The 57,671-nt window shown below is 49.0% G+C and carries 52 protein-coding genes, 1 other RNA gene and 2 pseudogenes (1 of these 55 running past the window's edge); 4 read left to right on the top strand and 51 right to left on the bottom strand.

Translation table 11 applies throughout. The features are described from left to right. From BM058_RS06740 to BM058_RS06750, 3 genes and pseudogenes are all read right to left on the bottom strand, one after another. Positions 1-237 (bottom strand): annotated as a pseudogene (locus BM058_RS06740) (IS1380 family transposase); the annotation flags it as partial. Between the two features lie 265 nt (positions 238-502). Beyond that, complete coding sequence (locus BM058_RS06745; RefSeq protein ID WP_090926270.1) at positions 503-925, bottom strand: hypothetical protein; 423 nt, start codon at positions 923-925, stop codon at positions 503-505. Then, complete coding sequence (locus tag BM058_RS06750) at positions 922-1,131, bottom strand: helix-turn-helix transcriptional regulator (protein WP_090926271.1); 210 nt, start codon at positions 1,129-1,131, stop codon at positions 922-924. Before BM058_RS06750 ends, BM058_RS06745 begins: the two co-directional genes overlap by 4 nt. A 194-nt stretch (positions 1,132-1,325) precedes the next feature. Between BM058_RS06750 and BM058_RS06755 the strand changes: the two genes are divergently transcribed. After that, a complete protein-coding gene (locus BM058_RS06755; protein ID WP_281244686.1) occupies positions 1,326-1,862 on the top strand; it encodes a transposase in 537 nt (178 codons plus the stop codon). Positions 1,863-2,608: 746 nt separating this feature from the next. Here BM058_RS06755 and BM058_RS06765 read toward each other — a convergent pair. Then, positions 2,609-3,403, bottom strand: coding sequence for an SDR family NAD(P)-dependent oxidoreductase (locus BM058_RS06765; RefSeq protein ID WP_090926274.1), 795 nt, complete (start codon positions 3,401-3,403; stop codon positions 2,609-2,611). A 43-nt stretch (positions 3,404-3,446) separates the two neighbouring features. After that, a complete protein-coding gene (locus tag BM058_RS06770; RefSeq protein ID WP_090926275.1) occupies positions 3,447-4,454 on the bottom strand; it encodes an AraC family transcriptional regulator in 1,008 nt (335 codons plus the stop codon). A 392-nt stretch (positions 4,455-4,846) separates the two neighbouring features. On the opposite strand from BM058_RS06770, the pseudogene BM058_RS06775 reads away from it, so the two are divergent. Then, positions 4,847-5,963 (top strand): annotated as a pseudogene (locus BM058_RS06775) (IS3 family transposase). A gap of 318 nt (positions 5,964-6,281) precedes the next feature. On the opposite strand, the gene ssrA reads toward BM058_RS06775, so the two are convergent. The 11 genes from ssrA to BM058_RS06830 form a co-directional block, all read right to left on the bottom strand. Continuing rightward, positions 6,282-6,646, bottom strand: a transfer-messenger RNA (tmRNA) gene (gene ssrA / locus BM058_RS06780). A gap of 77 nt (positions 6,647-6,723) precedes the next feature. Further along, positions 6,724-7,197 (bottom strand): SsrA-binding protein SmpB, encoded by a 474-nt coding sequence (gene smpB / locus BM058_RS06785; RefSeq protein ID WP_090926276.1) that lies wholly within the window; start codon positions 7,195-7,197, stop codon positions 6,724-6,726. A 121-nt stretch (positions 7,198-7,318) separates the two neighbouring features. Then, entirely contained in the window at positions 7,319-9,625 is a 2,307-nt protein-coding gene (gene rnr, locus BM058_RS06790) for a ribonuclease R (RefSeq protein WP_090926277.1), read from the bottom strand. A 57-nt stretch (positions 9,626-9,682) separates the two neighbouring features. Next, positions 9,683-10,438, bottom strand: a complete 756-nt coding sequence (locus BM058_RS06795) for an alpha/beta hydrolase (protein WP_090926278.1) — start codon at positions 10,436-10,438, stop codon at positions 9,683-9,685. 196 nt (positions 10,439-10,634) lie between these two features. Further along, the gene (secG, locus tag BM058_RS06800) at positions 10,635-10,865 is read right to left on the bottom strand and encodes a preprotein translocase subunit SecG (RefSeq protein ID WP_090926279.1); all 231 of its coding nucleotides are present in this window, start codon (positions 10,863-10,865) and stop codon (positions 10,635-10,637) included. A 129-nt stretch (positions 10,866-10,994) separates the two neighbouring features. Beyond that, on the bottom strand, positions 10,995-12,278 hold the full coding sequence (gene eno / locus BM058_RS06805; RefSeq protein ID WP_090926280.1) for a phosphopyruvate hydratase: 1,284 nt from the start codon (positions 12,276-12,278) through the stop codon (positions 10,995-10,997). A gap of 18 nt (positions 12,279-12,296) precedes the next feature. After that, complete coding sequence (gpmI, locus tag BM058_RS06810; protein WP_090926281.1) at positions 12,297-13,829, bottom strand: 2,3-bisphosphoglycerate-independent phosphoglycerate mutase; 1,533 nt, start codon at positions 13,827-13,829, stop codon at positions 12,297-12,299. Beyond that, positions 13,826-14,584: a triose-phosphate isomerase gene (gene tpiA / locus BM058_RS06815; RefSeq protein ID WP_090926282.1), complete on the bottom strand. Its 759-nt coding sequence runs from the start codon at positions 14,582-14,584 to the stop codon at positions 13,826-13,828. Before tpiA ends, gpmI begins: the two co-directional genes overlap by 4 nt. A 31-nt stretch (positions 14,585-14,615) precedes the next feature. Beyond that, complete coding sequence (locus tag BM058_RS06820; RefSeq protein ID WP_090926421.1) at positions 14,616-15,800, bottom strand: phosphoglycerate kinase; 1,185 nt, start codon at positions 15,798-15,800, stop codon at positions 14,616-14,618. Positions 15,801-15,954: 154 nt separating this feature from the next. Further along, positions 15,955-16,959, bottom strand: a complete 1,005-nt coding sequence (gap, locus tag BM058_RS06825; protein ID WP_090926283.1) for a type I glyceraldehyde-3-phosphate dehydrogenase — start codon at positions 16,957-16,959, stop codon at positions 15,955-15,957. Positions 16,960-17,061: 102 nt separating this feature from the next. After that, a complete protein-coding gene (locus BM058_RS06830) occupies positions 17,062-18,081 on the bottom strand; it encodes a sugar-binding transcriptional regulator (RefSeq protein ID WP_090926284.1) in 1,020 nt (339 codons plus the stop codon). A 444-nt stretch (positions 18,082-18,525) separates the two neighbouring features. Between BM058_RS06830 and clpP the strand changes: the two genes are divergently transcribed. Continuing rightward, a complete protein-coding gene (gene clpP, locus BM058_RS06840) occupies positions 18,526-19,104 on the top strand; it encodes an ATP-dependent Clp endopeptidase proteolytic subunit ClpP (protein ID WP_090926286.1) in 579 nt (192 codons plus the stop codon). 150 nt (positions 19,105-19,254) lie between these two features. Here the strand turns inward: clpP and BM058_RS06845 are convergent, their stop codons facing one another. The 35 genes from BM058_RS06845 to BM058_RS07020 all read right to left on the bottom strand — a co-directional run bounded on the left by BM058_RS06845 (position 19,255) and on the right by BM058_RS07020 (position 56,775). Next, entirely contained in the window at positions 19,255-19,512 is a 258-nt protein-coding gene (locus BM058_RS06845) for an HPr family phosphocarrier protein (protein ID WP_090926287.1), read from the bottom strand. 24 nt (positions 19,513-19,536) lie between these two features. Next, entirely contained in the window at positions 19,537-20,514 is a 978-nt protein-coding gene (gene whiA / locus BM058_RS06850; protein WP_090926288.1) for a DNA-binding protein WhiA, read from the bottom strand. 50 nt (positions 20,515-20,564) lie between these two features. After that, positions 20,565-21,509 (bottom strand): gluconeogenesis factor YvcK family protein, encoded by a 945-nt coding sequence (locus BM058_RS06855; protein ID WP_090926289.1) that lies wholly within the window; start codon positions 21,507-21,509, stop codon positions 20,565-20,567. A gap of 5 nt (positions 21,510-21,514) precedes the next feature. After that, the gene (rapZ, locus tag BM058_RS06860; RefSeq protein WP_090926422.1) at positions 21,515-22,396 is read right to left on the bottom strand and encodes an RNase adapter RapZ; all 882 of its coding nucleotides are present in this window, start codon (positions 22,394-22,396) and stop codon (positions 21,515-21,517) included. 30 nt (positions 22,397-22,426) lie between these two features. Beyond that, positions 22,427-22,891: an NUDIX hydrolase gene (locus tag BM058_RS06865; protein ID WP_090926290.1), complete on the bottom strand. Its 465-nt coding sequence runs from the start codon at positions 22,889-22,891 to the stop codon at positions 22,427-22,429. A 267-nt stretch (positions 22,892-23,158) separates the two neighbouring features. Beyond that, entirely contained in the window at positions 23,159-24,103 is a 945-nt protein-coding gene (gene trxB / locus BM058_RS06870) for a thioredoxin-disulfide reductase (RefSeq protein ID WP_090926291.1), read from the bottom strand. 123 nt (positions 24,104-24,226) lie between these two features. Beyond that, positions 24,227-25,276: a tetratricopeptide repeat protein gene (locus BM058_RS06875; protein WP_090926292.1), complete on the bottom strand. Its 1,050-nt coding sequence runs from the start codon at positions 25,274-25,276 to the stop codon at positions 24,227-24,229. A gap of 312 nt (positions 25,277-25,588) precedes the next feature. Beyond that, positions 25,589-26,218 carry a bifunctional phosphoribosyl-AMP cyclohydrolase/phosphoribosyl-ATP diphosphatase HisIE gene (hisIE, locus tag BM058_RS06880; RefSeq protein WP_090926293.1) on the bottom strand — a complete coding sequence of 210 codons (630 nt, stop codon included), beginning with the start codon at positions 26,216-26,218 and terminating at the stop codon, positions 25,589-25,591. Further along, positions 26,215-26,973, bottom strand: a complete 759-nt coding sequence (gene hisF, locus BM058_RS06885) for an imidazole glycerol phosphate synthase subunit HisF (protein WP_090926294.1) — start codon at positions 26,971-26,973, stop codon at positions 26,215-26,217. The genes hisIE and hisF overlap by 4 nt, the downstream gene beginning before the upstream one ends. Then, the gene (hisA, locus tag BM058_RS06890) at positions 26,970-27,710 is read right to left on the bottom strand and encodes a 1-(5-phosphoribosyl)-5-[(5-phosphoribosylamino)methylideneamino]imidazole-4-carboxamide isomerase (RefSeq protein WP_090926295.1); all 741 of its coding nucleotides are present in this window, start codon (positions 27,708-27,710) and stop codon (positions 26,970-26,972) included. The genes hisF and hisA overlap by 4 nt, the downstream gene beginning before the upstream one ends. Then, a complete protein-coding gene (gene hisH / locus BM058_RS06895) occupies positions 27,703-28,347 on the bottom strand; it encodes an imidazole glycerol phosphate synthase subunit HisH (protein WP_090926296.1) in 645 nt (214 codons plus the stop codon). Before hisH ends, hisA begins: the two co-directional genes overlap by 8 nt. 19 nt (positions 28,348-28,366) lie before the next feature. Further along, complete coding sequence (gene hisB, locus BM058_RS06900) at positions 28,367-28,957, bottom strand: imidazoleglycerol-phosphate dehydratase HisB (RefSeq protein WP_090926297.1); 591 nt, start codon at positions 28,955-28,957, stop codon at positions 28,367-28,369. Beyond that, positions 28,954-30,231 (bottom strand): histidinol dehydrogenase, encoded by a 1,278-nt coding sequence (hisD, locus tag BM058_RS06905; protein WP_090926298.1) that lies wholly within the window; start codon positions 30,229-30,231, stop codon positions 28,954-28,956. Before hisD ends, hisB begins: the two co-directional genes overlap by 4 nt. Beyond that, complete coding sequence (gene hisG, locus BM058_RS06910) at positions 30,228-30,866, bottom strand: ATP phosphoribosyltransferase (RefSeq protein WP_090926299.1); 639 nt, start codon at positions 30,864-30,866, stop codon at positions 30,228-30,230. Before hisG ends, hisD begins: the two co-directional genes overlap by 4 nt. Beyond that, positions 30,866-32,047: an ATP phosphoribosyltransferase regulatory subunit gene (locus tag BM058_RS06915; RefSeq protein WP_090926300.1), complete on the bottom strand. Its 1,182-nt coding sequence runs from the start codon at positions 32,045-32,047 to the stop codon at positions 30,866-30,868. Before BM058_RS06915 ends, hisG begins: the two co-directional genes overlap by 1 nt. Before the next feature lie 241 nt (positions 32,048-32,288). Further along, positions 32,289-32,774, bottom strand: a complete 486-nt coding sequence (locus tag BM058_RS06920) for an acyltransferase (RefSeq protein WP_090926301.1) — start codon at positions 32,772-32,774, stop codon at positions 32,289-32,291. Then, the gene (gene ppaX, locus BM058_RS06925) at positions 32,771-33,418 is read right to left on the bottom strand and encodes a pyrophosphatase PpaX (protein WP_090926302.1); all 648 of its coding nucleotides are present in this window, start codon (positions 33,416-33,418) and stop codon (positions 32,771-32,773) included. The genes BM058_RS06920 and ppaX overlap by 4 nt, the downstream gene beginning before the upstream one ends. Positions 33,419-33,442: 24 nt before the next feature. Further along, positions 33,443-34,309, bottom strand: coding sequence for a prolipoprotein diacylglyceryl transferase (gene lgt, locus BM058_RS06930; protein WP_090926303.1), 867 nt, complete (start codon positions 34,307-34,309; stop codon positions 33,443-33,445). Positions 34,310-34,327: 18 nt separating this feature from the next. Further along, positions 34,328-35,263 carry an HPr(Ser) kinase/phosphatase gene (gene hprK, locus BM058_RS06935; protein WP_090926304.1) on the bottom strand — a complete coding sequence of 312 codons (936 nt, stop codon included), beginning with the start codon at positions 35,261-35,263 and terminating at the stop codon, positions 34,328-34,330. A gap of 294 nt (positions 35,264-35,557) precedes the next feature. After that, positions 35,558-35,920: a phage holin family protein gene (locus tag BM058_RS06940; RefSeq protein WP_090926305.1), complete on the bottom strand. Its 363-nt coding sequence runs from the start codon at positions 35,918-35,920 to the stop codon at positions 35,558-35,560. Further along, on the bottom strand, positions 35,920-36,120 hold the full coding sequence (locus tag BM058_RS06945; protein WP_090926306.1) for a PspC domain-containing protein: 201 nt from the start codon (positions 36,118-36,120) through the stop codon (positions 35,920-35,922). Before BM058_RS06945 ends, BM058_RS06940 begins: the two co-directional genes overlap by 1 nt. 13 nt (positions 36,121-36,133) lie before the next feature. Next, a complete protein-coding gene (locus BM058_RS06950; RefSeq protein WP_090926307.1) occupies positions 36,134-37,327 on the bottom strand; it encodes a DUF4097 family beta strand repeat-containing protein in 1,194 nt (397 codons plus the stop codon). Between the two features lie 160 nt (positions 37,328-37,487). Further along, complete coding sequence (gene uvrA / locus BM058_RS06955) at positions 37,488-40,373, bottom strand: excinuclease ABC subunit UvrA (protein WP_090926308.1); 2,886 nt, start codon at positions 40,371-40,373, stop codon at positions 37,488-37,490. A 6-nt stretch (positions 40,374-40,379) separates the two neighbouring features. Beyond that, positions 40,380-42,356 carry an excinuclease ABC subunit UvrB gene (gene uvrB / locus BM058_RS06960; protein ID WP_090926309.1) on the bottom strand — a complete coding sequence of 659 codons (1,977 nt, stop codon included), beginning with the start codon at positions 42,354-42,356 and terminating at the stop codon, positions 40,380-40,382. Positions 42,357-42,632: 276 nt separating this feature from the next. Then, the gene (locus tag BM058_RS06965) at positions 42,633-43,826 is read right to left on the bottom strand and encodes a PDZ domain-containing protein (RefSeq protein WP_090926310.1); all 1,194 of its coding nucleotides are present in this window, start codon (positions 43,824-43,826) and stop codon (positions 42,633-42,635) included. Positions 43,827-43,938: 112 nt separating this feature from the next. Then, the gene (locus tag BM058_RS06970) at positions 43,939-45,414 is read right to left on the bottom strand and encodes a S41 family peptidase (protein WP_090926311.1); all 1,476 of its coding nucleotides are present in this window, start codon (positions 45,412-45,414) and stop codon (positions 43,939-43,941) included. Between the two features lie 201 nt (positions 45,415-45,615). After that, a complete protein-coding gene (locus BM058_RS06975; protein ID WP_090926312.1) occupies positions 45,616-46,866 on the bottom strand; it encodes a murein hydrolase activator EnvC family protein in 1,251 nt (416 codons plus the stop codon). Positions 46,867-46,906: 40 nt separating this feature from the next. After that, the gene (gene ftsX, locus BM058_RS06980; protein WP_090926313.1) at positions 46,907-47,800 is read right to left on the bottom strand and encodes a permease-like cell division protein FtsX; all 894 of its coding nucleotides are present in this window, start codon (positions 47,798-47,800) and stop codon (positions 46,907-46,909) included. Beyond that, on the bottom strand, positions 47,790-48,476 hold the full coding sequence (gene ftsE / locus BM058_RS06985) for a cell division ATP-binding protein FtsE (RefSeq protein ID WP_090926314.1): 687 nt from the start codon (positions 48,474-48,476) through the stop codon (positions 47,790-47,792). The genes ftsX and ftsE overlap by 11 nt, the downstream gene beginning before the upstream one ends. A gap of 715 nt (positions 48,477-49,191) precedes the next feature. Next, positions 49,192-49,530 carry a c-type cytochrome gene (locus BM058_RS06995; RefSeq protein WP_090926316.1) on the bottom strand — a complete coding sequence of 113 codons (339 nt, stop codon included), beginning with the start codon at positions 49,528-49,530 and terminating at the stop codon, positions 49,192-49,194. 34 nt (positions 49,531-49,564) lie between these two features. Then, entirely contained in the window at positions 49,565-50,464 is a 900-nt protein-coding gene (locus BM058_RS07000) for a YitT family protein (RefSeq protein ID WP_090926317.1), read from the bottom strand. Positions 50,465-50,561: 97 nt separating this feature from the next. Beyond that, a protein-coding gene (gene prfB / locus BM058_RS07005; RefSeq protein WP_143082986.1) for a peptide chain release factor 2 occupies positions 50,562-51,666 on the bottom strand; the annotation gives its coding sequence in 2 pieces (ribosomal slippage) (positions 50,562-51,593 and positions 51,595-51,666; 1,104 coding nt in all). Between the two features lie 23 nt (positions 51,667-51,689). After that, entirely contained in the window at positions 51,690-54,224 is a 2,535-nt protein-coding gene (gene secA / locus BM058_RS07010; protein WP_090926319.1) for a preprotein translocase subunit SecA, read from the bottom strand. A gap of 328 nt (positions 54,225-54,552) precedes the next feature. Beyond that, positions 54,553-55,152 carry a ribosome hibernation-promoting factor, HPF/YfiA family gene (gene hpf / locus BM058_RS07015; RefSeq protein WP_090926320.1) on the bottom strand — a complete coding sequence of 200 codons (600 nt, stop codon included), beginning with the start codon at positions 55,150-55,152 and terminating at the stop codon, positions 54,553-54,555. Positions 55,153-55,347: 195 nt separating this feature from the next. Beyond that, positions 55,348-56,775, bottom strand: a complete 1,428-nt coding sequence (locus BM058_RS07020) for an NAD-dependent succinate-semialdehyde dehydrogenase (protein WP_090926423.1) — start codon at positions 56,773-56,775, stop codon at positions 55,348-55,350. A gap of 197 nt (positions 56,776-56,972) precedes the next feature. Between BM058_RS07020 and BM058_RS07025 the strand changes: the two genes are divergently transcribed. Then, on the top strand, positions 56,973-57,671 hold the 5' portion of the coding sequence (locus BM058_RS07025; RefSeq protein WP_090926321.1) for a DUF6612 family protein. It continues 420 nt past the right edge of the window; the window shows 699 of its 1,119 coding nt (coding positions 1-699); the start codon lies at positions 56,973-56,975; its stop codon lies off the right edge, out of view.

The following is a 57,671-nucleotide window of genomic DNA, read 5'->3' on the forward strand; positions in this document are numbered from 1 at the left end:
ATCACCGCGGGATTCTTCTATCCAGTCAAAATCATTTTTTCCCTGAGAGAGAAGACCGAGATAGCTGTACACGACATCGCCGTGGGAAATCGCGGCCGACGATGTTAAGCCGGGCATGGATAAGGAATGGAGACGTTTATGTAAGTTCAAGGATTGAAGAAGTTCCCCTATCAAGAGAAGTCCACTGGCAGATATAATATAATTATCCGTTAATTGGATATCAAATCGACGTTTCATTTTTTCACCTTCCGGGTGCATTCATCCAATAAGATGAATAGGATCTTATCCCCTATTTTATCAAGGTTTTGAAGGGTATGTCGAAAGATATCATTACGGATTCAGGAGGAGATATAGTAGTAGACTCAACTAAGAATCTATAATCATACTCACTTTCTTTCATATCCAGAATCTTAAAGTTTGATAGATTAATCATATTGGTTAACGTTTTATACTATCCTTTGCAAAATATCGGTTCTTTGTTAAAACCTGTTTTAAAATCCTATTACCTTCTTTTAATAATAAGAGCACCTATCCCTACAATCCAAATATAAGCAAAGAAAAAGAGCCATAGATAAAGAATTGAAATCGACTCATTTCCTAAAAGTGTGAAAACTGCTAAAGCCACAAATAAAATAGCTAAGGAAATATGAGATGTATATGCAAAAAGACGGAAAACATTGTGGATGACTCGTTCATCTGCTTCGGGCAAATTATCTCTTTTGTGTTTCTGTTTAATCACCTGAATTACTGTCAAAATGATAGTTGCTACCAAACCACCTGTAAGCACTTCATACGGAAATTCACCTTGAAAAATATAAGCAAGAAATGAACCCAGAACAGCACCAATAAAAGTACAAGTAATAATAAAGTATGGTTTCCACTTTTCTAAAATCTTTCCCCATTTTTTTCTGTCCTTTACACTCATTTGTCATCCTCCTCTAAAATAAATATTTCATTTATTGGCATATCAAAATATGCTATTAATTTTAATGCCAACTCAAGACTGGGATTATACTTATTTTTTTCAATTGCATTTATAGTTTGACGTGTAACTTGTAGATCTTCAGCCATTTTAACTTGAGTTATACCTTTTTTTTGGCGGATTTCTCGAATATGGTTAATTACCTTCATTAATCACCCCTCCAAATCAAAGTAAAGATATCTTTACACATACAATAACAAAAAACCGATCTAATGTAAAGCAGTCTTTACAGTGGGTCGGTATTATTTCTACACGATAATCCGATTTATGATTTCGTAGCTATTATACTTTTTAACTGGTATTCCACACGATAATCCGAATACCCGATTATTTAAACTACTACATTGAAGACGACGAAATTGAAAAGTTTCGGAGGCAGATGGAAAGCAGAAAAAAAGCGATGCAGAAGCAGGGGAAATATGCTGGCAGCGGACGTGTCGGACACGGTACTAAAACACGAGTTGACCCACTTAAAGTCATTCGAGATAAAATAGCCAATTTCCGGGAAACCAAAAACCATCAGTATTCCCGCTACGTCGTGGACATGGCTGAAAAGCACGAATGTGCCACCATTCAAATGGAAGAACTTAAGGGGATTCATCAGGATGATGCTTTCTTAAAAAGATGGTCCTATCATGACCTGCAGGAAAAAATCACATACAAAGCGGAGGAGAAAGGCATTCAGGTTTTAAAGATCGATCCCCAAAAGACTTCGCAGCGTTGTCATCAGTGTGGTAATATAGACAGCGACAATAGAAAAGAACAGGCAACTTTTCTGTGTACCTCATGTGGGATGGAAACGAATGCGGACTTCAATGCAGCTAAAAACATTGCAATACCAAGTATTGAACAAATCATACAAACCGAGATGAACAGTTAAATTTATTTGGGCGCTTTCTCGTCCATAAAACGAGAAGTACCGTCCATAGTGGCGGCAACACTCATGAAGGTAGCCTATCATCAAAGTTGGGCTGAAATCTCAGTCACAAAAACCGACTGGGGAACCCTCACACTACATAATTGGTAGATTCAAAACGGTCGTCGACCTTTAGTAGCGTAAAAACCCCAGGGGATCGACGACAGCAAGAACCCTTGAATCACGGGACTTGAATAGAAAAGATGGTATTAACCTATCAATCTTCGAACACATTGAAGTCCTGTCCTATCGGCTTTTAATGGGGTTTTAATCTTACCTTAGAGGGTTTGAAACGGATGCACCGATGAAGTCACCACGCCCTTGATGGACTGTTTTGATCTTCCCTTTAAGTCGATTAAATATAATACTAACGAAAAAAGTAAGGATACAATAATTGAAGCACTCAGGCATAGGGTTAAAGAGTTGGAAAAAGCAAACAAAGAATTAAAAGAGGAAAACAAAGACCTTATTGGAAAATTATACGAAAACTATAATTCAAACAATTGATAAAAAAGGCGGTCGTTTTATTGATCGCCTTTTTTAACTCTTGCATCCGTTAATGTTATGTGAAAATAAAGTTGTTCAAATTGATATTTGCTCCACAACCGCGCCTGATGTTTGAATAGCCTCTTTCTAATTTTTGCTGATATTCTAGAACAAGGACAACGCCTTAGCATGATGCTATTTCACATTTCTATACTTGAAGAGCGTTAAAAGATAGTCGGTACCAGCCCACCATCCATACGGATTGGGGACCCTTTAAATGCGGATGCATAAGGGCTGCAGACAAATGTAGTTAGCCTTCCTATTTCAGTAGGTCTAATAAATCTTTGTATCTCAGATTGAGGTAGGTTTGCAGTCATAAATTCCTTCTCTTTCTCTGAAAAAGTCATATCTTTATTATCGTACATACCCTCAATGATTTGATGCACATTTTCAGAGAGTGTTGGTCCTGGCATGATCGTATTGACCGTAACATCTTTTCCTATTGTTAATTTAGATAAGCTTTTTGACAATGATAATAGCATTGATTTTGTCATACAATACTGAGGCATTTGTCCTGAAGGCATCACTGCTTCTTCACTCGCAATAAAGATAATCCGGCCGAACTCATTGTTCAACATTTTAGGTAAATAAAATTTAGATAAACTATTTGCAGCAAGAACATTGGTACGGAAGTATTTTTCCCATACTTCATCGTCAACGTCCTCATATTGCATGATTTCATAAATACCCATATTGTTAACTAAAATATCAATATTGGGATACTTTTCGAATAAAATTTTTCGTTGTTCAACATCCACAATATCGGCTGCAGCATTTTGAGGAGAGGTTGTAGGGAAATCTGATTTAATTTCATTTACAATTCGCTCTACCTGTTCATAATTTCGGCCATTAATAAGGACATTAACACCTTCCTTTGCAAGCTCAATAGCAATTACTTTACCTATACCTTTTGTTGAGCCTGTAACTAAAGCTGTTTTGTTGGTTAGTCCCATGTCCATAATACATTTCTCCTTTTCATTTATAGTTAAAAACAAGGTCAGTTTATCGAGTTGTACCTAAATGTTCAGTACGCCAATTTGAGGGCGTATCTCCCTCCCAAAGCCGAAAGGCCCGATAGAACGAGTTTTGATTTTCATAACCAATCAGGAAGGCAACTTCGCGAATATCGAGCGAGGGATCTGCTAAGTACTCTCGTTCCTGTTCTTGTCGGACTTGTGTTAACAGATGTTTAAAGCTCGTCCCTTCGTCATGAAGACGGCGCTGCAAGGTGCGATTGCTCATCCCTAACTCGCCTGCGACAGTCTGGATGTTGGAACGCCCTCCTGGCAGGCTGCGTTTCATGATCCACTTGACCATCTTGGTAATTGAATTGCCAGGTTGCTGCTCATCTGCCGATTGGTCCAATACGGGGGTCAGAATTTCCAGCAACTCTGCGTTGTACGAGACAAAGGGGCGGTCCAGGTCACTTCTATGGAGCGTCAATTTGTCACGACTTCCACCGATTTGGACACGGCATCCGAAGTAAGTTTCAAGCGACTGAGCGTCGCCCATTAAATGCGAAAATTCAACGGACTTCGCCGTCAATGGCTGACCAGTTCCCCGGCGTCCTAACTCTAAAAGAAACGCAAGCGTAATACCAATTAACATCGACGGACCCGGTTGCTCTGTATACAACCATCCCAGTTCGATAGTACATTCATCGCCTTCCTCTGTGATAAGTAAGCTTTCAGGGGGGCACAGTCGTTTATACCGAGCCATGCGTGTTAGTGCGTCGCGGTAGTCACGAGCGTGGTAAGCTGCTAAAACAGTTGGTGGAAAATGAACTGTTTCGTAGCCGGCCGTTAGCTTGATGATTCCTTTAGCTGTGTCACCTATGATATCGGAATACGCCTGCCAAATTGAGAAATATTGGGGGGTGGTAACAACTGGTTCATTAATGATAGTGAGTGGAAGTCCTGCTTTTCGGGCTACTTCATGGGGGGCAATCCCTAATTGGCGTAATCCCGTCCAAAATCCTGCCGGGAATTTAATACGAGTATAAGACGTCATTTATAAACCCCCTTAGCCATCTATAACTTGACCTGTGTCTACCCTGTTGGCAGGATAGTTATCATATTACCAATCCAATGCTGTTTTGTAACTAGCAAAAGACGACATACAACTAATTGTTTACGTCAAATTAATCCTGTTGATGTGATTGAAAATGTATTAGCGTTTTTTTGTTATTCCTATTCAATAGGGAGTACATTCTGAGTTATCATAAAACGACCTGCTCTCCTTCTTCCACAAACATTGAGCCGATTCTAGCGCAAACCTTATGCGATAACTGCGTCCGATGATTGAAGACTTGAAATCGAGATAATCCGGCCTGGATGGGTTACACTTAGTTGGACAGATTCATTAAGGTCATATAGACTTAGATCAAATAAACGCTGAGGGGAATCAATAGGACCAGACGAACAAGAAGAAGCTTCACGAAAGAATGTAAAGAACAAATCGTTCAGCTACACGCTTTAGGCAAACCTAGATCCGAAATTATCAAAGAATATGAGCTGACGCCTTCTGCCTTTGATAAGTGGGTTAGCCAATCCCGGACCAGTGGGTCCTTTGAAGAGAAAGACAACCGTACTCCTGAGCAGGAAGAACTGACTCGACTAAGGAAAGAAAACCAAAAGCTTGCCATGGAGAATGATATTTTAAAGCAGGCCGCGCTGATCATGGGACGAAAGTAGATGTGATCCGGAACAACCGCCACAAATACTCGGTATCAGCAATGTGCGACGTCCTACAAATACCAAGAAGTACGTATTATTATGAAGCTCAAATCCGTGATGACCAGGATGAAGAATTGGCTGCACGGATCGTCGAAATCTTTAAAAACAGCCGGAATATTTATGGGCAGAGAAAGATAAAAAAAGAACTAGAAAAGCTGGGATGGACAGTCTCTCGCCGTCGTATTGGAAGAATCATGAAGGAACAAGGTCTTGTGTCAAAATATACGGTTGCTCCATACAAACCGACGAGAATGCCCAGTAACGAATCAGAAGTCGGAAATACATTAAATCGAGCGTTTAATCAAGACCAGGAATTGAAAGTGATTGGGAGCGATTTAACCTATGTTCGAGTACAGCAGAAGTGGCATTACATCTGCGTTTTAGTAGATTTATATAATCGCGAGATTATCGGCTACAGCGCAGGCCCTCATAAAAGTGCTGCATTAGTTCAACGTGTCTTCGCATCGGTGAAATACAACCTTCATCGTCTTGAAGTATTTCATACTGATAGAGGTAGTGAGTTTAAAATCAACTCATCGACCAGGCCCTCGAAACCTTTGGCATTGAACGCTCATTGAGTGAAAAAGGAACGCCCTACGACAACGCCGTAGCAGAAGCTACGTTTAAGACCATCAAAACGGAGTTTGTCCACGGTTCTAGCTTCCCTAACCAATACGAACTTGACCTCGAACTATTTGATTATGTTCATTGGTTCAATCCTATTCGCATTCATGGATCACTAGATTATTTAACACCAGCTGAATACAAGTCTAAGCACCTTTAAATATTTGTTCAGTTTAGTGTTGATATACCACGTATCAAAAGGCATTTGAATAACAATCATCTACTTCACCCGTAGTGACGGCTTCACTGATACTATAACTTTATTCAATTAAATGGCCCGATTGTTTAATTATATTGTATCAGAATTATTAGATAAATTTTAAACTTTATCTAATAAGTGTTGTATTAAAAACGAACATTTATTGTAGAGCCGATTTTTTGCATTTTAAATATGTTTATTACATTCGGTTTGAAAACGAAAAAAGCATGAGCATTCCAACAGGAACACTTATGCTTCACTTCGGTTCATTATTATGTATGGTGGAGACGGTGGGAATCGAACCCACGTCCAGAGATATCGCTGACTGAGCTTCTACGAGCGTAGTCACTATATTATGATTCGCCGCTGCTTTGGCTTAGTGACAAGCCGCTGCAGGGCTAGTCTGATTGGTCTCTTCTGCCAGCCTCAGACGGTGGCTGGACAGCGTAGCCCACTATTAGTGAGACCCCGTATCACTCCACATGGGCGATGGAGAGCGGGATCCGCAGAAAACTGCTTATGCAGCTACTGCGAGGTTTTCTTCTTGTTTGCCAGTTATTATTGGCGTGGGCCTTTTTCGAGGCCTGCCCAGCTCGGCTCGCAACTCAGCCTCGACCTATCTCTGTCGAAGCCGTGTCGTCCCCATTTGTAGAAAAAGGAGATACATTCAAATCCCCTTTGGACATTTAATTATAACACATACACACGCAGATGCAAGGGATTATTCCCCTTTCATCTGGCGACGTACCGCACGGTCCATTTCACGTTTGGCGTCTTTTTCCTTAAGAGCCTGGCGTTTGTCGTATTTCTTCTTCCCTCTGGCAACACCAATTAATACTTTAGCTACACCGCGCTTAATGTACACTTTCAGCGGTATAACCGAGTATCCGGGTTCCTGGCTTTTGCCGATCAGCTTGTTGATTTCCCGGCGGTGCAGCAGCAGTTTCCGCGTCCGGAGCGGATCGTGGTTGAACTGGTTCCCCTGTTCATACGGACTGATATGCATGTTATGGAGAAACATTTCGCCGTTATCCACTTTTGCGAAGCTGTCCTTAATATTGACCCGTCCGGCGCGGATCGCTTTAATCTCTGTTCCTTTCAGCGCCAGTCCGGCTTCGAACGTTTCTTCGATAAAAAAGTCATGACTCGCTTTGCGGTTCTGCGCGAGCACTCTTCCTTCCGTTTTTGTCGCCATCTCCCGTTCACCTACTTTACTTCATCATTTCTATATCGTAGCAAAACAGGATAAAAACCGTCAACACAGGACCGCTCCCACCCTCTCCGGATGAGATACGTGTCCTGCGGCAGAAAAAGGGTTATTTTTTCTTTTTGTTCCCTTTATTTTTCGGGGCATTCTGGTAAAAAGCTTTATTGTCACCGCCGTTATTTTTACCTTTCTGCCTTCCTTTCTTTGCTTTCGGGTTATCTTTTTTGGAACGGTCGCCCCCTTCAATAACGGTCGGGCTGTCTTTTTTCTTCCGCTTTTTCGGCGGTTTCATCCCGACGATTTCAAAATCGATATCAGCTTCGTCGAGATTGACCTGCAGCACCCGGACCTCAACCTGGTCGCCGATGCGGTAGATATTCCCGGTCCGTTCCCCGATGAGCGCGTACTGTTTTTCGTCGTAATGATAGTAGTCATCGGTCAGGTAACTGATATGCACCATGCCCTCGATGGTGTTCTCGAGTTCGACGAACAAGCCGAAGTTGGCGGCCCCGCTGATAAATCCGGTGAATTCTTCGCCTACTTTGTCTTTCATATACTGCGCTTTCTTCATATCGTCGACTTCCCTTTCGGCGTCCACGGCGCGGCGTTCCATGTCCGAGGAGTGCTTGGCGATGTCGGGAAGTTTCTCTCTCCAGGCTTCTTTCGTCTTTCCACCGAGATTTTTATTCACGAGGTATTCCCGGATCAGACGGTGGACAATCAGGTCCGGATAACGGCGGATCGGGGACGTAAAGTGTGTATAGAAGTCCGAAGCGAGCCCGAAGTGGCCGAGGTTATCCGCATCATAGCGGGCCTGCTGCATCGAGCGAAGCAGCACCGTATTAATCACTGCTTCTTCCGGTTCTCCTTTTACTTGATCGAGCACTTTCTGCATGGCGCTTGGGTGAATGGTGTTGGCGGTACCTTTCACGACGTAGCCGAAGTTGGTCACAAACTCGAGGAATCTCTCGAGTTTCTCCGAATCCGGATCCTCGTGGACGCGGTAGATAAACGGCACGTTCATCCAGTGGAAGTGCTCAGCCACCGTTTCGTTGGCCGCGAGCATAAACTCTTCAATCAACCGTTCAGCAACAGAGCGATCGATCAGTTCCACGTCCTGCGGTGTTCCGTCCTCGTCGACTTTCACTTCCGCTTCTTTGAAGTCAAAATCGATGGCGCCGCGTGCGAACCGTTTTTCCCTTAGAATTGCTGCAAGCTCTTCCATCTGTTCAAAAAGCGGCACGAGGCTGCTGTATTTTTCTCTTGTTTCTTCGTCCTGCTGTTCCAGAATCAGGCGTACGTCGCTGTACGTCATGCGTTCACTCGTGCGGATGACACTCTCGAAAATGTCATGATCCACGACCTCGCCTTTTTCGTTGATTTCCATTTCACATGACAAGGTGAGGCGGTCGACTCTCGGGTTCAAACTGCATATGCCGTTGGAGAGCCGGTGGGGAATCATCGGAATGACACGGTCAACAAGATACACACTCGTCGCGCGCTCGTAAGCTTCTGTATCAATCGGAGAACCCTGCTCCACGTAATAGCTTACGTCAGCAATGTGGACGCCGAGTTTGTAGTTGCCATTATCGAGTTTCTTGACCTGTACCGCGTCGTCCAGGTCTTTCGCGTCGGCTCCGTCAATGGTGACGATCGTTTCGTCCCGCAGGTCCCGGCGCTGTGCTATTTCTTCGGATTTAATTTCATCAGCCGTGTTATTAGCATGCTCCAGCGCTTCTTCCGGAAAGTCACCGGGAAGTCCGTGTTTATGGATAATCGTCAGAATATCAACACCGGGGTCATTTTTATGCCCGATGATGTTTACGACTTTTCCTTCTGCACTGAAAAGGCCTTCCGGGTATTTCGAAATTTCCACGACTACTTTATGGCCGTCCACAGCACCATTTTCAGCGTCCTGTGGAATGAAGATATCATTGTTGATATGTTTATCGTCCACTTCCACAAAACCAAAAGAGCGGTTATCGATGTACGTTCCCACCACTTTGCTGACGCCGCGCTCGAGAATACGGACGATGGCGCCTTCGGGTTTGGAACCCGAGGATTTCTGCTGCACACGCACGAGCACGGTATCTTTATTCATGGCACCGTTCAGTTCATGCGCCGGCACAAACACATCCGCTTCTTCCTTGTTTTCAGGCAGAATAAAGGCAAAGCCTCGTTGATGGCTCTGTACTTCTCCTTTCAGCAGGTTCATTTTTTCCGGAATGCCGTAACGGTTGCTGCGGGTACGTACGATATCGCCGGATTCTTCCATTTCATTCAGGGCTTTCATCAGTTGTTTCGTTGCTTCGCCGTCTGTCATCTCAAAAGCTTCCTGTATTTCTTCGACCGACATCGGTTTGACGGCTTCTTCTTTCATATATTGCAGTAATTGCTGCTTCTCTTGCTCATCCATCTGGTTCATCTCCTTTCGTATCGATGTATCGTATGATCTGATAAGCATTTTTTTATTCTATTTGTCTGATTCCCAGTCCAGCCGCTCCAGAAACTGATAAATATCTTCATGGAGCTGTTCTTTTTCCGGACCATGGGTAATAACGTGGGACGAGTGTTCGTACCACTTCAATGTTTTATCATCGGATGCGATATTGTCATGAATGACATTCGCGCTTTCAGGATGCACCATCTTATCCTGAACAGCCTGGACGATAAAAGCCGGCGTGTAAATCATGTCGAGCGAGTCCTTTACTTCGTCGATCGTTTCATTGATGGAGTAGAGCGTGTCGACCGGCAGCTCTTCAAACGATGCCATTTCCTTTTCAATCTGCTCTTCGTCTTTGTCCTCCATTTTTTTGAAATCGCGCGCATACTGAAGGACACCTTGGTAGAGACGCTCTTTATTGTCTGTTGTAATGGCAGGGGCGCACATTGGTATGATACCCTTCAAATCAAACATGTATCCCGCCTTCAACGTCATCAGACCACCCAGGGAAAGGCCTGCCACGGCAATTTCTTCATAACCTTCGTTTTTCAGGTATTCCACTGCCTTTTCCACATCATACCACCAGGCATCTGTGTCGGCTTCCATCAGTTCTTCCGGAGGAACACCATGGCCGGATAAAATCGGTGCATGGCAGGTATATCCTTTTTTCTGCAGAAATCTGCCAAGCATCCGGACATCCGCTGAATTTCCTGTGAATGCATGAAGCAGCAGCACAGCCCGGTTTCCTCCTTCAAAGGTGAATGGTTTTGGTGGCACTATTTTCATCGTAGGTTCCCCTTTCTCTCTCTATGATTCCTATCTTCCAGGTATCAATATACCCTGTTTTACGCGATTCAAGCCCCTTCTTCAAAAGAAAAGCTTTTACGCTGCGCTGCACCGGATCCGCCTGCAAAGCATAAAAAAACAGCAGGAACTGTGTGGATCCCGCTGCTTTCGTTTATCGGCACACGATATTTTCTGTTTACAGAAAGTAACCAAGTAACAGAGTAAGCACAAAAAACAGTACAGCCAGTACAACGGTGGCACGGCTTAAAAAGGCTTCCACCCCGCGTGCTTTCTGTTTTCCGACCATCTGCTCTGCTCCGCCGGAAATAGCTCCGGATAAACCTGCGCTTCGACCGGACTGCAACAGTACAACGGCAATCAGCGAAAGCGACACAATAATCAGCAGTACGTAAAGCAACGTTTCCAAACCTGACACCTCCACGTCCAATTCACACTATTATTAATGTAACACAACCCTGTCCCATTGGCAAATATTCCTTAAAAGAAAAAGCAGAGACCGCAGCATATCAGAATGCTGCGGCCACTGGTATAGTGCTTATTTGTTCAGGTTATAAAACGCATTTTTCCCCGGATAGATGGACGTGTTTCCAAGCTCGTCTTCAATCCGGATTAATTGATTGTATTTTGCCACCCGGTCGGTACGGGACGGCGCGCCGGTTTTGATCTGGCCGGCATTAACCGCTACGGCGATATCTGCAATCGTAGCATCTTCTGTTTCACCGGAACGATGGGACACAACAGCTGTGTAACCCGCACGTTTTGCCATTTCCATCGCATCGAAGGTCTCCGTAAGCGTACCTATCTGGTTCACTTTGACAAGAATGGAGTTGCCGACTCCTTCTTCAATACCGCGGGACAGCTTGTTCGTGTTTGTAACAAAGAGGTCATCACCGACGAGCTGAACTTTGTCACCGATTGCGTCGGTAAGCTTCTTCCAGCCTTCCCAGTCGTTTTCGTCCAGACCGTCTTCAATCGATACAATCGGATATTTCTCAATGAGCTCCTTATAGAAGGAAATCATCTCATCCGCCGATTTCACAACGCCTTCGCCTTTCAGGTTATAACTTCCGTTTTCATAGATCTCTGAGGAAGCAGCATCCATGGCCAGCTGTATTTCTTCTCCCGGCTTGTATCCTGCTTTTTCAATGGCGGTCACAATGGTCTGCAGCGCTTCTTCATTGGAACCAAGGTCCGGAGCGAATCCGCCTTCGTCGCCCACACCGGTATTGTATCCTTTGTCTTTCAGTACTTTCTTCAGGTTATGGAAGATTTCAGCACCCATACGAAGCGCTTGTGGAAAGCTCTCTGCACCAACCGGCATGATCATGAATTCCTGAATATCAACGTTATTGTCGGCATGCTCGCCGCCGTTCAGGATATTCATCATTGGTACCGGAAGTGTCTTGGCATTAAATCCGCCAAGATATTCGTAGAGCGGAATGCCGAGGTCATCCGCTGCAGCATGCGCGGAAGCCGATGATACGCCGAGAATCGCATTGGCTCCAAAATTCTCTTTATTGTCGGTGCCGTCAAGCTCCAGCAGCAGGTCATCGATACCGGTTTGATCAGTCACTTCCATCCCAATTACTTCCGGCGCGATATCTTCATTGACGTGGTCTACTGCAGCAAGAACACCTTTACCCATATAGCGATCGCCGCCGTCACGGAGTTCCACGGCTTCGTGTTCCCCGGTCGAGGCACCGCTTGGAACGAGGGAGCGTCCAAAGGCTCCTGTTTCTGTATAAACTTCCACTTCCACGGTAGGATTTCCGCGGGAGTCAAGCACTTCGCGTGCGTAGATGTCAGTAATCATACTCATTTCTGCATTACTCCTTTGTTATTTTATTAGAGATTGTCCTGTCATTTCTTCGGGTTTGTCCATCTGAAGCAGATCGACGGCTGTCGGGCATAGATCGGCAAGAATACCTTCCTCCCGAAGTGTCAGACCCTGTTTGGTCACAATGACCGGAACCTGATTCGTCGTATGGGCCGTCATCGGCTCATCTTCAAGCGTAATCACTTCGTCCGCGTTGCCGTGATCGGCGGTGATAATCGCCTGTCCGCCTTTTTCGGTAATCAAATCCACAACCCGGCCAAGGCATTCATCTACCGCTTCCACGGCTTGAATGGTGGCGTCAAGTTTCCCGGAGTGGCCGACCATATCCGGATTGGCAAAGTTCAGGACGATAAAGTCATGACGATCAGCGTTGATCTCGTCCAGAAGAGCCTCCGTTACCTGATAGGCACTCATCTCCGGCTGCAGGTCATAGGTGGCAACTTTCGGAGAATCGATGAGAATGCGGTTCTCTCCTTCGAATTCTTCCTGGCGTCCCCCGTTGAAAAAGAAAGTGACATGGGGATATTTTTCCGTTTCCGCAATCCGGAGCTGGCTGCGCCCCGCTTCAGCGAGTGTTTCCCCCATTGTGTTCTTAAGGTCCTGCGGAGGGTAGGCGACTTCGGCCTGCACCGATTCACTGTAGTTCGTCATCGTGACAAAGTGCAGATTCTCCGGGGCCTTCTCCCCAGTATCAAACCCGTCGAACTCTTTACTCGTGAACACTTCCGACAGCTGAATGGCACGATCCGGCCGGAAATTGAAAAACACGACAGCATCTTCATCTTCGACCAATCCTGTTGGTTCCCCGTCTTCGTTTTTCAGCACGCAGGGTTCGAGAAACTCATCCCAGATTTCATTTTGATAAGACTGCTCAATCGCTTCTTCCGGGCTGTTAAATGCCGGACCGTCTCCGTATACAAGCACGCGGTACGATTTTTCAAGACGCTCCCAGCGCTGATCCCGGTCCATCGCATAGTAGCGGCCGTGCAAACTGGCCAGCCGGCCGACACCAATATCCTTCATTTTCTGCTGGAGCTGTTCCACGTACGACTTGGCCGTTGTCGGTCCGACATCGCGGCCGTCAAGAAAACCATGCACATAAACATTTTCAACGCCTTGTTCCTTCGCTGTGTCGAGCAGAGCAAAAAGGTGGTCGATATGGCTGTGCACGCCTCCGTCGGAGAGCAGACCGTAAAGGTGGAGGCTGCTGTTATGTTCTTTAGCATGCTCCACTGCTCCGGTCAGCGCCTCATTTTGATGAAACGTCTTTTCTTCAATTGCTTTGTTGATGCGGGTGAGGCTTTGATATACGACTCTGCCGGCTCCGATGTTCATATGGCCGACTTCCGAATTTCCCATCTGTCCTTCCGGGAGACCAACCGCTGTTCCGCAGGCTTCAAGACGGGTACGGGGATACATGTTCCAGTACCGGTCAAAATTCGGAGTATCTGCCTGCGCCACTGCATTTCCTTTCGTCTCCCCCCGGAGGGCGTAACCGTCCAGGATAATCAGTGCTACCGGCGCCTTACTCATTTTGCTCCCGCCTCTACAAGCTTAAGGAATGCGTCCGGTTTGAGGCTGGCTCCTCCGACAAGCGCACCATCAATATGTTCTTTTTCCATATAGCCGTCGATGTTTTCCGGCTTCACGCTGCCGCCGTACTGAATCCGTACTTTTTCAGCCGTGTCCTGATCATACAGCTCCGCCAAGACTTTACGGACTGTACCGCACGTTTCATCCGCATCTTCGGCGCTTGAGGATTTGCCGGTACCAATGGCCCAGATCGGCTCATAGGCTACAACAACGTCGGAAGCTTTCTCCGCACTGATTCCTTCGAAACCTTTTGCCACCTGCGCCCGTACAACCTTTTCTGTTTCATTGTTTTCACGCTGTTCAAGAGATTCACCGCAGCACATAATCGGTGTGATGCCGTAGCTGAACGCAGCGTGAACCTTCTGGTTGACACTTTCGTCGGTTTCATTGAACATCTCACGGCGTTCGGAGTGTCCGATGATCGAATACGTGATGCCAAGGTCTTTCAGCGCAGCCGGGCTGATTTCCCCGGTAAACGCACCGCTTTCCTCAAAATGCATCGTCTGGGCACCGATGTGAACATCCGAGCCTGCTGCTTTATCGTTCATTTCCTTTAAAAACAGAGCTGGTGCACACACTACCGTTTCCACTTCGTTACCGGAAGGGACATGTCCTTTGATTTCTTCGATGAACGACACGGCTTCTTCATGCGTTTTGTTCATTTTCCAGTTTCCTGCAATAATCGGCTTTCTCACACGTAAAACTCCTTCCCGTTATCTGTACGTTTTATCTGTCATTCAGTGCTGCGACACCCGGCAGTACTTTTCCTTCCATAAACTCAAGTGATGCTCCGCCGCCGGTGGAAATGTGGCTCATCTGATCAGCGAGACCAAATTTCTCAACAGCTGCAGCCGAATCGCCGCCGCCAATAACCGTGTAGGTGTTGTCAGCTTGCGCGAGCGCTTCGCCTACGCCTCTTGTACCTTTGGAAAACAGGTCAAATTCAAAAACACCCATCGGTCCATTCCATAGTACCAGTTTGGAATTCTGAATGACATCGGTATAAGTATCGATTGTTTTCGGTCCGATATCAAGTGCTTCCCAGTCGGAAGGGATATTATCGATGTTGACGATTCTGGTATCCGCCTCATTGCTTAAATCATCCGCGATGGTGACATCAAGCGGCATGTAAAAGTTGACGCCGTTTTCTTCGGCTTTTTTCATGTAGTCTTTCGCCAGCTGCAGTTTATCTTCGTCCAGCAGCGATTTGCCGATTTCGTATCCTTTGGCTTTAACGAAGGTATAGGCAAGTCCGCCTCCGATGATAAGGTTGTCGACTTTATCGAGCAGGTAATCGATAACTCCGATTTTGTCTTTTACTTTCGCCCCGCCGATAATAGCGGTGAACGGGCGGTCCGGATCTTCAAGCGCCTGGCCGAGCACTTCAAGTTCTTTTTCCATCAGAAGCCCGGAGACAGATGGGAGATGACGGGCGATACCTTCTGTGGAAGCATGGGCACGGTGGGCGGCGCCGAATGCGTCGTTGACATAAACATCCGCAAGAGACGCGAGGTTTTTGGAAAGAGTTTCATCATTTTCTTCCTCGCCCGCTTCAAAGCGGAGATTTTCAAGAAGCAGCACTTCTCCTTCAGTCAATTCTCCGGCTGCTTTTTCAGCTTCTTTTCCATAAACTTCATCCACTTTTTTTACGTCTTTCTGGAGAAGTTCTCCAAGCCGCACCGCTGCAGGGCCGAGACGCAGTTCGTCGTGGGCTTCGCCATCCGGACGGCCGAGGTGGCTTCCGAGAATGACTTTTGCCCCTTGATCGATCATATGCTGAATCGTCGGCAGAGCAGCGCGGATCCGTGTATCATCCGTGACTTCTCCTTCTTTCATCGGTACATTAAAATCAACACGGCAGAAAACCGTTTTTCCTTTTAAATCGATATCTCTGATCGACTTCTTATTCATGAAAGAGCCTCCTTTATTTCCTTCCCTTTTGTCCATGTTCCCGGAGAACCAGGATGAAAAACCGAAAGTCTGCGGGGCATCCGCAGAAAAGGTCTTTGACATGGAAAAGAAAGGGAGTATTTGTTACTCCCTTTCCATTGTTTCCCGGTTTGTTTTACTGCTGTTTGGCCATGTAAGCAACAAGGTCTACGAGACGGCTGGAGTAGCCGAATTCATTGTCATACCAGGAAATGACTTTTACCATGTTGTCTTCCATGATCATGGTGGAAAGCGCATCTATCGTGGAAGAAGTTGGAGTGCTGTTGTAGTCTCCGGATACGAGAGGTTCTTCACTGTAGCCGAGAACGCCTTTCAGTTCATTTTCGGAGGCTTCTTTCAGCGCATTGTTTACGTCTTCTGCTGTTACATCCTGTTCGAGCTCTGCAACAAAGTCAACGAGGGATACGTTTGGTGTCGGCACACGCATCGCAGCACCGTTAAGCTTGCCATCCAGTTCAGGAAGGACAAGAGCAACCGCTTTGGCAGCGCCGGTTGATGTCGGGATGATATTCTCAGCAGCTGCGCGGGCACGACGGTAGTCTTTATGCGGCAGGTCGAGAATCTGCTGATCGTTTGTATAGGAGTGAACCGTGTTCATAAGACCACGCTTCACACCGAACTTGTCATGCAGAACTTTTGCTACCGGTGCAAGACAGTTTGTTGTGCAGGACGCATTGGAAACAACGTCGTGTGCTGCTGGATCGTACGTGTTCTCGTTAACGCCCATGACAAACGTAGCGTCTGTTTCTTTACCAGGCGCGGAGATGATAACTTTTTTGGCGCCGGCTTCGAGGTGCTTGGCAGCATCATCGCGTTTTACAAACAGACCGGTCGATTCAACAACCAGTTCAACGCCGGCTCCACCCCAGTTGATGTCAGCCGGATTTTTCTCCGCTGTTACGCGGATTTCTTTCCCGCCGATTACGAGGTTATCGCCGTTTACTTCCACTTTTTCTTCAAGACCGCCGTGCACGGAGTCATAGCGGAGAAGGTGTGCCAGCATTTCCGCGTCTGTCAGGTCGTTGATTGCTACAACCTCTACATCGTCATTTTTAAGTGCGGCACGGAATACAACGCGTCCGATTCGTCCAAAACCGTTAATACCAATTTTCGTTGCCATAAATAAAATCCTCCCTTTAATAATAATTCCTTTATTTACAGTCCGCCGGCGTCCTTCTGGAAGCACCGGCAGAATGTGAGCATGATCAACATCCGGGACGGGTCAATCCCCAAGCACCGCCTGGGCGGCCCCTTCATCTGTAATCAGTACATCACTCGGTCTGTAATTCATGTAGGCACTGATAGCTTCGGCCTTTGAAGCACCGCCTGCCACCGTTATCACTTTCTGGTTTTCCTGCAGTTCATCAAGCTGAAGACCGATTGTCTTTTCCTTATGGACGATTTGTCCGTTTCGGTCAAAGTAGTACCCAAATGCTTCTGCTGCTGCCTCTTTTTCCTGCAGAACGCGGAGAATATCATCTTCGGCGCCGCGGCGTACTGCCATGGTCGAGGCCGCTCCGACCCCGTGAACGACAATTCCCGCGCGCCGTATCAGACGCAGGAGTTCTTTAATACCGGGTTCAAGTACGAGAGACTCCCTTGCTTCCCGGCTGAGCTGATCGGGAACGTGCAGCAGCCGGTAGTTCCCTTTTGCTTTAACGGCCATCGTGGAGCTGATGGTGTTGGACTGGATTTCCACTTTTTCGCCAAGTCCTCCGCGGGCCGGAACAAATGTAACAGAACTGAATTTCTCGTCCGGGGTCATCATCTGTGCCACATCCGCAAGAGTTGTCCCCCCTGCGACAGCCACGATGTCTTCCGGCTGCAGCATGTCTTTCATCTGCTGGATGCAGGCCCTTCCCAATTCTTTTTTTACCCACGAATAGCGGTCACTATTCCCGGGTACGATAATGACCCGGTCAACCTGAAGCCGCTCAGCGACTTCTTTTTCCCGGTCAGCAAGGCCGGTGACAGATTCCATGGTCTCTTCGAGGCCCTCGAGCAGTGCTTCTCCGTCTTCGGTAAGCACCATACCTCCCGACCCGATGTGGATAAGGCTCTGTTCTTTCAGGAACAGCACCTCACCCCGGAGAATACGTTCCGAAATGTCAAGGCTCCCTGCAAGTGTTCGTCTGCCGACCGGCTGCATCAGACGCAGGTACTGAAGAATCTGGTATCTTTTTTCCATCACCTCTAGTACATCCGGCTGGAGTTTTTTTTGTAATTCAATTAATTGTCGCATATGTACTCCTCACCAGATCTGCATCCGGGACTGAATACGTCCCGGCGTGACATTTTAAGTCCCGCTTAAGCGTAAAAAAAAGAAAGTTCCTATCTCTTATATCTTATCAATATATGAGCTGACAGGCAATAAAAGTTTTTGTTTATTATGCCCCTCTCAGGGACAGCAGAAAAATATTCATGACAGCCGTTTTCATCGGAAGTTTGAATCCTTGAAAAAACGGATAGTATACAAAAGGATTATCGATTCCCTTATCGAATAAGAAAAATAGTGAAATCCCTGCCGGTAAATTATTCGAGGTTTTCGATTCCATCATGTACAATGAGAGGCGGAACATCATTCAGTAACCAGTCCTTATCATTTGACCAATATTGACCATTGGGGTATGATGGAATCATCAGCTGAGCAAGGGCTGCACGCACTTAACGAAGGAGGATGTAATACATGAACTTGATTCCTACAGTAATTGAACAGACAAACCGCGGAGAACGCGCGTACGACATCTATTCAAGGCTGTTAAAAGACCGCATTATCATGCTGGGTTCCGGCATTGACGATAACATTGCCAACTCGGTGGTAGCTCAGCTTCTTTTCCTCGCCGCTGACGATCCGGATAAGGATATTTCCATTTACATTAACAGTCCGGGCGGTTCGATTACAGCAGGCATGGCTATCTATGATACGATGCAGCACATCAAACCGGAAGTTTCCACTATCTGCGTGGGTATGGCTGCATCCATGGGCTCCTTCCTGCTTGCTTCAGGTCAGGAAGGCAAACGCTATGCACTGCCCAACAGTGAAGTCATGATTCACCAGCCGCTTGGCGGCACGCAGGGTCAGGCAACGGACATTGATATTCATGCCCGCCGGATTCTTGAAATCCGCTCCAAACTGAATAATATTCTGTCCGAACGTACCGGCCAGCCAATTGAAGTCATTGAGCGCGATACCGACCGCGATAACTTCATGACAGCTGATGAGGCAAAGAACTACGGCCTTGTGGACGACGTTCTGTACAAATAATTGTCCCCCATGCGCTCCTGATTATCCCGGATAATCGGGAGCGTTTTCGTTCTCCGTCTATTCCTTTAAAAGGAAAGGCGGCCTTACAGCCGAACCACGTTTGATCCAGCACGAAAAAAACCGGCACCTTATAAAAGGATGCCGGTTTTTTTATTCCTCTTTTTCCACAAAGCGGGCCAGTTCTTCCACTGCTTCCTGTTCATCTTCTCCATCCACTGAGAACTTAATCGTTTCCCCGGTTCTGGCAGCCAGACTCATGATACCCATGATACTTTTGGCGTTCACTTTTTTATCTTCTTTTTCAATAAACACGTTGGATTGAAAGCGGTTTGCTTCCTGAACAAATAAAGCAGCGGGCCTGGCCTGCAAACCCGTCTTTAATTTTACTTCAGCTTTTTTTTCTATCAACCGGTATGTCCTCCCTTTCCTTATTTACTCTGCATGTACCCCGTTTTCCGGCATCACAATCTCTTCTCCGTTGCGTATCTTCTCAGCCAGCTGATCGATTTTGCGAAGCCTGTGATTAACACCGGACTTGCCTACAGGGCCGCTTGGCACCATCTCCCCAAGTTCTTTCAACGTAACATCCTGGTATTTCACCCGCATTTCTGCCATCTCCCGGACTTTCTCCGGAAGGTTTTCAAGACCAATGCGTCCTTCGACAAGCTGAATATTCTCCACCTGCCGCAGTGCCGCTCCGACCGTCTTGTTCAGGTTGGCTGTTTCACAGTTCACCAGACGGTTCACAGAATTACGCATATCTTTCATTATTCTGACATCCTCAAAATAAAGAAGGGCCTGGTGGGCACCAATCACATTTAGAAATTCCGTTATTCTTTCACTTTCTTTAATGTAAAGGATAAATCCTTTTTTTCGTTCCAGGCTTTTTGAAGAAAGATCAAATTCCTGAAGCAGTTCCCTGAGAGACCGGTTATGTTCTTCGTACAGCGAAAAAATTTCAAGATGGTACGAAGATGTCTCCGGATGATTAACCGAACCTCCTGCGAGAAAAGCACCCCTAAGGTATGCCCGTTTGCAGCAGGTGTCTCTCAGTACATCGCGGGATATCGTACGGATAAAGCGGTATCCGTCCTCCATAATGCTTAAATCCCGGAGCATGTGCCTCGCTTCCTCTACAATTCGTACGATATATACGTTGTTTTTTTTCAGCCGCATTTTTTTGCGCACCATTAATTCGATAATCGTATCGGGATACACTTTTTTAATAAGTTGATAAATACGACGGGCAATAGCCGCATTTTCCGTTGACACATCAAGGATCAGCTCCCCGCTGCTGAAGGAGATTGAACCGTTCATGCGCACTAGTGCGGCCAGTTCCGCCCTGGCACAGCAGTCCTCTTCTTCAAACCGGGTCAGTTCTTTCTTTGTCATAGCTGCAAAAGATGACATCTTATCATCTTCACCGCCTTTCCCTTTCCACCTGTCTAACCTGTTATTTATTACATTTGGGCAAGCAGCGACTGGGAGACTTTCACCGCATCATGACGGAACAAATCGTCGCGGTAATGCATAAAAGCATCCTGAACGACACGGCAGCCCAGACCCTTCACCCGTGCTTCATCAAAAACGACCGGATAAGCCGATTCTTCCTTGTAGTTGGCAAGTATTTCAGAAGGTATTTCAGTATTGTTTACAAGTACCGTTTCTATCAAACTACGGCCGGTATGTTCCTGAATCGCTTCGACGTGGTCGGCGACTGTAAAATAATCGGTCTCTCCGGCCTGGGTCATTCCGTTGCAGATGTATACTTTCCGGGCCCGTGCTTCTTCCACCGCTTCGGCGATACCGGGAACAAGAAGGTTCGGAATGACACTGGTATACAAACTCCCGGGACCAAACACTATCACATCCGCTTCCCGGATTGCTTCAAGGCTCTGCTCGAGCGGCTGGACGGTTTCGGGGGAGAGGTATACCCGGCGTATCCGTTTCCCGGAATGGGGGATGTTGGATTCCCCTGATATAATCGTGCCATCTGTCATTTCTGCATGTAGTTCAATGCTTTGATTGGAGGCCGGGAACACGTTCCCTTTCACATTCAGCACGGTACTTAATTCACTGATCCCTCTTGCAAAATCCCCTGTGATCGATGTCATACCAGCGAGTAGAAGATTTCCGAGCGAATGACCTGTCAGTCCGTTTCCATTTTCAAACCGGTGCTGAAACATCTGTTCAATCATAGGTTCCACTTCGGCCAGCGCCACTAATACATTTCGTACATCTCCCGGCGGCGGAATATCAAGTTCTTTACGCAGTCTTCCTGAGCTGCCGCCGTCATCAGCCACGGTCACAATCGCTGAAATGTTAACAGGAAATGTTTTCAGTCCCCTTAACAGAACGGACAACCCAGTCCCCCCGCCGATGACGACAATATTTGCTTTCTCCACGATAGCTATTCCTTCCCTTTCTCAATATCGCGGTGGGTTTTATGCACAGCATATCCCTCGGCGAAATAATCGGCTGTGTATTCGGCCAGCGTGACCGAGCGGTGTTTGCCTCCGGTACAGCCGATGGCAATAATCAGCTGGCTCTTTCCTTCCCGTTTGTATTGTGGAAGCATAAAACTTAACATATCAAGCAGTTTTTCGATAAACTCTTTCGTCTCCGTCCATTTTAACACATAGGATGATACTTCTTCTTCCAATCCGGTTTTTGGTTTGAGGTGGTCAATATAATGAGGATTGGGCAGAAAACGCACATCAAACACGAGATCCGCATCAATTGGCAGGCCGTATTTGTAACCAAACGACAGGACGTTAACCGAGAATGCATCCTTTTCCGGCGCGGAAAAAGTCTGTATAATCCTTTCCCGCAGCTGCTTTGGATGCAGTCCGGTCGTGTCAATAATCTGACGGGCCCGCCCTTTTAGGTCTTCCAGAATCTCCCGTTCCTGATGAATCCCTTCAAGCGGTGTTTCCGAGGCCGCAAGCGGATGAGAACGCCGCGTCTCTTTAAAACGCTGCACGAGTACTTCATCTTTGGCATCCAGAAATAGAATGTGTGTGCTTAAGTGAGCTTTCAGACGCAGGTTATCCACCGCTTCAAACAAGTGGTCAAAAAATTCCCTGCCCCTGAGATCAATAACCAGCGCCACTTTATTCATCTGCCCGCCTGAATTTTCAATCAGTTCCACAAATGTTGGAATCAGTGCCGGCGGCAGGTTATCCACGCAGTAGTAGCCCATGTCTTCAAAACTTTGGACAGCAACGGTTTTGCCCGCTCCGGACATGCCGGTAATAATGACGACATGAATATCCTCCTGCGGTTGTTCCATTTGTATATCTTTCCCCCTGTTTTCTGCCAATTACAGCTCCTCCTTATCAAAATGGGAATGCAGGAGATTGAAATCCCGGTCATAGTGGAACGTGCCGTAAAGAACTCCTGTATCTTCCAGTACGTGACGGAAAATCGTCCGGTCTCCCTCTGCCATCGGAAGGCCGGCCGTTCTTTCCACGGGAACATGCTCCAGTTTTCCTTCCGGCGATTCTTCCAGTATTGTGCCGCGGCTTGACCGGGCTTCAAAACTGAACATCATCCACTCCGAGAACAGATCCTCATCACCCATCACCAAAAAGGTAAATACTCCCCGAAGCAGTGGGTCAAGCAGGGTTAAGCCGGTTTCTTCCCGGTATTCCCGCAGAACAGCCTCCCTTACAGATTCTCCGCTTTCCATTTTTCCACCCGGTGGAACCCACCAGTTCCGGCTCGGTTTCTGCAGTAAGAGGACATCTTTTGTATTATGAAGAAAACAATTTGTTATCCGCTGCATCGTTTACCCTCCGCTCTATCTCTATTCAGTATACTATGCCGGAAGGCACCTGCTCAATTTTTCAATAAAGACGAACGCACAGAAGCAGGCTGTACACACTGAGAAAGTCCCTTTCTTTTCTGTCAAAAAAAAGAGCACAGGCCTCTGCCTGTGCTGCTCCACATAATATTTAAAGGGGGTCAATTACTGTGTTCATATTACCACATTCACTGTTTCACAGGGGTTACAGTTACGTTAAAATCCCTTTAACTTTTGTAAAGAGGCCATTCAGGCATTGACCGTACTCTTCAGTTCCTCCACGTATTCCTGCGCGGTCTGTGCTGCGATGGATCCATCTCCGGTCGCTGTCACAATCTGGCGGAGTGATTTTTCGCGGAGATCTCCAACCGCATACACTCCCGGAATTTTTGTTTCCATTTCTTCATTCGTTTCAATATAGCCTTCTTCGTTCGTGATACCTAATCCTTTGACAGCATCATTTAACGGAATCATGCCGATATAGATGAAGGCGCCGTTCGTTTCGAATTCATAATCTTCGCCGGAATTCAGATCGGTGAGCGTCACACTTCCGACTTTACCGTCTTTGTCGTTGATCTCTTTCACAACATGACTCCATTTAAAGTCAATTTTGTCGTTCACAAACGCCCGCTGCTGCAGGATTTTCTGTGCTCTCAGTTCATCCCGGCGGTGGATTACCGTTACTTTGGAAGCAAAACGGGTCAGATACACCGCTTCTTCCACAGCGGAATCCCCGCCTCCGACGACTACAATTTCCTTGTCACGGAAGAAAGCCCCGTCACATACCGCGCAGTAGGATACACCGCGGCCGCCCAGTTCATTTTCACCATCTACGCCGAGTTCTTTGTAGACAGCACCGGTTGCCACAATAACCGAGCGGGCTTTATATTCTTTTTTGCCGGCACGGACAATTTTATATTCCTTGCCATCTTCAATTTCTTTCACGTCGCCGTAGGCATATTCAGCTCCGAATTTTTTGGCGTGGCTGAACATTTTATTTGAAAGGTCCGGTCCGAGAATGTGTTCAAACCCGGGAAAGTTCTCCACATCTTCGGTATTGGCCATCTGTCCTCCGGGAATACCCCGTTCGAGCATCAATGTCGACATTTCCGCTCTGGATGTGTAAACAGCTGCCGTCATACCAGCCGGACCGGCGCCGGCGATAATAACATCATAAATTTTTTCTTCTGTCATGATGATTCACTCCTCTTCCTCCTCCATAATATCCCCTTAGGCATTCGCACACATGCATTTGTGTCTGCTTTACGGCTATCTTAAGCAAATTCTGAGCTTACGTCCAGAAATGTGCCTGATGATTTACAGCAGGGGGCCGGACCATAATTCGTGCATCACATCACTGGAGAATAACAGATGATGCTCCATTTTATCCAGTAGAACATCTGCTCCTGTGCAGCCTTTGGCGCGGGCGGTGTTCCATTGTTTTTCCGCTTCCCGCACGTAACCGGCCTGATAGGCGGCAGCCCCGTAGTAAAGGAAAAACTCCGCTTTTTCAGGAGCAAACCGGTGACGGTACCTTCGGAAAAAGAATACGGCATCCTCCCCTTCTTCCAGCAGTGTAAGTGCCGCTGCTGTCCGGTATAAATGGTCGCGGTCAAGCGGGACAATTTGTTTCAGCATCCCGGCCATTCCGGAAGCTTCCATATCCCTTCCTGCTTCTTTATACAAAAGCGCAAGCTGGCATGCTGCCGGAACATAGTAATGCTCATGCCAAACCTCTTTTGCATACACCAAGGCTTCTTCCACATGACCCTTCAAGTACAGAACACGGACCAGCCGGCTCTGGGCCGCCGGATAGTACGGGTAGGCGGCAATGAGATCTTCCAAAGTATTTTCGGCTTCAAACAGCCGGTTCTCTTCTATCATACGAAGCGCTCGTTCATACGTTATAATCAGTTCATCATCAGCTTCGGAATCCTCTGAAAGAGAACCTTCCTCTTCATTTTCGGTTTCCAGCATTTCCAGAAGATACTTTGCGTCTTCGGCAAAATCTCCCTCCGGTGCCAGAACAAGATATTGTGCTGCTGTCTCCCCTGCTTTATCAAACAAGCCTTGATAGGCATAGTTATTGGCCATAAAGAAATAGCATTCATACAGCGTTTCATCGACATGTTCAAGTACATGCGACAAAAGATCATTAGAGGCTGTATATTCACCCATATCAGAATAGATGGCTGCCAGCTGACACTGAAAGACGCCCTGTTCCGGATTCAATTCCACAGCGCGTCGAACATATTTAACGGCGCGCTTCAGCTCTTGTTTCTGATAAGCATGAACGCCCCGCTTGAAAAAATAATCACTATGATGAATAAATGGGATGACCTGTCCCTGAGATTGTTCTGTTTTCATTAGTATCCCCTCCAACGGGAAAAAACCATACGCGTTAGACTCAGTATATCATCAACGAAAACGTAAGAAAAGCGAGCTGAATAGAAGATGTCTGCTTGAGCAGCATTTTCTTCTGCCTTTCTGTTATGCGGAAATAAGAGAGTGTACCAGCCGAATAGGCATGATTCCATGCCAGAGCGGCAGAATCCGGATTTCGGGGGAGGTCTTGCGGCAATTTTCCTCACTCCGGGCTGCGCCTGCAGCACGAGGCATCCAACAGAAAAAGACGGAGCGGGATCATTCTCCCGGAACTCCGTCTTTACTCATAATCTGTTATTTCCCGTGCCGTTCGTTCAGTACCTCGAGCACATCTTGAAATGGAAGACGCTGTTCCCGAAGCAGGACAAACAAATGATACAAAAGATCGGCACTTTCCATGCTAAGCTCTTTTGGATCTCTGTTTTTAGCGGCGATGAGCACTTCGCTCGATTCTTCTCCGATTTTTTTCAGTATTTTGTCCACGCCTTCGGTAAACAAATACGTCGTATAGGCACCTTCCGGCATTTCAGCAGAGCGCTTGGCAATCGTCTGTTCGAGCGTATTCAAAATCTCAAACCGCCCGCCGGACGCAGGCGCCGTCTCTTCGTGCAGAAGGGATTCGGTGAAACAGCTGTATGTACCTGTATGACAGGCCGGGCCGTTTGGAATGACTTCGACAACAAGAGCGTCCTGGTCGCAGTCGTACCGGATATCAGTCACCTGCTGGGTATGACCGGAACGTTCTCCTTTATGCCAGAGCCGGTCTTTGGAGCGGCTGTAAAACCATGTTTCCTTCGTTTCTATTGTCGTTTGAAGCGATTCTTTATTCATGTAGGCCAGTGTCAGCACTTCCCGGCTTGCCGCATCCTGAACAACAGCGGGGATCAGTCCGTTTTCATCATATTGAAGATCGTCTATATTCATCGCACCCGCACTCCTTCCTCGCGTAAATGCTTTTTCACTTCTTCGACGGATGTTTCTTTGTAATGAAAGATGGAAGCCGCCAGGGCTGCGTCGGCATTGGTTTCGGAGAACACCTCGCTGAAATGTTCTTTCGCCCCGGCACCGCCCGAGGCAATAACCGGAACGGACACGGCGTTATTTACCGTTTCAGTGAGGGACAGGTCAAATCCGTCTTTGGCTCCGTCCTGGTCCATGCTCGTGAGCAGAATTTCACCGGAGCCACGCTCCACTACTTCCTTGGCCCAATCTGTCACTTCCCATTCTGTCGGCGTTCGTCCGCCGTGGGTATATATCCTCCAGGAATGAAGTTCTTCATCAAACTTGGCATCAATGGCCGTCACCATGCACTGGGAACCAAAATAGTCCGCCCCTTCACTGATCAGTTCCGGCCGTTTCACCGCAGCTGTATTCAGCGATACTTTGTCTGCGCCGGCCCGCAGAATCGTGCGCATGTCATCGAGTGTGTTAATGCCGCCTCCAACTGTAAAAGGGATAGCAAGCGTCCCCGCCACTTCGCGAACAACATCCACCATCGTTTTGCGTCCTTCGTGAGACGCGGATATGTCGAGAAAAACGAGTTCATCTGCGCCCTGCCCGTCATAAAAGGAGGACAGTTCCACCGGATCTCCGGCGTCACGCAGACCGACAAACTGCACCCCTTTCACAACACGACCTTCCTTCACATCCAGACACGGGATTATCCGTTTTGTGATCACGGCCTGTTCACCTCCTGCAATGCTTCTTCCAGGTCCAGCTGTCCGGTATATACGGCTTTTCCGGTAATGGCTCCTGCAATGCCGTCTCCGCTGCGCGCAGCCAGTTCTCTTACATCTTCCAGCCGGCTCACTCCGCCGGAAGCGATGACCTCGGCTCCGGTTTCCCGGGCGAGCTCCGCCGTTGCTTTGACATTCGGTCCTTCCATCATGCCGTCCTTTGAAATGTCGGTAAAAATAAACGTCTCTGCTCCGTATTCCACCATTTTTCTGCCGAGAGCCACCGCTGTTACATCCGACGTTTCAAGCCAGCCGTTCACCGCGATACGACCGTCCCGTGCATCGAGTCCGATGGCAATCCTGCTGCCGCCGTACCGGGAAAGCATGTCTTTGGCAAAATCCGGATGATGAAGCGCTACACTGCCGAGAATGACACGGCCCACCCCGCGTTCGAGATAATAGGCCACGTCCTCTTCGCTTCGGATTCCGCCGCCTGCCTGTATGTTCACATTCAGAGACCGGGCAGCTTCCACGATATGGGCATGGTTTATCCGCTGTTTCTCTCTGGCACCGTCCAGGTCGACCATGTGAATCCAGGAAGCCCCGGCTTTCTGAAAATGTTCTGCCATAGCTGCCGGGGAATCTCCGTAGACCGTCTCTTTTTCATAATCTCCCTGAAGGAGACGAACGCATCTGCCGCCGCGGATATCAATGGCCGGATAAAGATCGAATTTACTCATAGGTGTTTCCCCCTTCCGCCACGATGCGGCCGAAGTTTTCGAGAATCTTCATGCCGATGGTGCTGCTTTTTTCCGGATGAAACTGTGTGCCGAGAACACGCCCGCGTCCGACGACTGCCGGAACGTTCTCATAATAATCGCTGTCAGCGACCAGCACATCCTCGTCTTCGGTTTGAATCACGTACGAGTGGACAAAATACACATGACCTTCTTCCACGTCTTTTAAAAGATCATGCTGCGGCTGCTTAAAGGTGAGCTTATTCCAACCCATATGCGGTACTTTATACGCCGTACCGTCTTCTGTTATGCCGGGGAAGTGTTTTGCATAACCGGGCAGAAAACCAAGACCCTGCGTATGTTTGTTTTCTTCACTTCCGTCAAACAGGAGCTGCATACCAAGGCATATCCCAAGCAGGGGCCGGCCGTCCGCCGCCCATTTTTTGATGAAATCTTCCTGACCTTTTTCTTTCAGCAGATTCATCGCATCGTGAAACGAACCGACTCCCGGGAGAATCAGACCATCAGCTTTGGCAAGCTCGTCCGTGTCTTCCGACAGAAAATACGGTAAACCCAGACGCTCCAGTGCCTTGCTGACACTATGAAGATTTCCCATTCCGTAATCAATAATCCCGATCATGTCCTTCCCACATCCTTCCTTACAACATTCCTTTTGTCGAGGGCACTCCCTGCACCCGGTCATCCATCTGAACCGCTTCATCCAGCGCCCGTCCAAGCGCCTTAAATACGGCTTCTACGATATGGTGGGTGTTGTGTCCGTAATGGACGATGACATGCAGATTGATTCTTGCTTCCAGTGCGAATTTCCAGAGAAATTCATGTACCAGTTCCGTATCAAATGTGCCAATGGATGCAGCCGGAAGCTCTGCCCGGTATTCCAGATGAGGACGGTTGCTGAGGTCAACGACCACCTGCGCGAGCGCATCATCCATCGGAACCATCGCCTGACCGTATCGGTGAATGCCCTTTTTATCTCCAAGCGCTTCCTGAAAGACATGGCCGAGACAAATACCGATATCTTCTGTCGTATGATGATCATCAACGTCTGTGTCGCCGTCTGCGTCAATCGTAACGTCAAAATGGCCGTGTTTTGTGAATAAGTCAAGCATGTGGGTCAAAAAAGGGACGCCGGTCGAGATGGATCCGTTTCCTTCCCCGTCCAGATTCATATCCAGCCGGATATTCGTTTCCTTCGTTTTTCTTTCGATTGAGCTGCTGCGATTTGTCACGGGCTTCCTCCTTTCGTGCGCTTCTCCACAGCGCGTGCATGACCTTCCAGCCCTTCCAGGCGGGCGATTTCAGCTATATCGCCGGCATGTTCTTCAAGCGCTGTGCGGCTGTAGGAAATAATACTTGATTTTTTCGTGAAATCATCCACACTGAGCGGACTCGAAAAACGGGCGGTGCCGTTTGTCGGAAGAACATGGTTCGGTCCCGCCATATAATCGCCGACAGGTTCCGAGCTGTAGGGACCGAGAAAGATGGCGCCCGCGTGCCGGATCTTTCCGAGCAGAGCGTGCGGGTCATCCACAAGCAGCTCCAGATGCTCTCCGGCAAGCTGATTCACAGCCTCAACAGCCTGCTCCATCGAATCCGCAAGGTAAATAGCTCCGTGATTGTCAAGCGACGAACCAGCGATGTCCTGTTTCGGCAGGGTTTCAAGCTGTTTATCGACTTCGCACTTCGTCCGCTCCGCTACGCTGCGGGAGGTGGTGACAAGCACAGCCGAAGACATTTCATCATGTTCAGCCTGGGAAATCAGATCCGCCGCTGCCAACTCCGGGGAAGCCGTGTCATCAGCAAGTACGACGATTTCACTGGGGCCTGCAATCATATCAATGTCCACCTGCCCGAATACCGCCCGTTTTGCAAGAGCGACAAAAATATTACCGGGGCCGGTGATTTTATCGACCCGCGGAACGGTTTCGGTACCGTAGGCAAGAGCTGCCACCGCCTGGGCACCGCCTGCTTTCAGAATCCGGGTGACACCCAGTTCTGCGGCCGTCACAAGGACACCGGGAGCCAAGTTCCCGTCTGCATCCGGCGGAGAGGTCATAATAATATCTTCGACACCGGCGGTTTGCGCCGGGATGACGTTCATCATAATCGTCGACGGATAAGCAGCCTTGCCCCCCGGCACGTAAACGCCGGCACGATCGAGCGGCGTGATTTTCTGTCCGAGCATCGTTCCATTTTCTTCGGTCGTGATCCAGGACTGTTTCACTTGTTTCTCATGGAAAGAGCGGATGTTCGCAATAGCCCGGCGCAGTGCTTTCAGGGATTTTTCGGAGAAATCCCTGTATGCGCCCTCCATTTCTTCAGACGTGACAAAAAAGGAGTCGAGACGGACGCCGTCGTATAATTCCGTCCATTCACGGAGCCCGTCATCGCCTTTCTCCCGGATTTTTGCCACAATGGCTTCCACCGTTTCTCTTTCTTTTTCTGTACTCTGTTCCAGGTTTCGTTCCAGGCTCACTTCAGGTCCAAGTTCCACAATGTTCATCGCACGTCCTCCTCTACCACTTCCGCGAGCCGCACCGCTATATCATCAATCCGACTATCTTTCATGCGGTAGCTGACCGGGTTCACAATCAGCCGCGACGTGATGGATACAATCGTCTCCAGTTCCACAAGTCCGTTTTCTTTCAGCGTCTGACCACTCGAGACGATATCGACAATACGGTCGGCGAGACCGACAAGCGGAGCGAGTTCAATGGAACCATTCAACTTGATAATTTCCACCTGTTCGCCCTGCTCCTTAAAATACCGGGAAGCGAGATTTGGGTATTTGGATGCCACTTTCGGGTTGATATCTGTTTTTTCATACTCGGGGAGCCCTGCCACAGCCATGTAACACGGGCTGATTCCAAGGTCGAGCACTTCATGCACATCGCGCTCTTCTTCTATCATCGTATCCTTGCCGGCTACACCGATATCAGCCACTCCGTGTTCCACATACGTCGGTACATCCATTGGTTTGGCAAGGATGAACCGCATATCTGCGTCCGGGGCGTCGACAATCAATTTTCTCGAATCATCAAATTCCGGAGGCAGGGAAAAACCGGCCCGGCGGAGAAGTTCGACCGCTTCTTCAAAAATCCGCCCTTTTGGCATCGCTATTTTTAATGGCTCTGTCATCAGCCCTCGTCCTCCTTCTTCGTTCCGTTCAAATCAATCCATTCGCTGAAGAGACTGCGCAGCTGTTCCACATTTTCCACGCCGTCCTCATCCTGAAGAACCACCCGCTTTCCTAGATTCCGCTGCCGGCGCGCTTCTTCCACCGCTTCGCTTCTTCGTTCACGGCTGAATAAAATGCACGTCTGAGCGGGCTTTTCTCCTGTGTAACCGAGCGCTTCCACAAGAAGGTCGAGACGGATGCCGAATCCGGTGGCGCGGCCCGGGCGTTCGAATTTTTCAAGGAGCTCATCGTACCGGCCGCCGCCTGCCAGCGGAAACCCGAGGCGGCTTCCGTATCCTTCAAAGACAACGCCGGTGTAATAACTCATATGAAGGACAAGGTTGAAATCAAAAGTGACGTGCTGTTCCACTCCGTAGCATTCCAGTACATCACGGATCTGACGGAGGTTCTCCAGCGCTTCTGCGGCTTTGCCGTTATGAACGAGCGCGTCCGCTTCCTCCAGTTTTTCCGCCCCGCCCCGCAGCTGGAGCAGCCCCAGCAGACGGTTTTCGTCCTCTTTGGGAAGCTCGAGCGATTTCACATGCTGCCGGAATCCGACGTGATTTTTTTCATATAAAAAGCGGCGCAGGTTGTCCACCTCGTCAGTGCTTGCGAGCACATCAAACAATAGAGCATTGACGTAACCGATATGACCGACCGCCACCTGGAAATCTTCGAGTCCCGCTTCTTTCAGGGCAGCTGCCATCAACGCGATGACTTCTCCGTCTGCACTGGCCGTACTGTCGCCTACCAGTTCCACGCCCATCTGTTCAAATTCAGCCGGCCGTCCGCCTTCGCGCTGCTGGGCCCGGAATACATTGGTGTGGTACGACAGACGTATCGGAAAAGACTGCTCCTTCAGGCTTGATGCCGCAACTCTTGCGATCGGTGCTGTCATGTCAGGACGCAGAACCAGGGTGTGTCCCTGCTGGTCCAGCAGTTTGAAGAGCTGCTGATCAAGAATGGCAGAAGCACGGCCTACCGTATCGTAATACTCCAGAGCAGGTGTTTCGATGGGAAGATACCCCCAGCTTCCAATTTCAGATTCCAGACGGTCCGCCACTCCGCGTTTTGTCTGGTAATAAGCCGGCAGTGTATCCCGCATGCCTAGTGGTTTCTCAAACATAAATGGCTGAGTCAAAACGGGAACTCCTTTCATATCGCGGTATTTTGTTCACTGCATCTATGTATGCAAGGGAATACCAGATTCCCTTTCTTCCTTTTTAATAAAGAAAAAAACATGACGCTTTAGTCTGCTAATGCAATAGAGAGATAAAGTGTATATCATGTAGTTTACACCCCTTCGCAAGCCGCGTCAATCGGGAAATTAACCGTTGAAAAAAGCCCTTTTCCCAGGGCAGGCGCCTGCACTGGGAAAAGGGCTATCTGGAGCTTTGAAGGAGCTGAAGTGGATTCCCTCCGACAACGGTCCCTGCCTCCACATCTTTATGGACGACCGAACCTGCCGCTACGACAGCATGGTCGCCGATCCGCACCCCGGGCAGAATGGTTGAATTTGCTCCAATCATGACATGACTGCCGATTTCAACAGCACCAAGCCGGTATTCCGTAATCAGGTATTCATGCGCGAGAATCGTTGTGTTGTATCCTATCACGCTGTTTTCCCCTATCGATATCTTTTCAGGATACATCACATCCGGCATCATCATTAATGCAAACGCCGTTTTGTCGCCTACCCGCATGCGCAAAAAGGTTCGGTACATCCAGTTTTTAAGCGGTAGAAAGGGAGTCAGGCGGGCGGTCTGAATGACGATGAAATTTTTGACGACTTTCCAGAAAGATACCGTTTTGTACATCTGCCAAAGAGAGTTCGAGGACTCGACCGGATACCGCTCCGTACGCCTCATACCTGCTTCACGCCAAGATACGAAAGAATGCCGGGCATCGTCTGCAGCATAATATCCGGTTCATAAGACTGCAGGTGTTCTTCTCCTTTGATGGTCCAGGCCACACCGGCCGTCCTCACTCCGGCATTTTTTCCGGCAAGAATGTCATACTTGCTGTCTCCGACCATCATCGTTTTACCGGGCTTCGATCCAAACGCGGCCATCGCCCGCTCGAGCGGCTCAGGATCAGGTTTTGCCCGCTCCACATCAGCGAGCGTAATAACGGTTGGAAAATACGGAGCCAAACCGGATGCCTCAAGACCCATCAAGGCCGTTTCCTTTCGCTTTGTGGTCACCACAGCTAGATGAAAACCCTGCTCGTGCAGTCTCTGAATCGTTTCTGTGACTCCCTCGTACTCCTCAAGCATCGCATCATGATGATCGAGCGTGAACTGCTGATACATCCGGATCATCTCTTCCGCCCGGTCAGGGTCGATGGAGCGGAAATTCTCGGGAAGAGGAGTACCGATAAAACCGATAATATCCTCCCGCGAATACCGGCCGGGATAATAAGAGTCCAGTACGTGTTCAAACGAAGATATAATGAGCGGATTGGTGTTTACAAGTGTTCCATCAAAATCAAACAGAATCGTATCAATCTCCATAAGATGCCTCCTCACGGTCCGTGTTTACTTTTTTCTGCTGGATGAAGACTTCTTTTTCGGTTTGGGGACTCCGCTTCCATCCTCATCCAGATAACGGGCGGAGGCAAGGCCGGTTTTTCTGCGGTATGCCCACACAAGGGCTGAACCAATAATAAGAATAACGGAAATGACCTGAGCAGCCTGCAGTGTATCACCGATCATCAGGCTGTCTGTCCGCATCGCCTCGATGAAAAAACGACCGGCTGAATACCAGATGATATAGCTCAGGAACAGTTCGCCCCGTTTCAGGTTGACGCGTCGGAGCAGAAGCAGAAGAACAAGCCCGAGCAGATTCCAGACGGATTCATACAGAAAGGTCGGGTGGTAATAGGTGCCGTCAATGAACATCTGCTCGATGATAAAGTTCGGAAGCTGCAGGTTTTCCAGAAAGCTCCTCGTGACCGGACCTCCATGTGCCTCCTGGTTAATGAAGTTACCCCAGCGTCCTACAGCCTGTCCAAGAATGATACTCGGAGCGGCAATGTCTGCCATTTTCCAAAACGACACTCCGCGCTTTCTTGTGAATACGACGGCTGTGAGTACAGCTCCAATCAATCCGCCGTGAATGGCAAGACCGCCTTCCCATACAGCCAGTATCTCCCCGGGGTTTTCTGCGTAGTATCCCCAGCGGAAAATCACGTAATAAAGACGGGCACATAAAATCGAAACCGGAATAGCAAAAATAAGAAGATCTGCAAAAATATCCTTAGGAAGGCCGCGTTTTTTCGATTCCCGGTTAGCAAGCAAAAACCCGAAAAGGGCGCCGAGCCCGATAAGAATCCCGTACCAGTAGACCGGCCACGATCCGATTTCAAACGCGACACGGTCAATCGGTGGTGCTGTGTATATCATCTGTCTTCTCTCCTATCCTTAAAAATCCTCCCGGTTTCCTTCTTCAATGACATCGGTCAGGCGGTCGGAAAACTGCTTCGCCGTGTTGATTCCCATCCGCTTGAGACGGAAATTCATCGCCGCCACTTCGACGATAACAGCAAGGTTCCGCCCGGGCCGGACGGGAATCGTATACTTCGGTATTTCGGTATCGATAACCTGAAGGGTTGCTTCTTCCAGGCCGAGACGGTCATATGCTTTGTTTTCATCCCAAAGTTCAAGATGAATCGTCAGCCCGATACGCTTAAATGGACGTACGGCTCCCGCACCGAATAATGTCATCACATCAATGATACCAAGTCCCCGGATTTCAAGCAGGTGCCGTATCAGTTCCGGCGCACTGCCGACGAGCGTATCTCCGTGCTGCTGGAAAATCTCAACGGAGTCATCAGCAACAAGACGGTGGCCGCGGCGCACGAGGTCCAGAGCCGTTTCACTTTTACCGACGCCGCTCGCTCCGGTTAACAGCACACCAATGCCGTAGATATCAACGAGAACCCCGTGGACAGCAGTGGACTTGGCCAGCCGTGCCTCAAGAAAATTGGTAAGCTGACTGCTGAGCCGTGTGGTCGTAACGTCTGAACGCATGACCGGAACACCCACATTTTCTGCGCTCTCCAGGAGTTCAGGCGGAGCAATCAACCCACGCGAAATAATAATCCCGGGTGTGTCATATGTACAAAGGTTCGTCATCCGTTCTTTTTTTTCTTCTTCATTCAGCTGCTGAAAAAAAGAAAGCTCGGTGCGTCCAAGGAGCTGCAGCCGCTTGGCGGGATAATACGTGAAAAACCCGGCCATTTCGATTCCGGGCCGCGAAATGTCACTTGTTGTAATAGCCCGGTATACTCCGTCGTTTCCGGCGAGCACCTCCATGTTGAATTGTTTTACTAAATCATTGGCGCTTACTTTAGGCATACATACCCCTCTACCTGTTCCATCACAGAGGACAGTGCCCCGGCTGGAATCATCAGAATTTTTCTAGTTATGCTTCTATTATTGTAGCACGATTTCACCGTCTATTGGAAATCAGGTTTGGGAAAGGTTATGTACCAGATGAGCATCGGCGGGCGCTGATAGGAAGTGGACCCTGAATGACTCTACAGGGACTTTAGTGTCCATGAAGTCAGATGCTGAAAAAAGAGCATTTCCGATATCATTGCTGATTATCGGAAATGCTCTTCCGTCATTAGAGAGATCTGCTTTTATTGCTCACGACCGGCTCTTTCGGAGCGGTTCTACGATAAAGTTGTTAATAAGCACGTTCAACAGTGCAATCAGTACCGCTGCGAGCAGAGCCATGCCAAAGCTTGAAATCTGGAATAAATCACCCATCAATTCAGATGTGAGCATGAGCAGTGCCGCATTGATGATAAAAACAAAGAAGCCGAGCGTCACTACCGTAATCGGCAGGGTCAAAATGACAAGCAGTGGACGAATCAGCATGTTAATGATGGACAGGAGCAGCGCCGCGGTAAACGCTGCCCCGAGACCATCCAGTTCAAAACCGGGAAAGAAACCAGCCACGACCATCAGGGTTACCATATTAACGAGAAACGGGACGAGGCACCCCATTATTCTACCGTGTCTCCCTCATTGGGCAGGACAAATGTGAGCACAAGGTAAGCGATGGGAATGGGGAAAAACCACGTTACAAAAAACAGAACAACTGTGATAATCCGGATAAGCATCGGGTCCACTCCGAAGTAATCGGCAATGCCGCCGCATACCCCAGCCAGTTTTCGGTTTGTCCGGCTTCGAACTAATTTCTTCATCCTATCTGCCTCCTCAGCTGTCTTCGGGTTTCAAAGAAATGGATCCGGTCTTCGTCTGTGCATTCAGACGAAGACGCGGCGACGCTTCCATATTGGATGTGAAGCGCAGCGATTTCTGAATAAAATCTTTCTTCTCTTCATGAATCTCCATATCGCTTAATGAATAATTGTAGTTGCCCACATTGGTACGAAGGTGCCCTTCCGTTCTTATTTCCGGAGGAACTGTAACAAAAATACTCCCCGTCGTTGCAGAAAGAGCGGCCCTTGCATCCTGGGTGACTCCCATTAACGCATCGATAGTGCCGTTCACCGATTCCGCCTCCAGATCGCGGATATTTGAATTCAGTTCAATCGTGCCGTTCATGGTTTTCACATCGCCGACATCTACACGGCCTCCCGTCACTTTGACCGGACCGTTTACCGTTTCGAGGTGGCATTTCATCGTATCCGGCTGCTCGATGGTGAGGCTGCCGTTCACGGCTTTGGCGGAAAAACTATTTACTTTTACGTCTTCCCCTCTCAAATGACCATTAAACGTGTACAGATGCAGACTTTCATACGTCCGGCGCGGCACATACATCACGGCGTCGACTTTCATCGCTTTCGTTCTCGTGTAGAAACGAAGGTGCGTGTCGTCCACCTCAAACACCGTCTCCTTCAGAAATTCCTGACGTGCTTCTTCCTGAGTCCGGCTCTTGTATACTTTCACGTCACATTCGAGCTTTACATCCGCCTCATCCCAGGGTTTCCATTCGAGTGACCCATTTTCCAGCGATATATCAAGAGACGTCTGCTCCATGTTTTTGTGCTGGAAAATGTGATGCACTTCCTGGTAAGGCCCGAAATTAAAATCCAGATCCAGTTCTTTGATTTTCCGGACAGCGCTGTCGATGAAATCAGAGAAACCGGTCGCTGCCCCTGCATGGTCTTTCTGCTTTTCCCGGTCCCACTCCGTATCCCAGCCCGAACGTCTGTCCTGCCGGCTGCCGGCTGCCCGGGTCGGCAGACTGGTTTCCGTGGAAGCCTCTGTTTTCTCTTTTTCCTGTCCGGCCCCGCCTGAATCGGGACCGGAAACCGGGCTGCTGTTTTCCTGCATCTGCTTTTCCCCGTCGTCCGAATTCATGGCTTTCAGCAGTTTGGTTCCGTCTTCAGGCGAAATCTTTCCGTCTTCCACCATTTTTAATATCAGCTTGCGTTCTTCCTCCATGATTGATCCCTTCCTTTTTAAGTAATATGAGGGTTCTGTGCAACCATTCAGACTGTCTTACCTGATTTTTACGCAAACGACGCCGGTACGGTTTCAGCATTTCAGGAAAAATCAGCCGCTGCTCCGGCCGGCCTCCGGGATCGGGCTGAAAGTATCCGGCTCAGGATGAAGAAGGCTCGGCAACCTGCTCAGCTTCTGCTAAGCGCTCTGCCATGCGCCGCTTTTCGCGTTCGAGTATCGGCTTGAGGTAGAAACCCGTGTAGGAATCCCCGTCCTCTCCCACCTTTTCCGGTGTGCCGGATGCAATAATGCGGCCGCCGCCGTCTCCTCCTTCCGGTCCGAGATCGATAATGTGGTCGACGGTTTTAATCACGTCGAGGTTATGCTCAATAATAATGACCGTGTCTCCATTATCCACAAGACGCTGGAGTACTTTCATCAGACGGTCGATATCATCCACATGGAGCCCTGTTGTCGGTTCATCGAGAATATACAGGGACTTACCGGTGGAGCGGCGCTGCAGCTGACTTGCGAGTTTTACCCGCTGCGCCTCGCCTCCCGACAGGGTTGTCGCCTGCTGACCGAGCTTGATATATCCAAGCCCGACATCATACAGTGTCTGGATTTTACGCTGGATTTTCGGGATGTTTTCAAAAAAGTCCAGAGCCTCTTCCACCGTCATCGCGAGGACATCTGCGATATTTTTACCCTTGTATCGTATGTCCAGTGTATCACGATTGTACCGCGTTCCGCCGCATTCTTCGCAGGTGACGTACACATCAGGCAGAAAGTGCATCTCAATCTTGATAATGCCGTCGCCTTTGCACGCTTCACAGCGGCCGCCTTTCACGTTGAAACTGAACCGCCCCTTTTTGTATCCCCGCGTTTTTGCTTCATTTGTCATCGCAAAAACGTCACGTATGTCATCAAACATGCCTGTGTACGTGGCCGGGTTGGAGCGCGGTGTCCGGCCGATCGGCGCCTGGTTGATGTCGACAACTTTTTCGAGCTGCTCGATGCCTTCCACTTTTTTATGGGCGCCGGGCTTTTCCTTACCGCGGTGAAGCTTTTGGGACAGTGTCTTATACAGGATATCATTGATCAGTGTGCTTTTTCCGGATCCGGAGACACCTGTCACAGCGGTCAGCAGACCGAGCGGAATGGATGCGTTCACATTCTGGAGGTTGTTCTCTTTTGCTCCCTTGATCTTCACCTGCCGTTTATCGGGTTTACGGCGCGCGGCCGGGAGCGGGATGAATTTTTTCCCGGAAAGATACTGACCGGTAAGCGAATCTTCATCCTCTTTCACTTTTTCAGGCGGTCCCTCGGACACAATATAACCACCGTGGACGCCGGCTCCCGGACCAATATCCACGAGGTGGTCGGCCGCGAGCATTGTATCTTCATCATGTTCCACGACAATCAATGTATTGCCAAGATCCCGCATCCGTTCCAGGGTCCGGATCAGGCGGTTGTTATCACGCTGATGCAGGCCGATCGAAGGTTCGTCGAGAATGTAGAGCACACCCATCAGGGAGGAGCCGATCTGAGTGGCCAGCCGTATACGCTGCGCTTCCCCGCCTGACAGTGTTCCGGCCGCCCGGCTCAATGTCAGATAATCAATACCGACATTAATCAGAAAACCAAGACGTTCCTCGATTTCTCTCAGAATCAAGCGGGCAATCGTCAGTTCTTTCTCTGAAAGCTCCAGTTCTTCGAAAAACTGCTTTGCATCTTTAATCGATAAATCCGTTACCTCTCCGATATGACGTCCGGCTATTTTGACAGCCAGGCTCTCTTCCCGGAGCCGGTTTCCGTTACAACCCGGGCAGTTGGTGCGGGCCATGTACTGCTCCATCTGATCACGGATGAAATCCGAGGCCGTGCCGTAGTAGCGGCGCGAAATATTATTCAGCACGCCTTCAAAGTAAATATTTCGTTCCGTGATACCGCCGCGGTCGTTTTCGTAACGGAAGGTCATACGCTCTTGGTTGCTGCCGTGCAGCAGAATATTCAATTTCTCTTTCGGCAGGTCTTTCACCGGAACATTCATATCAATATCGAAATGACGGCACACAGAATCAAGCAGCTGCGGATAATAATTGGAACTGGTCGGTTCCCACGCTGCAATGGCATGATCATTCAATGTGCGGTCCCAGTCGGGAATGACAAGTTCTTTATCCACTTCCAGGCGGCTGCCGATTCCATCACACGTCGGGCATGCACCAAAGGGACTGTTGAACGAGAACAGGCGCGGCTCCAGTTCACCAATGGCAAATCCGCAGTGCGGGCACGCGTGATGCTGATTAAAGAGGAGCTCTTCGCCGTCCATGACATTCGCCATCGCTTTGCCGCCGCTTAAATCCAGTGCCGTTTCGAGTGAATCCGAAAGCCGTGTTTCGATTCCCTCTTTTATTACAATCCGGTCCACCACTACTTCAATGTCATGGTTTTTGTTCTTCTCCAGATTGATTTCTTCGCTTACTTCACGCATCTCCCCGTCCACGCGGACACGGACGAATCCTTTCTGCTTCAGGTCTTCGAGCAGTTTGACGTGCTCCCCTTTACGCCCGGAAACGACCGGTGCGAGAATCTGCATCTTCGTGCGTTCGGGAAATTCCATCATACGGTCCACCATCTGCTGCACCGTCTGCGAAGAGATTTCGACGCCGTGGTTCGGACAAACCGGGTGTCCAACTCTGGCAAACAACAGACGCAGGTAGTCATAAATTTCTGTTACCGTGCCGACCGTGGAACGCGGGTTGCGGCTGGTGGTTTTCTGGTCTATGGAAATCGCCGGGGAAAGGCCTTCAATGGAATCGACATCTGGTTTCTCCATCTGACCGAGAAACTGCCGGGCGTAAGCCGACAGAGATTCTACATAACGACGCTGGCCTTCGGCGTAAATCGTGTCAAACGCAAGAGAGGATTTCCCCGACCCCGACAGTCCCGTCAAGACAACCAGGCTGCCGCGGGGAATCGTCACATCAATATCTTTCAGGTTATGGGACCGTGCTCCCTTAATCTGTAGATTTTCTACCGGCATTGTACGTCATCCTTCCGCTTTTAATTCAAGTAACATATCACGAAGTTCCGCCGCCCGTTCAAACTGAAGGTCTTTGGCGGCCGTCTTCATTTCTTCTTCCATCTCGTCGATTACTTTCTGCCGTTCTTTTTTACTCATCTTATCAAGCGCCGGTTTGTCAAAGTCATTCGTTTCCTCGGAAGAAATCGTCGCCTGGATCAATTCCGGAATTTCTTTCTGGATTGTTGTCGGTGTAATATCATGAGTTTCATTAAACTCTTTCTGGATTGCCCGGCGCCGGTTTGTCTCCTCCATCGCCGTATTCATCGAGCGGGTTATCTTATCTGCGTACATCACAACATGTCCATTCGCATTTCTCGCGGCACGCCCCATCGTCTGGATAAGCGAGCGTTCAGCACGGAGAAATCCTTCTTTGTCAGCATCCAGAATGGCAACGAGGGAAACTTCCGGTATGTCGAGACCTTCCCGGAGCAGATTGATCCCGACGAGCACATCAAATTCACCGAGCCGCAGCTGCCGTACGACATCAATACGTTCAAGCGTCTTCACTTCCGAATGTAGGTATTTTACACGGATGCCGACTTCTTTTAAGTAAGACGTCAAATCTTCGGCCATCTTTTTCGTCAGCGTCGTGACCAGCACCCTTTCCCTGCGTTCCCGGCGTTCATGAATCTGTTCGATTAAATCATCAATCTGACCTTCAATAGGCTTTATCTCAATGGTCGGATCAAGCAGTCCGGTCGGCCGGATAATCTGTTCCACCACTCCCGGGGAATGTTCCAGTTCATAAGGCCCCGGTGTTGCCGAGACGTAGACGGCCTGCTGCATCCGGTTTTCAAACTCATCAAACTGAAGCGGACGGTTGTCCATGGCGGATGGAAGGCGGAATCCGTGGTCTACAAGCACCTGCTTACGGGCCTGGTCGCCTTTGTACATGCCGTTCACCTGTGGAAGCGTCACGTGCGACTCATCAACGATAAGCAGAAAATCTTCCGGAAAAAAGTCCATCAATGTGTAAGGGGACTCTCCGGCACTGCGGAACGTCAAATGACGGGAATAATTTTCGATTCCCGAGCAGAAACCCATTTCCCGCATCATCTCCAGATCATATTTCGTGCGCTGTTCCAGGCGCTGGGCTTCCAGTTCCCGGCCGTTATCCCGGAAGGCCTGCAGCTGTTCCTCCAGTTCCTTCTCAATATTTTCGATGGCGCGTTTCATCTTTTCTTCACGGGTTACAAAGTGGGAAGCCGGGAAAACCGCAACGTGCTGGCGTTCCCCGAGCACTTCTCCTGTCAGCGCATCGACTTCGGTAATCCGGTCGATTTCGTCACCGAAAAATTCAACACGAATGCAGTGTTCATCCCGGGAAGCCGGAAAAATTTCCACCACATCACCGCGCACCCGGAACGTTCCACGAACAAAATTCACATCGTTTCGTTCATACTGGATATCAACAAGGTCCCGCATCAAAGCATTTCGTTCCTTCTCCATATCTTTACGGAGTGAAAGAACAAGTTCCCGGTATTCCTCCGGAGAACCAAGTCCGTAAATACAGGAGACACTCGCCACGATTATGACATCATTGCGTTCAAAAAGCGCGCTCGTGGCAGAATGCCGGAGTTTATCTATCTCATCATTGATGCTGGCGTCTTTTTCTATAAACATATCAGTGGAAGGAACGTAAGCTTCCGGCTGATAGTAATCGTAATAACTGACGAAATACTCGACAGCATTGTTTGGAAACATCTCTTTAAATTCATTGTACAGCTGGCCTGCAAGTGTTTTGTTGTGAGCCATAACGAGGGTGGGCTTATTCACATTCTGAATAACGTTGGATACGGTGAAGGTCTTGCCGGTACCGGTGGCGCCAAGCAGCGTCTGATGCCTGCTTCCCGTCTCGATACCCTTTGTCAAAGCTTTAATCGCTTCCGGCTGGTCGCCCTGGGGGTCATAGCCGGAAGCGAGTTCGAATGTTTCATTCATGGTATTCTCCCCCATTATATGCATTCAAGTTTAGTACTCGTTATCTATAACCGCTTATACATTATACCACATCTTCCATCAAATTAAACGGCTTATTCGAATATATGTTCGTTTTTTATTTCAGTAAAAAAACGACGATTCATTTTCAAGCAGCAGCTGCCGTGTGCGGGCGGGGAGAATCGGCGGCCCTCAGCGGACAGTGACAAAGCATGCCATAAGAAAAGACGGAGCGGGTTTTCATCCCCAAACTCCGTCTTTTAAACTATGCTTCCAGCGTCAGCCCTGCATACCGGACGCCGGCAAGTCGTCGTTTTCTTTTACCGCCAGTACTCCGATTTCGTGATGCTCATTATCATATAAGGTGGATTGAACATAGCGGCGTTCCCCGTCTGTATCCATCACTTCCAGCCGGCAGTGGGCGGAATTTTTCTGAAGAGCATGGTAAAATTCCTTTTTCGAATGAACCGGAATGCTGTTCACTTTCCATATAATCTCCCCTGCGGTCATGCCCATTTTTGCAGCCGGAGACTCCGGAAGAACCGCCAGTATTTTCACCCCGCGGGCACCAGGCTGAAAAAAGGGCTGCCTTCCGCGGTCTTCCAAGCGCTGCCACACCTGAAGTGCTGCGCGCAGCACAAAGACGGCGGCTGCCGTGTACAGGACAGCCTGCGGGTAGTAAAAGGAGAGCCCCGCACCTGCTCCGGCAGCAAGGCCGAGCAGACCAAGCCGGCGCCCCATCTGCTGCAGGGCGGGTCTTGGCAGCGTATGATAAATCGTGCGATCTGCTCCCACGGCAAGAGGAAAGAAAAAGAGCGCCAGTCCTCCCTCTCCAATCGGAAGGAGCGGCCACCAGGACAAAGCATTAAGCATACCGCCTGGAATAAAAAAGACGGATGGGAGAAGCCAGACCCGGCGCATCCGGTGCGCCCCAATCCATTTTCCGCGGCTGCTTTTCACCGTCAGCGGAGAAGTGAAAAACCGGGCGCTCCGGAAAACGAGCACGCTTTCCATAATAATCAGAACAGCAAGCCAGAGAAGGACGCCTTGGTAATCAAATGATCCCAATTCCTGCAGCCACGCATCTACACGGGAGTTTCCCGTTTCCCAAAGTGGAAGAAGCAGCGCCAAGAGAACCGCTGCACTGACCGTGAATGCCGGAGACAGCCACTTCACCCTTCCAATCAACAGAATCAAACCTGTTAAAAAGGAAAGAAGCAATAGAAAGGAAAACGGGACCGTAACACCAAGGAGTACAGCGGCTGCAGAGCCGGTAAGACCCGCAGCCAAACCCGGGAGCAGCGGCGCTGTAACGTCAAATACGGCACGGAACACCCGGGTGTGAAAGTCGCGGCGTTCTTTTACCACTCGGCGCCACCCAAGAATGAACATGACAATCGGAATCAGATAAGTCAGCGGATGAGCGAAAAAACGCCCAATCCCATATAACAGCTCCCAGCCGATATCATACATCCCGGTTCCTCCTTCTCCAAGCAGACCATCCTTTCAAAAAAGAATGTCCGTCTTATTTTAGGAGGCCGGCGCCCCTTTATTACTACTTACAGCGCCCGGCCTCTTCCTTCGATTACTGGTTCGTCAATTTGTCATTCATCAACTCTAATGCTTCATTAAACTGCCGGTCATTTTCACGGTTTTGAACTTTTTCCATCAGACCCTGGTTCATCCGCCCGGCTGTTTCTTCATCAATTGTACCGGTAACAGGCAGTTCCTCGACAGATTCCTGATAGCTGCGCACCGCTTCGGACGTCTGTTCATCAAAATATCCGTCGGTCCGGCCCGGATTATGACCGAGAGCCTGCAGCATCGTCTGAGCGGTTTCGACCTGCTCTCCGTTCGTTCCGGTGGTCAGCTCTTCTTCCGGGGACAGTGCCGCCGAATAGAAATACTCCGGCTGCTGCACTTCCACCGTAGGTTTGACACCTTCCTCGTTAATCCAGTTACCGTCTGATGTGAGCCATTTAAACATCGACAGTTTCAGCCGGCTTCCATCTCCAAGCTTCATGGACTGTTGTACCGTCCCTTTGCCGTATGTCGTCTGGCCGACGAGATCGTATCCGCCTGCTTCTTTCAACGCAGCAGCCAGAATTTCGGAAGCAGACACACTGCCTTCATCAATCAAACCGACAATCGGATAATCTTTCTTTCCGTCCAGTGCAGATATCGAACGGGTGGTTTCCCCGTTAGGATCTTCAATTTGAACAATCGGTTCTCCTTCTGGAATAATAAGGTCTCCGATGCTTTGAACACTGTTCAGATAGCCTCCCGGGTTGCCCCGTACATCAATTAACAGCCCGTCAATACCCTGCTCTTCAAGACTTCTCAGCTGTTCTTCAAACTCTGATGCTGTATTTTCGGAAAAAGAAGTCAGTTCCAGCAGCCCGATGGTCTGTCCGTTCTGCTCTATAGTGTCGGAAGTGACCGTTTCAATTGGAATTTCATCCCGCACCACATCAACTTTAAACGGCTCTGAAGAACCCTGGCGCTGGATTGTCAACGTAACGGTCGAGCCTTTTTCCCCGCGTATTTTCAGCACGGTCTCATTCAGAGTGCTTCCTTCCGTGCTTTCCCCATTCACTTCGAGAATCTGATCATTCGGCCGCAGTCCTGCCTTCTCAGCGGGCGAGCCGCCAAACGGCGACACGATGGTCGGTGTGTCATCGACCATGCTTACTTCCGCTCCTATTCCTTCAAATGAGGATTCAAGAGATTGATTGAACTGAGAGGCTGTTTCCTGATCCATGTAAGCCGAATGAGGATCATCCAGCTCATTTACCATCCCTTTCAGCGCCCCTTCCCAGAGCGCCTCTTTATCTACATCCTCCACGTATTCGGATTCAATCATCTGGTAGACCTGCTGTACTTTGTCCAATCCGTCCATGGACTGCTGTTCTGTGTTTCCGGTCTGTCCGGAAACACTGGAGGCGGCGGATGATTCACTGCCGGCCTGTTCGTTTATATTAATTCCGGCAAAGACGCCGCCGGCTCCGGCAATAAGTACGGCACCGGTCACCACGGATGCCAGTTTCACTTTCCATTTCATATTTTACACCTCAGCTCCATCATTAAAATCACCGCGGGTCAGAGAGGTTTTATCGTCTCTTTCATTCTAGCATGAATTCACGTATTCCAAAAATAAATTTTCCATGATGCGGCGGTCTGTGAAACAGTTCCGTTATCCTCTCATCAACTCGTCACATAACGAAAAGAGGGACCGTCCCATGAGACAGCCCCTCTCTTTTCGTTATGGTAGATAGTTTCTTGGGTTGACCGCGTTGGATTTGGCTCCGTTCCATGGTCCTTCATGAACTTCAAAGTGAAGATGTTTCCCCTGGGAGGCACCGGTATTACCCATCATCCCGATGTTTTCGCCGCGGGATACGCTCTGTCCACTGGACACATTAGTGGAGGACATATGGGCATACAGCGTTGTTAACTGCTGCCCGTCCACCTGATGGGAAATCATCACGGTGTTTCCGTATCCATTCATGTATCCTGCTTTCACAACCGTTCCACCTGCTGCGGCAACGATCGGAACGTTCGGACGGCCTCCCCCTCCGATATCAATACCGTTATGCATGCGGCCCCAACGAGGTCCAAACTCAGAGGTATAGGTTCCTGTCGCCGGGCGCATCAATGTACCGCCGCTGTCAGAAGGTGCGTTACCCGCTGCCTGTGCTGCAGTGCCGCTGGATTGTTGTTGACGCATGGCTTCCTGCCGCTCTTTATAATTCTCCAGCTCCTGCTTGGCAGCTTCTTCCTGCTTTTTAAGAAGTCCTTTTTCATCTTCCAGCGATACCAGCGTTTCCTGCAGGGAATGCTCCTGATTTTCCAGATCCCCAAGTATACTGCTCTTTTCCCCGCGCCGCTGCTTCTGATCGGCTTTCAGATTTTCAAGTTCCGTCAGCGAGCCTTCGAGGGAGCTCCGCTGCTCTTCCACTTCTTTTTTCGCATCCTCAAGCTCATTCTGGTCTTTGATATGGGCTTGAAGTATGTCTTTATCCTGATCGGCAATGGTGTTCAGTGCCGATACCCTGTCCAGAAAATCTCCGAAACTTTTTGCTCCCATCAGCACTTCCAGATAATCGACCGAGCCGCCGTTTTTGTACATAGCGTTCACGCGTTCCTTCAGAAGTTCATCCCGTTCTTCAATTCGCTTCTGAAGTTTGTCAATCCGGCTTTCGAGCTCTTCGATACGCTGTTCTGTCTCATCGATTTCCTCTTCTTTTTTCGTAATTTTATCGTTTGTTTCTGTTAATTTTTTATCCAGTTGGCGGATTTCATCACTGATATTCTGTATTTCTTCTTTCAGTGCTTCGATTTCCTTTTTTGTTTCTTCTGAATCCGCCTGAGTGCTTTCCCGTTTATCCTGCAGCTCGTTAATTTTTGTACGGAGTTCTTCTCCGTCTGCCGCTGCTGCAGGAGCTGAAGCGGCAAGTGCAATACCGGAAGCGGTTATCACCGCAGCCAATGTCTTTAACCATCCCTTTTTCATTCCAACAGTTCCTCCTCTAATTCGTTCCAGCCGTATGTAATTAAACTTTCAGGAATTTACGTACAGATGTGACACTTCCCCAGATCCCTACCAGTATACCGATTCCAACGAGAACGGCTGATATCTGCAGGGTCAAAGGATACGTCGGTAATATTTCAGCAAAGTCGATGCTGAGCTGTTCCGCGTAGTTGTTATAAAGGTAATGATATCCTCCTGTAACGGCCGCAATCGGGATGACCGCGCCAAGAACGCCCAGCAGTAACCCTTCCACGAAAAAGGGCCAGCGGATGAATCCATTGGTTGCGCCGACAAGTTTCATTATCTGAATTTCCTGCTGTCTGGCGACGATTGTCAGTTTTATCGTGTTGGATATCAAAAACATCGCGGTGAACATCAGACCGACAACAAGGACCAGACCGATGATCCGAAGAATTTTGGTCACATTGAACAACTGCTCCACAACCTGCTCCCCGTAATCAATGGAATCAATATAAGGAAGATCAGAAGCAGCTTCTGCCACCTGCTCCGTCTGCTGTGGCTGCTCAGCCTGAATAACAAATTTATCATTCAGAGGATTTTCGTTCCTCAGTGATTCAAATGCTCCGCTCTGCTGGTCGAGACTGTCAATCAGCTGATCCAGTCCTTCATCCTTGCTCACAAATGAAATACCGTCCACATGATCAAGGTTCTGCAGCTGCTGTCTAAGTTCAGTCTGTTCTTCATCCGACGTGCCGAGATCAATGTAAACCTGGACTTCCACATCCTCTTCCACCGATGAAATAAAACTGTTCATATTTACGATAAGAAGGAGAAATACTCCCACAACAAACAGCATAATCGTTACTGCACTCACTGAGGCGAAGCTCATCCAGCTGTTCCGCCCGAGATTCTTGAGTCCTTCTTTTCCGTGACGTGCGAGGGTTCTACCTTTCATAGCCGTAGTCCCCCTTCATCTCATCACGGACAATCCTGCCGGACTCGATGGCAATCACCCGTTTTTTAATCGCGTTTACAATCTCGCGGTTATGGGTAGCCATAAGAACAGTAGTACCGTTTCGGTTGATGTTTTCAAGAATATCCATTATCTCCCAAGACGTATCCGGGTCAAGGTTTCCGGTAGGCTCGTCCGCAATGACGACACGCGGATTATTGACAACTGCTCTTGCAATGGAAACACGCTGCTGCTCTCCACCCGATAGTTCATCCGGAAAAAAACGTGCTTTATTTTTCAGCCTGACAACATCAAGCACTTCCATAACCCGTCTTCGGATGACATCTTTGGGTTCTTCGATGACTTCAAGAGCAAACGCGACATTTTCAAAGACCGATAGTTTCGGGAGAAGTTTGAAGTCCTGAAAAACGACTCCTATTTTCCGCCGCAGAAACGGCACGTGTTTTTCTTTAAGGGTCATCAAATCCGTTCCGTGGATCTGAATGGAGCCTTCGGTGGGTTTTTCTTCCCGGTAAATCATTTTAATAAAAGAAGACTTGCCTGCGCCGCTCGGTCCGACAACATAAACGAATTCTCCCTTTTCAATGAGAATGTCAATGTTGTTCAGTGCGCTGACGCCGTTCGCATACGTTTTCGACACATTATTCATTTCAATCAAAACAATCACTTCCTGAAGCAAACATACTCTAAGATGGTTTTTCGTGGTGGTTGTCCACTTTCTTAATAGGTGACAAATTCCCGGCAGAACCGCCGGAATAGTGGAGTATTTTCCACGGACGACACCGGAAATCATGTTGAATGATATATCGTTTTGTCATTTTCCATCTCACATTATATCATCTTTAAAGGCTGAAAAATGCTAAAAAAGTATTACATTTTGATTTCAATGAAAGGCTGTTTAATAGATTAAGATGTACAAAGTCTGAAATGACGGGAATTGAGAAATCAGGAAAATGTAATAGAAAGATGGAATGTTTCAATCATAAGAATAAAGTCCTACGAAGCACGACGATAACATTCTTTGCATTTCCGGTGCGGTGGAGAGAGAGGATGAAAGGGATCTGTCGGCACGTTGGATGGTAAACCCTCTGATCCGGCTGGTATTGCGTTTCATTCGGCATGTAAATGGCAGCATTCGGCATGTAATCGCAGATGTTTGGCCTGTATACGGCCTTCTCCGCAGGTGTTCCGCTTTAACGATGCTCGAAGCAGCAGGAATTAGTCTAAAATACCGCAGCGGCGTTTCGGCCGTACAATTCCTGCAGCAGAACGGCTTGTACCATAAAAAATCCGAGCGATATCTAATGCTTTCACGCAGCATTTAAGATTATCGTTCGGATGTAAAGTTAAACGGTATTCTTTTGCTTCAGCCTTTACTGATCCGCTACCCAGGCGGCAAGGTTTTCTGCTTCGGAGCCGCTCACAAGACCATCAGGCATGCCGGCGCCTCCGTTTTGGATCATACTGAGCACGTGATCCTGCGATAAATCCTGTCCGGCGAGCGGCGGCCCGTTCATGCCTTCCAGATTTTCGCCGTGGCACTGCAGACAGTTCTGGTCGTAGGCGCTGCGGGCTGCCTCAGCGTCTACAGAACCTCCGCTGCTTTCGGTATTTCCGCTTTCTGCAGAGTCTTCCGGCTCTTCACCGCCTCCGCCGCAGGCGCTTAGAGCAAATACGAGCGCAGCTGCCAGTGTCATAACTATTTTTTTCATGATTCATGACCTCCCATACATCTCAGTTTATCTTCTATGACGTTTCGTTATTATACCCAGCAACCTCATTTTTGAAACCCTTTCCGAGTACTTCTGCAGCATCGGTAACAACCACAAATGCCTCGTGATCCGCCGACTGCACCCAGTGCTTGAGCGTGGATACTTCGTTTCGGTTCACCACACAGAGAAGAACCGGTCTGGCGTCTTTTGTATAACCGCCTTCTCCCGGCAGATACGTGACCCCGCGGTCCACCCGGTTCAAAATGACGCTGCGGACTTCTTCTTCTTTCTGCGTGATGATAAGCGCTACTTTGGCATATCCGATACCAGTCTGCACAATATCAATCGTCTTTCCGGTCACAAACAGCGCAATCAGGGCATACAGCGCGTACTCGATGCTGAACACAAACGCCGACATCGTCACAATCAGGCCGTCCATCATAAACACGCAGGCTCCAAGAGATACACCGGAAAACTTATGTATAATCTGCGCCAGTAATCCGGTACCGCCGGTGGACGCTGCTGCCCGGAACACCAGGCCAAGACCGGCTCCCACGCCGATACCGCCGAATACAGCGGCCAGAAGCGGATCATCCACACCCGCGTCCAGATGGCGTGTTATATAAATAACAAATGGCAGAAACAAGGTGCCTGCCAGTGTTTTCCCACCGTATGTCCATCCTCCAAGCAGCAGGATCCCTGCAACAAATAACGGAATGTTCAATACCCACATCGTCACCGCCGGTTCCATCCCGGCCACTTCGTAGACGATGGTGGCAAATCCGCTGAGACCGCCGGAGGCAATCCGGTTTGGAAGCAGAAAAAGGTTATAGGACAATGCCAGAATCGTGGATCCTGCCAAAATATAAACCGTCTGCAGCACCATCCAAAGGTTTTGGGGCATCGGCTCGCGTCGTTTTCTCCAGTTCATCATTCCTGTTTTCCCTCACTTCTTGTTGCTTTGCAGCTTAAGGCTTTTTTCTATGGACAAAAAGGCCGGGGTGCCCCACTTCAGAGGCACCCCTTTTCTTTTAAATATCCATGCTTGCCCGAAGGTATCCATCAATGAATGGATCAATGTTACCGTCCATCACTGCGGAGGTATTCCCCATTTCTTGATTGGTCCGGTGGTCTTTTACCATATTATATGGGTGGAAAACATAAGACCGGATCTGGCTTCCCCAGCCGATCTCTTTTTGCTCGCCGCGGATTTCATCCATTTCTTTCTGCTGCTCTTCGAGTTCACGCTGATACAGCTTCGAGCGCAGCATTTTCATGGCGGAATCCCTGTTTTTCAGCTGGGAACGCTCATTCTGACACGTCACAATAATATTGGTCGGAAGGTGGGTAATCCGCACCGCCGAATCGGTTGTGTTAACGTGCTGACCACCTGCCCCGCTGGAACGGTACGTATCAATTCTCAAATCTTCACTGTTGATTTCCACTTCCACCGTGTCGTCCATCTCCGGCATGACTTCACACGAAGCGAAAGACGTGTGCCGGCGCCCCGAAGAATCAAACGGTGAAATCCGGACGAGCCGGTGGACTCCTTTTTCAGCTTTCAGATAACCGTAGGCATTGTGGCCTTTGATATGCAGAACAGCACTTTTCAGACCCGCTTCATCGCCGTCCAGGTAATCCAGCACATCGACGGTGTACCCTTTGCCTTCCGCCCAGCGTTTATACATGCGGTACAGCATCTGAGCCCAGTCCTGGGATTCGGTACCGCCTGCACCGGGATGAAGTTCCAGGATGGCGTTGTTTTGATCATACGGTTCACTGAGCATCATATTCAGTTCAAAATCATTCACGTTTTTTGTAAGCGTCTGTACGCCTTCTTCCAGTTCTTCCTTCAGATCTTCATCGTCCTCTTCTTTGACGAGATCATACGTGAGAACGAGATCATCATATGCCTCCGAGAGTCTCCGGTATCCTTCCACCGAATTCTTCAAGACATTGGATTCATCAATAACTTGTTTCGATTCGTCCGGATTGTCCCAGAAGCCGGGTTCCGTCATTTTCTGTTCCAGTTCAGCAATGCGTTCCTCTTTTTCAGAGAGGTCAAAGAGACCCCCTGAAGTCCGCCAGACGCTGGCGGATATTTGACAATGCATGCTGTATTTCAGCCATATCCATCGCGTTCACCTCTATTTTAAGAATTACTGCGCCGCTTCTGCGCTTCCATGACAGTGTTTGTATTTCTTTCCACTGCCGCAGGGGCACGGTTCGTTGCGTCCCACTGTTTCTGTTTTGCGGACGGGACGGCGCTTGTTGTTGTTTTCCTCACGTTCGGTGTTCTCACCGTGAACGGCTTTGCCTTCCGCAACTTCCTCCCGTTCCAGGTTGCTGCGGACCTGCGCCTTCACGATATACATAGCCACTTCTTCTTCAATGGAAGCAACCATTTCTTCAAACATGTTAAAGCCTTCAAACTTATACTCCCGGAGCGGATCGTTCTGACCATAAGCACGCAGATGGATGCCTTCGCGGAGCTGGTCCATCTGGTCGATATGGTTCATCCATTTGCGGTCGACAGCGCGGAGCAGCACTACCCGTTCGAATTCCTTCATCGTTTCTTCAGGCAGTTCTTCCTGCTTCTGCCTGTAATGGGTATATGCTTTTTCAAGCACCGTTTCGGTGATTTCCTCCGGTTCCATGCCTTCAATATCTTTTACCTCAAGGTCGTCCGCCCAGAGCACCGTTCCTTTCAGGTAGTTGACGAGGCCTTCGAGGTTCCATTCTTCCGGCACTGTCCCTTCCGGTGTATACTGCCCTACCGCACGTTCCACGACAGATTTGATCATCGGTTTCACGACATCTTCCAGGTTTTCGGAATCGAGAACTTCCATCCGCTGCGCGTAAATGACATCACGCTGCTCACGCATCACGTCATCATACTGAAGAATCTGTTTCCGGGCGTCAAAGTTGTGGCCTTCCACACGCTTTTGCGCCTGCTCCACGGCCCGGCTGACAATTTTGCTCTCAATCGGCTGGTCATCTTCCATGCCGAGTTTTTCCATCATGCCGCGCATGTTATCTGTACCGAAGCGGCGCATCAAGTCATCTTCCATCGAGAGATAGAACTGGGAAGCACCCGGGTCCCCCTGACGACCGGAACGTCCGCGGAGCTGATTATCGATACGGCGGCTTTCGTGACGCTCTGTACCGATCACAAACAAACCGCCGAGATCCACCACACCTTCGCCGAGTTTGATGTCGGTTCCGCGTCCGGCCATATTTGTCGCGATGGTCACCGTCCCGGGCTGGCCGGCGTCTTCGATGATTTTCGCTTCGTTCTCATGGTGCTTGGCGTTCAGGACATTATGCGGAACGTTCCGTTTTTTGAGAAGCTGGGAAATCAGCTCGGACATTTCCACACTGACAGTACCGACAAGAACCGGTTGTCCTTTTTGATAAAGTTCTCCCACCGTATCAGCAATCGCACGGTGCTTGCCCTCTTTCGACTTGTAAATCATGTCCGGCTTATCATCTCTGATGACCGGTTCATTCGTCGGTACAGACGTTACGCCCATACCGTAAATGTTGCGGAATTCTTCTTCTTCCGTTTTTGCTGTACCGGTCATGCCGGCAAGTTTATTGTACATCCGGAAAAAGTTCTGGAAAGTGATCGAAGCAAGCGTCATGCTTTCTTTCTGGACTTCAAGACCTTCTTTTGCTTCAATAGCCTGGTGAAGACCGTCGCTGTAACGACGCCCTTTCATGAGGCGTCCGGTGAACTGGTCGACGATGACGACCTGACCTTCGTCGACGACATAGTCCGAATCCCGGTTCATCGTCACATGGGCTTTCAGCGCCTGGTTAATATGGTGAAGAAGCTGAACGTGATTCTGGTCAAACAGGTTGTCAATGCCAAAGGCCTGCTCGGCTTTATTGACACCTTCTTCGGTCAATTGTACGTTCTTAGTCTGTTCATCATACGTATAGTCTTCCTCGAGCTTCAGACGTCTGACGAAAGCATCTCCTGCCATATACATTTTCGTCGACTGCTGCACCGATCCTGAAATAATCAGCGGTGTCCGTGCCTCATCCACCAAAATCGAGTCCACTTCGTCGACGACGGCAAAATGAAGCGTGCGCTGCACCATGCGTTCTTTGTACAGCACCATGTTATCCCGCAGGTAATCAAAACCGAATTCATTGTTCGTTCCGTACGTGATATCGGCTGCATACGCTTCGCGTTTTTCATCTTTGGTCATGCCTTTCTGGTTAAGACCGACCGTCATGCCGAGAAAACGATACAGTTCACCCATATCTTCGCTGTCACGCCCGGCAAGGTAGTCGTTGACCGTGATGACATGCACCCCTTTACCGGTCAGCGCATTCAAATATACAGGCATGGTGGCGACGAGGGTTTTCCCTTCCCCTGTCTTCATTTCCGAAATATCGCCCTGGTGCAGAACGATACCTCCCATTAACTGGACGCGGAATGGTTTCATTCCAAGCACCCGGTGCGCTGCTTCCCGCACTACCGCGTACGTTTCCGGAAGCAGGTCCTCAAGCGATTCTCCGTTTGCGTAGCGTTCTTTAAACCCTTCAGTCTTACCGCTCAGTTCTTCATCCGAGAGCTTTTGCATCTCTTCGTCCCACTGCTCGATCTGTTCAACCGTTTTCTCCAGTTTTTTCACACTTCGTTCGTTCGTATCGCCTATTACTTTCTTTAATAAGCCGATCATGCCGCGATCATCGTCCTCTCTTTTGGTCGGGAAATCTATAAAGTATGGCGCAGGTTCCGCATTTCACAGTTATTGTTATTTTATCAGTTTCCTCTGCTTGTTACAACGTGGAGGAGGTGCTGACCGTATGAAAAATAGAGCCTCGGTTGTGAGCCTGGCGGGTGTGACAGCCTATGGACACCAGGAAGCCCGCAAGTACGTTTCATGTCCACGGATCATCATTCCGCGCCGGCTACAGCGCGGGGGGCAGCCGATAAAGGCCGCATACCAAATAAGCTCCCGACTATCGTTTAAGATAATCGGGAGCAGGACAAAACCCCTGTGCTTTTTATTCCGGCTCAATGAGCCCGTACCGGCCGTCTTTGCGGCGGTAGACGACGTTGGTGTCACCGTTGACCGAGTTGGAGAAGACGAAGAATCCGTGGCCGAGCATGTCCATCTGCAGAATTGCTTCTTCGGCATCCATCGGTTTCAGGTTAAACCGTTTTGTCCGGACAATCTGGTTATCTTCTACGTCTTCCTCTTCTTCCTCGACGAGACCATTGCCGTTGGAGAGCCCTCCGTTGGCAATTTCTTCGTTAAGGGCTTCGATGTCATCTTCTTTAAACATATGCTTTACTCCATCGTTTTGACGGAATTTTCGGTTAACTTTTGTTTTGTGCTTGCGGATTTGTCGTTCAAGTTTTTCCACCACAAGATCGATCGCCGCGTACATGTCATTGTGCTCTTCTTCGGCACGCAGGAGCAGGTTGGGCATCGGAATGGTCACCTCTATGTTATTTCCGGTGTTATGCACCTGCAGCTTCACGTGGACATCCGCGACCGGTGTTGTATCAAAATATCGTTCCAATTTGCTTACTTTCTTCTCTACATAACTTTTCAGAGCCGGAGTTACCTCTAGGTTTTCACCTCGAATATTATAATTCATCAAGTAAACTCCTCCTTTCGTTACTTCTACCTTTCTATATTCACTTAACAATCCCCTTCTAAAACTCAAAATTCGTCAAAATTTTTTACAATATCTTAACAACGGGTGACGAATTCACGGCTTAGCAGGGCCGGGCGCCCATCATTACAGGAAAAACACGCTTCATGCCAAAAGCACAAAGCGTGTTTGTCATTTCTACAGGCCAATGGAGATATATTTTGTTTCAAGAAACGGCTTGATGCCTTCATGGCCGCCTTCGCGTCCGACGCCGCTTTGCTTCCAGCCGCCGAATGGGGCCTGGGCGGCGGACGGGCGTCCATCGTTCCATCCGACAATGCCGAATTCGAGCCCTTCCGCTACTTTCACACCGCGGCTCATGCTCTCGGTGAAAAAGTAGGAGGCAAGCCCAAACGGTGAATGGTTCGAGTGACGCACAGCTTCTTCGTCGCTCGATACTTTCTGGATTGGAGCGACAGGACCAAATGTTTCCTCTTCCATGATAATCATGTCGCTTGTGACATTCTTGAGGACCGTCGGCTCATAAAACCAGCCGCCGTTTTCTTCCCAGCCTCTGCCGCCGGTAACAATTTCCGCTCCTTTATCGACTGCGTCTTTCACGTGGCGGTCCACTTTTTCCCAGCCTTCTTTATTAATCATCGGGCCGATCGATGTACCTTCGGCAAAACCGTCACCGACCTGAAGTTTCTCCACTTCTTCTTTCAGGCGGTCGACAAACGTATCGTATACCGCTTCCTCCACGTAAACACGGTTGCCGCAGACGCATGTCTGACCGGCATTCCGGAATTTGGATGCGACCGTACCGTCGACGGCTTTTTCCATGTCCGCGTCGTCGAGGACGATAACCGGTGCGTGGCCGCCCAGTTCAAGCGACAATTTCTTGATATCGGAAGCGCCCTGCTCCATCAGTTTCTTTCCAACTCCGGTGGAACCGGTGAAAGTCATTTTCCGCACAGCCTGGCTGCCCATAAGTTCACCGCCGATGGCTGCTGCATCTTCTCCTGTAATCAGGTTGAATACACCATCAGGCAGTCCCGCTTCTTCGCAGATTTCAGCGAAACGTACTGCCGACAGCGGCGTGTCTTCAGCCGGCTTTAAAACAACCGGGCAGCCTGCTGCAAGCGCCGGTGCGACTTTTCTTGTTACCATCGCCTGCGGGAAGTTCCACGGGGTGATTGCAGCGGTCACACCAACGGGCTGGTGCAGCACCATCATCCGCTTGTCAGGCGAACCAGCCGGAATCGTATCGCCGTAGATCCGTCTTCCTTCTTCAGCGAACCATTCGAGAAAAGAAGCCGCGTAAGCCACCTCGCCTTTTGCCTCTTGAAGGGGTTTGCCCATTTCCAGCGTGATCAATTCTCCGAGTTCATCCTGTCTTTCCATCATTAAGCGGTATATTTCTTTTAAGTAGGCAGCTCTGTCGCCTGCGCTCCGGTGCGCCCAGGACGGAAAGGCGTCTTCTGCTGCTTTGATGGCTTCTTTCGTTTCTTCGGCTCCGCCATCTGCTGCCTGTCCGATTTCTTCATTGTTTGCCGGATTTTTAACCGCAAAGGTGCCGTTGGCTGCTTTTTTCCATGTACCGTTTATAAATAGGCGTGTCTCCATGAAAATCTCTCCTTTAATCATGTCTCTTTGTACTACATACCCGGGTGTGGACGTTCCTATGCAGATTTCCAAAAATTCTCTCTGCTGAAATGCTATACGTCCATCCTGCCCTTCCTTTTTTCTTCTGTAAAGTCTATCCAACCTCCTCTTTATATGATATATTTTAGTGACAGGCTTACGCAGGAGGAGGAAAAATCATGCAGCGGATTCTTACAGGCATGTATGGTCTCCTGATTGTCCTGCTTCTGGCATCCTGCATGTCAGAAGCGGATACAGATGAAAACGGGGACAGCGCCGCCCCCTCTGAAGAAGAACCGGATGACACCGAAGATACAGAACCGGAAAAGGAACCTGAGAAGGTCATGCCGGCGGGGGACGTTCTGCAGCAGTCTATTGATAAGATGAATGATATAGAAAGCTACACCATTTCAACGAATATGAACCAGCACCTGGAACTCGGCGGGGAGCAGACACTCGAAAACCGGTACCGCTCCAATACGCTTGTCAACCTTGATCCGGTGCGGTATCACGAATCATCCACCATCGAAAAAAACCAGACGACCGCGGAGGAGACAAATAACAGCTTCGTGGAGCTGGAGCGTTATTTTACGGACCGGGGTTTTTATATGTTTGACTCCTCGGAAAGCCGCTGGGTGCAATTTCCGGAACAATTCAACGAAGACTTCAAGTCTTTTGACAAATCCTATGAGAACCCGGGCCGCATTCTTGAAATGATTGAAGCCTACAGCAGTAACATCCATATAATAGAAGGAAACCGTCATTATCAGCTCACATTCAGCGGCGGGGAAGACCAGACCCAGGAAATCGCCCTTGAAATGATCGGCATGGTTAACACCGGCTTCTCTTCTTCGATGGAAGACATGATGTACATGGCG

The organism is Salibacterium qingdaonense (genome assembly GCF_900114715.1).
GTDB classification, from domain to species: domain Bacteria; phylum Bacillota; class Bacilli; order Bacillales; family Marinococcaceae; genus Salibacterium; species Salibacterium qingdaonense.

Coding starts and splice junctions, on each gene's coding strand:
- uvrB (WP_090926309.1), bottom strand. CDS start 42,356: ATGAATGAAACATTCGAACTCGCTTCCGGCTATGACCCCCAGGGCGAC.
- BM058_RS06950 (WP_090926307.1), bottom strand. CDS start 37,327: ATGGAGGAAGAACGCAAGCTGATATTAAAAATGGTGGAAGACGGAAAG.
- BM058_RS07000 (WP_090926317.1), bottom strand. CDS start 50,464: ATGATGAACTGGAGAAAACGACGCGAGCCGATGCCCCAAAACCTTTGG.
- smpB (WP_090926276.1), bottom strand. CDS start 7,197: ATGGCGACAAAAACGGAAGGAAGAGTGCTCGCGCAGAACCGCAAAGCG.
- gap (WP_090926283.1), bottom strand. CDS start 16,959: ATGGCAACGAAAATTGGTATTAACGGTTTTGGACGAATCGGACGCGTT.
- secA (WP_090926319.1), bottom strand. CDS start 54,224: ATGATCGGCTTATTAAAGAAAGTAATAGGCGATACGAACGAACGAAGT.
- ftsX (WP_090926313.1), bottom strand. CDS start 47,800: ATGAAAGGTAGAACCCTCGCACGTCACGGAAAAGAAGGACTCAAGAAT.
- hpf (WP_090926320.1), bottom strand. CDS start 55,152: ATGAATTATAATATTCGAGGTGAAAACCTAGAGGTAACTCCGGCTCTG.
- clpP (WP_090926286.1), top strand. CDS start 18,526: ATGAACTTGATTCCTACAGTAATTGAACAGACAAACCGCGGAGAACGC.
- BM058_RS06940 (WP_090926305.1), bottom strand. CDS start 35,920: ATGGGGTGCCTCGTCCCGTTTCTCGTTAATATGGTAACCCTGATGGTC.
- uvrA (WP_090926308.1), bottom strand. CDS start 40,373: ATGCCGGTAGAAAATCTACAGATTAAGGGAGCACGGTCCCATAACCTG.
- BM058_RS06745 (WP_090926270.1), bottom strand. CDS start 925: ATGAGTGTAAAGGACAGAAAAAAATGGGGAAAGATTTTAGAAAAGTGG.
- hisG (WP_090926299.1), bottom strand. CDS start 30,866: ATGACAGAGCCATTAAAAATAGCGATGCCAAAAGGGCGGATTTTTGAA.
- eno (WP_090926280.1), bottom strand. CDS start 12,278: ATGAGTATGATTACTGACATCTACGCACGCGAAGTGCTTGACTCCCGC.
- hisIE (WP_090926293.1), bottom strand. CDS start 26,218: ATGAATATAGACGATCTTCAATATGATGAAAACGGACTGATCCCCGCT.
- BM058_RS06965 (WP_090926310.1), bottom strand. CDS start 43,826: ATGTATGATATCGGCTGGGAGCTGTTATATGGGATTGGGCGTTTTTTC.
- hprK (WP_090926304.1), bottom strand. CDS start 35,263: ATGCCTAAAGTAAGCGCCAATGATTTAGTAAAACAATTCAACATGGAG.
- hisH (WP_090926296.1), bottom strand. CDS start 28,347: ATGATCGGGATTATTGATTACGGAATGGGAAATCTTCATAGTGTCAGC.
- BM058_RS06750 (WP_090926271.1), bottom strand. CDS start 1,131: ATGAAGGTAATTAACCATATTCGAGAAATCCGCCAAAAAAAAGGTATA.
- gpmI (WP_090926281.1), bottom strand. CDS start 13,829: ATGAGTAAGGCGCCGGTAGCACTGATTATCCTGGACGGTTACGCCCTC.
- BM058_RS06770 (WP_090926275.1), bottom strand. CDS start 4,454: ATGACGTCTTATACTCGTATTAAATTCCCGGCAGGATTTTGGACGGGA.
- BM058_RS06830 (WP_090926284.1), bottom strand. CDS start 18,081: ATGCGACAATTAATTGAATTACAAAAAAAACTCCAGCCGGATGTACTA.
- rnr (WP_090926277.1), bottom strand. CDS start 9,625: ATGGATGAGCAAGAGAAGCAGCAATTACTGCAATATATGAAAGAAGAA.
- whiA (WP_090926288.1), bottom strand. CDS start 20,514: ATGTCATCTTTTGCAGCTATGACAAAGAAAGAACTGACCCGGTTTGAA.
- BM058_RS06970 (WP_090926311.1), bottom strand. CDS start 45,414: ATGAAATGGAAAGTGAAACTGGCATCCGTGGTGACCGGTGCCGTACTT.
- BM058_RS06820 (WP_090926421.1), bottom strand. CDS start 15,800: ATGAATAAGAAGTCGATCAGAGATATCGATTTAAAAGGAAAAACGGTT.
- BM058_RS06795 (WP_090926278.1), bottom strand. CDS start 10,438: ATGAAAATAGTGCCACCAAAACCATTCACCTTTGAAGGAGGAAACCGG.
- trxB (WP_090926291.1), bottom strand. CDS start 24,103: ATGACAGAAGAAAAAATTTATGATGTTATTATCGCCGGCGCCGGTCCG.
- BM058_RS07020 (WP_090926423.1), bottom strand. CDS start 56,775: ATGGAGACACGCCTATTTATAAACGGTACATGGAAAAAAGCAGCCAAC.
- ppaX (WP_090926302.1), bottom strand. CDS start 33,418: ATGGAGATTGATACGATTCTGTTTGATTTTGATGGAACACTTGTAAAC.
- hisA (WP_090926295.1), bottom strand. CDS start 27,710: ATGAGTAAATTCGATCTTTATCCGGCCATTGATATCCGCGGCGGCAGA.
- BM058_RS06995 (WP_090926316.1), bottom strand. CDS start 49,530: ATGAAAAAAATAGTTATGACACTGGCAGCTGCGCTCGTATTTGCTCTA.
- BM058_RS06945 (WP_090926306.1), bottom strand. CDS start 36,120: ATGAAGAAATTAGTTCGAAGCCGGACAAACCGAAAACTGGCTGGGGTA.
- BM058_RS06920 (WP_090926301.1), bottom strand. CDS start 32,774: ATGAGGCGTACGGAGCGGTATCCGGTCGAGTCCTCGAACTCTCTTTGG.
- BM058_RS06875 (WP_090926292.1), bottom strand. CDS start 25,276: ATGAAAACAGAACAATCTCAGGGACAGGTCATCCCATTTATTCATCAT.
- lgt (WP_090926303.1), bottom strand. CDS start 34,309: ATGATATACACAGCACCACCGATTGACCGTGTCGCGTTTGAAATCGGA.
- rapZ (WP_090926422.1), bottom strand. CDS start 22,396: ATGGAACAACCGCAGGAGGATATTCATGTCGTCATTATTACCGGCATG.
- BM058_RS06975 (WP_090926312.1), bottom strand. CDS start 46,866: ATGAAAAAGGGATGGTTAAAGACATTGGCTGCGGTGATAACCGCTTCC.
- BM058_RS06765 (WP_090926274.1), bottom strand. CDS start 3,403: ATGGACATGGGACTAACCAACAAAACAGCTTTAGTTACAGGCTCAACA.
- BM058_RS06865 (WP_090926290.1), bottom strand. CDS start 22,891: ATGCAGCGGATAACAAATTGTTTTCTTCATAATACAAAAGATGTCCTC.
- hisD (WP_090926298.1), bottom strand. CDS start 30,231: ATGAACATTGTGGAACTTGGACCTGAAGTGAGCCTGGAACGAAACCTG.